General features: G+C 44.0%; 50 protein-coding genes and 4 tRNA genes (1 of these 54 running past the window's edge). 42 read left to right on the top strand and 12 right to left on the bottom strand.

Annotation, left to right across the window (positions count from 1 at the left end; genetic code table 11):
- Positions 1–1,092 carry the 3' portion of a YncE family protein gene (locus KL866_RS13500; RefSeq protein WP_214995446.1) on the top strand. The gene continues 966 nt to the left of window position 1, outside the view, so the window shows 1,092 of its 2,058 coding nt (coding positions 967–2,058); its start codon lies beyond the left edge, outside the window; it ends in the stop codon at positions 1,090–1,092.
- Positions 1,093–1,286: 194 nt separating this feature from the next.
- Here the strand turns inward: KL866_RS13500 and KL866_RS13495 are convergent, their stop codons facing one another.
- Positions 1,287–2,306 (bottom strand): heparin lyase I family protein, encoded by a 1,020-nt coding sequence (locus KL866_RS13495; protein WP_311236151.1) that lies wholly within the window; start codon positions 2,304–2,306, stop codon positions 1,287–1,289.
- A gap of 350 nt (positions 2,307–2,656) precedes the next feature.
- On the opposite strand from KL866_RS13495, the gene KL866_RS13490 reads away from it, so the two are divergent.
- The 5 genes from KL866_RS13490 (at position 2,657) to KL866_RS13470 (ending at position 10,376) form a co-directional block, all read left to right on the top strand.
- Entirely contained in the window at positions 2,657–6,379 is a 3,723-nt protein-coding gene (locus KL866_RS13490; protein WP_214995444.1) for an ATP-binding protein, read from the top strand.
- A complete protein-coding gene (locus KL866_RS13485; RefSeq protein ID WP_025254564.1) occupies positions 6,376–7,011 on the top strand; it encodes a condensin complex protein MksE in 636 nt (211 codons plus the stop codon). Before KL866_RS13490 ends, KL866_RS13485 begins: the two co-directional genes overlap by 4 nt.
- Entirely contained in the window at positions 7,008–8,225 is a 1,218-nt protein-coding gene (locus KL866_RS13480; protein ID WP_214995442.1) for a phosphoenolpyruvate carboxylase, read from the top strand. Before KL866_RS13485 ends, KL866_RS13480 begins: the two co-directional genes overlap by 4 nt.
- Positions 8,226–8,687: 462 nt before the next feature.
- Complete coding sequence (locus KL866_RS13475) at positions 8,688–9,080, top strand: TerB family tellurite resistance protein (protein ID WP_118489827.1); 393 nt, start codon at positions 8,688–8,690, stop codon at positions 9,078–9,080.
- A 24-nt stretch (positions 9,081–9,104) separates the two neighbouring features.
- A complete protein-coding gene (locus KL866_RS13470) occupies positions 9,105–10,376 on the top strand; it encodes a carboxylesterase (RefSeq protein WP_214995440.1) in 1,272 nt (423 codons plus the stop codon).
- Positions 10,377–10,662: 286 nt separating this feature from the next.
- On the opposite strand, the gene KL866_RS13465 is transcribed toward KL866_RS13470, so the two are convergent.
- The 4 genes from KL866_RS13465 to KL866_RS13450 all read right to left on the bottom strand — a co-directional run bounded on the left by KL866_RS13465 (position 10,663) and on the right by KL866_RS13450 (position 18,506).
- Entirely contained in the window at positions 10,663–13,779 is a 3,117-nt protein-coding gene (locus tag KL866_RS13465) for an efflux RND transporter permease subunit (RefSeq protein ID WP_214995438.1), read from the bottom strand.
- Positions 13,772–14,830 carry an efflux RND transporter periplasmic adaptor subunit gene (locus KL866_RS13460; RefSeq protein ID WP_214995436.1) on the bottom strand — a complete coding sequence of 353 codons (1,059 nt, stop codon included), beginning with the start codon at positions 14,828–14,830 and terminating at the stop codon, positions 13,772–13,774. Before KL866_RS13460 ends, KL866_RS13465 begins: the two co-directional genes overlap by 8 nt.
- 143 nt (positions 14,831–14,973) lie before the next feature.
- On the bottom strand, positions 14,974–16,788 hold the full coding sequence (locus tag KL866_RS13455; protein ID WP_214995434.1) for an ABC transporter transmembrane domain-containing protein: 1,815 nt from the start codon (positions 16,786–16,788) through the stop codon (positions 14,974–14,976).
- Between the two features lie 440 nt (positions 16,789–17,228).
- A complete protein-coding gene (locus tag KL866_RS13450) occupies positions 17,229–18,506 on the bottom strand; it encodes an O-acetylhomoserine aminocarboxypropyltransferase/cysteine synthase family protein (RefSeq protein ID WP_214995431.1) in 1,278 nt (425 codons plus the stop codon).
- A 229-nt stretch (positions 18,507–18,735) separates the two neighbouring features.
- Here KL866_RS13450 and KL866_RS13445 point away from each other — a divergent pair, with 229 nt between their 5' ends.
- The 6 genes from KL866_RS13445 (at position 18,736) to KL866_RS13420 (ending at position 22,502) form a co-directional block, all read left to right on the top strand.
- Positions 18,736–19,398, top strand: coding sequence for a DsbA family protein (locus KL866_RS13445; RefSeq protein ID WP_214995502.1), 663 nt, complete (start codon positions 18,736–18,738; stop codon positions 19,396–19,398).
- 386 nt (positions 19,399–19,784) lie between these two features.
- Complete coding sequence (gene rpsP / locus KL866_RS13440; protein ID WP_025254574.1) at positions 19,785–20,036, top strand: 30S ribosomal protein S16; 252 nt, start codon at positions 19,785–19,787, stop codon at positions 20,034–20,036.
- Positions 20,037–20,059: 23 nt separating this feature from the next.
- Complete coding sequence (gene rimM, locus KL866_RS13435) at positions 20,060–20,581, top strand: ribosome maturation factor RimM (protein ID WP_214995429.1); 522 nt, start codon at positions 20,060–20,062, stop codon at positions 20,579–20,581.
- Positions 20,582–21,343 (top strand): tRNA (guanosine(37)-N1)-methyltransferase TrmD, encoded by a 762-nt coding sequence (gene trmD / locus KL866_RS13430; RefSeq protein ID WP_025254576.1) that lies wholly within the window; start codon positions 20,582–20,584, stop codon positions 21,341–21,343.
- Positions 21,344–21,361: 18 nt separating this feature from the next.
- A complete protein-coding gene (rplS, locus tag KL866_RS13425) occupies positions 21,362–21,721 on the top strand; it encodes a 50S ribosomal protein L19 (protein WP_024015986.1) in 360 nt (119 codons plus the stop codon).
- 130 nt (positions 21,722–21,851) lie between these two features.
- Complete coding sequence (locus tag KL866_RS13420; protein WP_214995427.1) at positions 21,852–22,502, top strand: trimeric intracellular cation channel family protein; 651 nt, start codon at positions 21,852–21,854, stop codon at positions 22,500–22,502.
- A gap of 70 nt (positions 22,503–22,572) precedes the next feature.
- Here the strand turns inward: KL866_RS13420 and KL866_RS13415 are convergent, their stop codons facing one another.
- A complete protein-coding gene (locus KL866_RS13415) occupies positions 22,573–23,289 on the bottom strand; it encodes an enoyl-CoA hydratase/isomerase family protein (RefSeq protein ID WP_025254578.1) in 717 nt (238 codons plus the stop codon).
- Positions 23,290–23,717: 428 nt separating this feature from the next.
- Here KL866_RS13415 and KL866_RS13410 point away from each other — a divergent pair, with 428 nt between their 5' ends.
- Positions 23,718–24,806 carry a 3-deoxy-7-phosphoheptulonate synthase gene (locus tag KL866_RS13410; RefSeq protein ID WP_214995425.1) on the top strand — a complete coding sequence of 363 codons (1,089 nt, stop codon included), beginning with the start codon at positions 23,718–23,720 and terminating at the stop codon, positions 24,804–24,806.
- 45 nt (positions 24,807–24,851) lie between these two features.
- Complete coding sequence (tyrA, locus tag KL866_RS13405) at positions 24,852–26,033, top strand: bifunctional chorismate mutase/prephenate dehydrogenase (protein ID WP_311236150.1); 1,182 nt, start codon at positions 24,852–24,854, stop codon at positions 26,031–26,033.
- 54 nt (positions 26,034–26,087) lie between these two features.
- On the opposite strand, the gene pheA is transcribed toward tyrA, so the two are convergent.
- The 3 genes from pheA to yciH form a co-directional block, all read right to left on the bottom strand.
- Complete coding sequence (gene pheA / locus KL866_RS13400) at positions 26,088–27,341, bottom strand: prephenate dehydratase (RefSeq protein ID WP_197025445.1); 1,254 nt, start codon at positions 27,339–27,341, stop codon at positions 26,088–26,090.
- A 247-nt stretch (positions 27,342–27,588) separates the two neighbouring features.
- Positions 27,589–28,389 (bottom strand): response regulator, encoded by an 801-nt coding sequence (locus KL866_RS13395; protein WP_025254582.1) that lies wholly within the window; start codon positions 28,387–28,389, stop codon positions 27,589–27,591.
- Positions 28,390–28,450: 61 nt separating this feature from the next.
- Positions 28,451–28,783: a stress response translation initiation inhibitor YciH gene (gene yciH / locus KL866_RS13390; protein WP_029661357.1), complete on the bottom strand. Its 333-nt coding sequence runs from the start codon at positions 28,781–28,783 to the stop codon at positions 28,451–28,453.
- 170 nt (positions 28,784–28,953) lie between these two features.
- Here yciH and KL866_RS13385 point away from each other — a divergent pair, with 170 nt between their 5' ends.
- The 8 genes from KL866_RS13385 to KL866_RS13350 all read left to right on the top strand — a co-directional run bounded on the left by KL866_RS13385 (position 28,954) and on the right by KL866_RS13350 (position 37,782).
- Entirely contained in the window at positions 28,954–29,259 is a 306-nt protein-coding gene (locus KL866_RS13385) for an STAS domain-containing protein (RefSeq protein ID WP_214995422.1), read from the top strand.
- 18 nt (positions 29,260–29,277) lie between these two features.
- The gene (locus tag KL866_RS13380) at positions 29,278–30,951 is read left to right on the top strand and encodes a fused response regulator/phosphatase (protein ID WP_214995420.1); all 1,674 of its coding nucleotides are present in this window, start codon (positions 29,278–29,280) and stop codon (positions 30,949–30,951) included.
- A gap of 179 nt (positions 30,952–31,130) precedes the next feature.
- Complete coding sequence (locus KL866_RS13375) at positions 31,131–31,574, top strand: TerB family tellurite resistance protein (protein ID WP_214995418.1); 444 nt, start codon at positions 31,131–31,133, stop codon at positions 31,572–31,574.
- A gap of 211 nt (positions 31,575–31,785) precedes the next feature.
- Entirely contained in the window at positions 31,786–33,807 is a 2,022-nt protein-coding gene (locus KL866_RS13370) for a bifunctional diguanylate cyclase/phosphodiesterase (protein WP_251140040.1), read from the top strand.
- 304 nt (positions 33,808–34,111) lie between these two features.
- Complete coding sequence (locus KL866_RS13365; RefSeq protein WP_251140039.1) at positions 34,112–34,393, top strand: calcium-binding protein; 282 nt, start codon at positions 34,112–34,114, stop codon at positions 34,391–34,393.
- A gap of 62 nt (positions 34,394–34,455) precedes the next feature.
- The gene (locus tag KL866_RS13360) at positions 34,456–35,853 is read left to right on the top strand and encodes a sensor histidine kinase KdpD (protein WP_214995414.1); all 1,398 of its coding nucleotides are present in this window, start codon (positions 34,456–34,458) and stop codon (positions 35,851–35,853) included.
- Position 35,854: 1 nt separating this feature from the next.
- The gene (locus KL866_RS13355) at positions 35,855–36,445 is read left to right on the top strand and encodes a hypothetical protein (protein ID WP_025254590.1); all 591 of its coding nucleotides are present in this window, start codon (positions 35,855–35,857) and stop codon (positions 36,443–36,445) included.
- On the top strand, positions 36,442–37,782 hold the full coding sequence (locus tag KL866_RS13350; protein ID WP_025254591.1) for a sigma 54-interacting transcriptional regulator: 1,341 nt from the start codon (positions 36,442–36,444) through the stop codon (positions 37,780–37,782). Before KL866_RS13355 ends, KL866_RS13350 begins: the two co-directional genes overlap by 4 nt.
- A 114-nt stretch (positions 37,783–37,896) precedes the next feature.
- Here the strand turns inward: KL866_RS13350 and KL866_RS13345 are convergent, their stop codons facing one another.
- Both KL866_RS13345 and KL866_RS13340 read right to left on the bottom strand, forming a co-directional pair.
- On the bottom strand, positions 37,897–38,382 hold the full coding sequence (locus KL866_RS13345; protein ID WP_214995412.1) for a GAF domain-containing protein: 486 nt from the start codon (positions 38,380–38,382) through the stop codon (positions 37,897–37,899).
- 96 nt (positions 38,383–38,478) lie between these two features.
- Positions 38,479–39,330: a DUF72 domain-containing protein gene (locus tag KL866_RS13340; RefSeq protein ID WP_214995410.1), complete on the bottom strand. Its 852-nt coding sequence runs from the start codon at positions 39,328–39,330 to the stop codon at positions 38,479–38,481.
- A gap of 248 nt (positions 39,331–39,578) precedes the next feature.
- Here KL866_RS13340 and aspS point away from each other — a divergent pair, with 248 nt between their 5' ends.
- The 17 genes from aspS (at position 39,579) to KL866_RS13255 (ending at position 51,955) form a co-directional block, all read left to right on the top strand.
- On the top strand, positions 39,579–41,339 hold the full coding sequence (gene aspS, locus KL866_RS13335) for an aspartate--tRNA ligase (protein ID WP_214995408.1): 1,761 nt from the start codon (positions 39,579–39,581) through the stop codon (positions 41,337–41,339).
- 3 nt (positions 41,340–41,342) lie between these two features.
- Complete coding sequence (nudB, locus tag KL866_RS13330; protein WP_214995406.1) at positions 41,343–41,783, top strand: dihydroneopterin triphosphate diphosphatase; 441 nt, start codon at positions 41,343–41,345, stop codon at positions 41,781–41,783.
- Positions 41,783–42,301 carry a crossover junction endodeoxyribonuclease RuvC gene (gene ruvC, locus KL866_RS13325; protein ID WP_025254596.1) on the top strand — a complete coding sequence of 173 codons (519 nt, stop codon included), beginning with the start codon at positions 41,783–41,785 and terminating at the stop codon, positions 42,299–42,301. Before nudB ends, ruvC begins: the two co-directional genes overlap by 1 nt.
- 36 nt (positions 42,302–42,337) lie before the next feature.
- Positions 42,338–42,958 carry a Holliday junction branch migration protein RuvA gene (gene ruvA, locus KL866_RS13320; protein WP_214995404.1) on the top strand — a complete coding sequence of 207 codons (621 nt, stop codon included), beginning with the start codon at positions 42,338–42,340 and terminating at the stop codon, positions 42,956–42,958.
- A 69-nt stretch (positions 42,959–43,027) separates the two neighbouring features.
- Positions 43,028–44,032, top strand: coding sequence for a Holliday junction branch migration DNA helicase RuvB (gene ruvB, locus KL866_RS13315; RefSeq protein WP_214995402.1), 1,005 nt, complete (start codon positions 43,028–43,030; stop codon positions 44,030–44,032).
- 650 nt (positions 44,033–44,682) lie between these two features.
- Entirely contained in the window at positions 44,683–45,081 is a 399-nt protein-coding gene (gene ybgC / locus KL866_RS13310; RefSeq protein WP_025254599.1) for a tol-pal system-associated acyl-CoA thioesterase, read from the top strand.
- The gene (tolQ, locus tag KL866_RS13305; RefSeq protein ID WP_214995400.1) at positions 45,071–45,760 is read left to right on the top strand and encodes a protein TolQ; all 690 of its coding nucleotides are present in this window, start codon (positions 45,071–45,073) and stop codon (positions 45,758–45,760) included. The genes ybgC and tolQ overlap by 11 nt, the downstream gene beginning before the upstream one ends.
- Before the next feature lie 29 nt (positions 45,761–45,789).
- Entirely contained in the window at positions 45,790–46,209 is a 420-nt protein-coding gene (gene tolR, locus KL866_RS13300; RefSeq protein ID WP_025254601.1) for a protein TolR, read from the top strand.
- Positions 46,210–46,318: 109 nt separating this feature from the next.
- Complete coding sequence (gene tolA, locus KL866_RS13295) at positions 46,319–47,098, top strand: cell envelope integrity protein TolA (protein WP_251140045.1); 780 nt, start codon at positions 46,319–46,321, stop codon at positions 47,096–47,098.
- Between the two features lie 4 nt (positions 47,099–47,102).
- Entirely contained in the window at positions 47,103–48,458 is a 1,356-nt protein-coding gene (tolB, locus tag KL866_RS13290) for a Tol-Pal system beta propeller repeat protein TolB (protein ID WP_214995396.1), read from the top strand.
- A 40-nt stretch (positions 48,459–48,498) separates the two neighbouring features.
- Positions 48,499–49,065: a peptidoglycan-associated lipoprotein Pal gene (gene pal, locus KL866_RS13285; protein ID WP_025254604.1), complete on the top strand. Its 567-nt coding sequence runs from the start codon at positions 48,499–48,501 to the stop codon at positions 49,063–49,065.
- Positions 49,065–49,865 carry a tol-pal system protein YbgF gene (ybgF, locus tag KL866_RS13280; protein WP_214995394.1) on the top strand — a complete coding sequence of 267 codons (801 nt, stop codon included), beginning with the start codon at positions 49,065–49,067 and terminating at the stop codon, positions 49,863–49,865. Before pal ends, ybgF begins: the two co-directional genes overlap by 1 nt.
- A gap of 290 nt (positions 49,866–50,155) precedes the next feature.
- Positions 50,156–50,231, top strand: a tRNA-Lys gene (locus KL866_RS13275).
- 24 nt (positions 50,232–50,255) lie between these two features.
- Positions 50,256–50,331, top strand: a tRNA-Lys gene (locus tag KL866_RS13270).
- A 37-nt stretch (positions 50,332–50,368) separates the two neighbouring features.
- Positions 50,369–50,444, top strand: a tRNA-Lys gene (locus KL866_RS13265).
- A 241-nt stretch (positions 50,445–50,685) separates the two neighbouring features.
- Complete coding sequence (gene nadA, locus KL866_RS13260) at positions 50,686–51,741, top strand: quinolinate synthase NadA (protein WP_214995391.1); 1,056 nt, start codon at positions 50,686–50,688, stop codon at positions 51,739–51,741.
- A 123-nt stretch (positions 51,742–51,864) separates the two neighbouring features.
- Positions 51,865–51,955, top strand: a tRNA-Ser gene (locus KL866_RS13255).
- A gap of 423 nt (positions 51,956–52,378) precedes the next feature.
- Here KL866_RS13255 and KL866_RS13250 read toward each other — a convergent pair.
- Positions 52,379–54,172, bottom strand: a complete 1,794-nt coding sequence (locus KL866_RS13250) for an arylsulfatase (RefSeq protein ID WP_214995389.1) — start codon at positions 54,170–54,172, stop codon at positions 52,379–52,381.
- Positions 54,173–54,358: 186 nt separating this feature from the next.
- Between KL866_RS13250 and KL866_RS13245 the strand changes: the two genes are divergently transcribed.
- From KL866_RS13245 to KL866_RS13235, 3 genes are read left to right on the top strand one after another with little or no spacing between them, the layout of a single operon-like run.
- On the top strand, positions 54,359–55,513 hold the full coding sequence (locus tag KL866_RS13245) for a mandelate racemase/muconate lactonizing enzyme family protein (RefSeq protein WP_214995387.1): 1,155 nt from the start codon (positions 54,359–54,361) through the stop codon (positions 55,511–55,513).
- Positions 55,514–55,559: 46 nt separating this feature from the next.
- On the top strand, positions 55,560–56,864 hold the full coding sequence (locus tag KL866_RS13240) for an MFS transporter (protein ID WP_214995495.1): 1,305 nt from the start codon (positions 55,560–55,562) through the stop codon (positions 56,862–56,864).
- A gap of 25 nt (positions 56,865–56,889) precedes the next feature.
- The gene (locus tag KL866_RS13235) at positions 56,890–57,558 is read left to right on the top strand and encodes a GntR family transcriptional regulator (RefSeq protein WP_214995384.1); all 669 of its coding nucleotides are present in this window, start codon (positions 56,890–56,892) and stop codon (positions 57,556–57,558) included.
- The last annotated feature ends 113 nt before the right edge of the window (positions 57,559–57,671 follow it).

Raw genomic sequence — 57,671 nt, 5'->3', positions numbered from 1 at the left:
AATATTTTCAACGCAGAGAGCGGTGATATTGCACCTACGTTATCAACGCCATCGGTGAAGCCGGAGTCTTTAGCAGAGCTAAAAGAATTAGACGAGATGAAAGACGCTTCTGATGACGGCATTACAACTATGCCTATTATGGGGCTTTCGGTATCAAGTAACCCTTCAACTGACAACGAAACAACGGGGCAGGTGGCGCAATACAGCGCTGTTTTGTCCAGCGAGTTGAGTTCTTTTGACGCAGGTATAAGCATTGAAAGCGCCGCGTTTACCGCAACTGGTGATGGTGTTATCACCTTTGATGATGTGGATACCTCTACAGGTGGCTTACTAGTCATCAATCGCTTGAAAACCATGCGTGATGGGATGACGTACAGCGATAGTTTTGATCACATGATTGTGGGTAGCGAAACCGGGCTGATTGCACCGAAAGGGTTAGACATTGCTTCTGAAGCCGATGTGGTATTTGTGGCTGATGTTAATGAAAGCACGCCTGCTGTAAGAGTATTTTCGCCATGTGCATCGGGTAATGCCGCGCCTTTATTGACCCTAGAGGCTGCTGACGGTGCCCGTCCTTGGGATGTGGATTACGACCCTTCAACGGACAGCGCCTATTTGGCATTAACTAACGGTTCCGTCGCAGTTTTTGAAGAAGTAATGCGCAGACTGCAAAGTGGTGAGACCGTAATTACAGGTGAGGATAGGTTAATCGTACCAGCGAGTGACGGTGCAGTGTTTGAGGCGCCAACGAACATCCATGGTATAGACTACGATAGCCAAAGCGATAGCCTTGTTATTTCTGACGTTGGTAGTGCTGCAGATGCAACAGACGGCAAACTCTATGTTATTCCAGGTGCGGGCAATGCAGATGGCTTAACCGATGTTTCGGTTAATATTGCAGGTCCAAGTTCGATGCTGGGTAATCCAGTAGATCTTATGCTTAGCAACGGTCATGTTTACGTAGCGGAAAAATCAAACGGTATGATCCTTCGCTTCGATAACATTTTAAATTCAGCCTCGGGTGATATTGCGCCGACATTTAGCATGATGTATCCCGCGCCTGAGTCGGTGAATGTACTAGCTGTTAAATAAAACAGCATACAATAGGCGCTTTAATAGGCCTTCTAAAATGACAGCTTGAAAACAAACTGTCAGACTTAAATCAGTGCGGCACGTAAATCCAAGGTTTACGTGCCGCCTTTCTCAATAGCGCTCTTAACTACGTTTTAACTACTATCCTATACGCCTGCAACTGAAGTTGTTGATTGAGTAGCCTCAACTGCAAATCAAAGCGTCCCTTTTCTAATAACGAAGTCGGCAAACTTCACTCGTTCTTCCTGCTGGCGTAATTTATCTATTTCAGCGGTAGAGCGGTAAATCCCCCATTTTGGGCGGATAAAGTCCTCATCAGATACGCCACGCCACATATCAATATTTGCTTCGTTAATATCTACGATAGTTGCATCGTCACGAACGCGGGTTATTTGCATGGTAAATTCGCCTTCTTCGGCGAACGTTGCTTGCACAAATACCTTCACCCATTCATCGGCAATATCACTCCAGTTTGCTCGAACTAAATAGGCATCGCTGGTACGAGAGCCGTCAGGGTTGAAACCTACACTGTGCCTTACTTGTAGCTCCTTTCCTGAGCTGTCTTTTTCGACAGCAGAGAGGGTAATGACGGGCTGATCGTCGTTACCGTTATTATTGTCTTCATTGTCGTTTCGCGCTTTAAGCTGGAAGAAGTGGCTAAACCTACTGGTTAAAGACATTTCGCTGGCAACATAAAAATACCACTCAAACTGCATGGTTTCCCCTTCAAACCCCAGTACTTCGTCATCGCTTTTATCATAAGTTTTTATTTCGTTGCGCTGACGATCAGACTGAACACCTTTATTAAAGTCGTCATCGCGGTGGGCTAAAAACACAAAATGTGGGCCTATAACGCTATCGGTTTCCTCTAAAATATGGGGCGTAGAAGTGTGGTCGCCTGCAAATAAATCGGGCGCTTCTATACTGCCGTCACCAAACACGCTTTCTATTAAAGCGTAGGTTTCGCTAGCGCTTGCAGTACCTGTAGCACTGAGCATGACTTCAGAGACTAGGGTAAATTCTGCTTGCTCCTCGATAGGCGTTTCTCCATCACCTTGAGAATCAGGTACAGCTACAGATTGATGAGGTGTATTACTTTGAGAGCTACTTCCACAAGCTGATAGCGCTGAAATCACCAATGCAATTAAAAAGAAGTAAAAAAGTACTTTTAGGGTTTCTTGTAGGATATTTTCGTTTTTATTGTTTATAGACACGGTTTATGCCAATTGTTTTTTATTGGTTAATAAGATGTTTTAAAATTGGTTAACCAGCAAGTGTGAAAGTTAATCTATTTGAAAGTAATGTTGAAGTTTAGATTCTTTAGTTGAAGAAAAACAAACCTTGCACGATAGAAACGAGAGAGGATCTTATTGCTATAGCACGCTTTGTAACCAACAAGTCACTATGCATCTGTGCAAAATCATGAATTCATAATACACTGACGGGCTACATCGTGCGCATGTACTCGCTTTCTATCAGATAAGCAACTTTTAGTATAAGAAAGCAGGTACAGTTTTGTGCTGTGTGAGGGTTCACGCGGCAGAGTTATTGATACAGGAACACTATGGCAGGCTTAAAACGTATTATTCTTATCGACACGCATTTACCAGGCGTTGTCGAGCTAAAGCTTGATGGACACACCAATATTTGTGGTACCAATGCATCGGGTAAAACCACACTTCAGCGACTGATCCCCGTGTTTTACGGTGAATACCCCAGTCGCGTGGTACCGGCAACCCGTGACAGCTTTGAACGCTGGTACTTACCGCGCTTATCTAGCTTTATTATTTATGAATATACGCGTGCTGAAGGCGATCTGTGCCAAGCAGTGTTGAGCTCTAACGGAACTGGCGTTAACTATCGTTTAGTCGGCAAGCCATTTGAAATTAGTGATTATCTAATAGAGCAAAAGAACGGCAAGCACGCCAGTGTGAGCAGCGCCGAGCTTGCACGTGCTATGAAACGCAATAACATATTAGTAACCAGCCTATTAAATACCAAAGATTTTCGTGCAATCATTCAAAACGATCACGGTGTACTCAACCAGAGTAACAATGCGCGCGAACTTTTAGGCTATGCCAAAATCTTTAGTTTATGCGAGCCTTCAAAGCATATGCGCCACATCGAAAAGTTGGCTAAAGCGGTGCACTCTAAAGAAGGTAAGATGGAAACCATCAAAGCCATGATTGCCGCTATTTTAGAAGAAGATGGGGTAACCCCACCTACTTCAGGCCTTAGCCGCCATCGGGTTGATGACTGGATTAAAGAATGCCACCTAATCAAGCAATTCGACAAAATTCGTCCTGAGTTTTCTAAGCTCGAACAAGCCGATATGGCATTAACAAGTACAGAGCAAGTGCTTGCTAACCTTAAGCATAGCTTTGAGCTTGATAAGACCTACTTAGCCGCTCGGGTTGAGACCACAAAGAATGAACTTGATGAAAATAGCTTTCAGCGCAAGCAAACTGACAGTGAGTGGGGCGACACCCGAGACCATCTAAACCAAGTTATTTCATCTGCTCGCGCCGATGTTGAGAAGTTCACTAGCGAACTGGATACGGTAGAGCGTGAATTCGATAAGTGGCAAGACGAAAATATTGAGCAGCTTAAAGAGGACGTTGCAAATCTAGCGCAATGGCAGAATGAAAAAGCCATGGCCGATAGTCGTTACGTACTGCTTACTGAAAAGCACCAAGACATTGAGTCGGCCTACAACAAGCGCTTAGCTGAGCTAGGTGAAAAGCTTTCAATTACCTTAGAAGAGATGTCAGCTGCTCGACAAGAAGCTGCAGAAAACAAAGCTGAGCAACAGCAGAGTGAGCGTGAAGCGTTAAGTCGAATTCAGAGCGACTATAATAGCCAGCTAAGCACTCTTCAGAATGATTATCAGAATAGTTTAAATGAACTAAAAGTAGCTGAAGCTGAGCTTAAAGCGTCACTCAGCAACGCAGGCTATAACGAGTTTGAGCAATCTCAGCTAGATATTTTAGACGCAGCAATAAAAGAAGCGTCTATAAATGAAGATGCTGCGCGTGGTGAATTGCGACAAGCGCAACAAGCACACAGTAAATCAGTAGAGTTTCGCAAAGGATGTTCCAATGCGTTAGACAAAGCACGTAACGCGTTTCACCAGGAAGAAAAAGCGGTTAACAAAATTAATGGGCTACTTTACCCAGGGGAAGGATCGTTACTTGAGTTCTTGCGCGCCAATGTGGACGACTGGGAATTATCCTTAGGTAAAGTTATTCGCCCGGAGCTGCTCGAACGCACGGATTTAGCGCCTGCTATGGCGGAAAACTCACAAAGCGCCAGCGATACTTTTATGGGCGTTAAGTTAGCGCTTACTGAGCTCGATACTCCAGACTACGCCTTTACCGAGCAAGCCCTTAAACAGAAATTGCAGGAAGCTGAAATTCGTCAGGCTGCAGCCCTTGCCGCGCAAAACGAATGCGAACAGCGCCTAGCGAAAGCAAACGAAGACGTGCGTAACGCCGAGCTTGTGGTTACCCAAAAAGATAACGCCGTTAAAAGTGCGGAAGCCAGTCGAAAACGAGCACAGCAAGACCGTGATACGGTGCTTAGCGAATACCAACAAGCGCTTTCTTCACGTAAGCAAAAAGCCAAAACAAAGCTTGAAGCCAATCAACAGTCGCAAAAGCATGCGAAAGCGCAGTTTGAGCTTAGTCGTGACGAAATTAAAGATCAGCAACGCGAAGCCGAAACCGAGCACAAATTCCACTGGCAGCAACTTATTGCTGATAGTGAAGCACGTATATCTCAGCTTGATAGTGATATGCGTAAGGCGAAAGATAATGCAGCTCAAGACCGCAAAGATATGCAGGATTGGCTGGAAAGCGAATTAAGCAATCGCGGTGTTGATGTTGACGAAATAGGCCAGCTTAAAAAGCAAATTAATAAGCTTAAAGACGACATTACGCGCACTGAAACACACCGTCACAAAGTGGCTGACTATGAACGTTGGTACACCAATGTGTTTACCAAGCAAAAAGTGATATGGCAGGAAGGGTTGTCAAAGTCGCGCAAGTTATTGGGTGAATCTGAGCGTAACTTGGCAAGCAAACAAGCAACCTATAAAGCTAGCCGCGAGCAACTTCAAGAGCAGCACGCGCAGCTTGAATCTACCTTAAAAACCGCCAGTGAGCACTTAGAACAGGTCAAAACCTTAAGCAAGTCCCTTGCTAAGCTTACTCTTCAAGCCGGTGATGAAACTGCTGAAATTAAGCACGATGATATAAGTATTAGTCAGCGTATTTCTGAAGTACAAAGCCAACTTCAAGAGCGTGAGAACTTAATGAGCGATATTCGTGCTTATGTAGAAAGGTTCGACCAGCTTATTGCCGCGCAAGCGGGCACAGGGCTATCTGACACCTGGGAGCGAGCTCGTGAAGAATGCGCTACGCTAAATGCACATGGAGTGAAGAGTTTTGATCACCGCCGCATGGTGTCGCATCTTGCACAGCTTCTGAACGTGATTGTTCCGCAAAAACTGCAGGGCTTACGTGAACAAGGCCGTATATTCGGCGCTGATCTTTCACAATACTATTTTGTCCTTGCCGATATCGACAAACGCATCGTGTCACAAAGCCGCCGTATTACCCAAGAGGTTGACGGCGATCTTTCTCTTGATGGTGTATCCGATTCTGCCGTTAAAATTCGCTCGCGTATTAGTGAACTTGAATTTTGGCCAGAGCTTGAGCAATTCAGAAAGCTTTACGAGCACTGGATGGAAGAGGGAGCAAACGAGCTGCCGGAAGAAGAGTATGGGCAGAGTATGCGCCGAGTATTGGATATTCTTGGCCGCGCAGCGCTCACCGGCGGTATTAGCAAGCTACTTGATATTGAGCTGCACCTGCGAGAAGGTAATAGTGACCTTGTTATTCGTACCGATCGCCAGCTTAATGAGTCATCAAGCCACGGTATGGCCTACCTTATTTTGTGTAAGTTCTTACTTGCTTTTACCCGTCTCTTGCGTGGTGATGCTGAGGCCATAGTGCATTGGCCTATTGATGAGTTAGGTACACTTCACCAAAACAACGTGAAGAAAATTTTCGAAGCCTGTCAGAACAATAACATTAGTGTAGTTGGCGCATTCCCTAACCCAGAATCAGAAGTACTGACGCTATTTGAAAACCGCTACTTGATAGATAAGGTGACCCGTCAGCTGCAGGTGGTTCAACCGAAAACAAGTTCAATAGGCGCACGAATAAAACTAAAAAAAGAAGCTGAAAAGAACAGTGACGTAGCAGGCAAGGAGACATCAGCATGATGACAGAACAAGGCCGTGTACTAAGTGCACTTCTACAAGGCGCGTTTATTTGTCAGGTGACCGATGAAGAGGCGTGGCGTTTTCTTAAATCAAGAGACAACGCTGCTCAATTAGAACCTCACTTATCGCTATTAAATCGTACATTATCGACAACCGCTGAAGGCGACGTGTTCTTTGCCAGCTTCCTTACTATTGGTGAGACTGAACGCAAAGTGCTAACCCAGCAGTTTCAAGATACGGCTTCTAACTTGGTACCTTTGGTCGAGTGGTTATTACTAGTTCAACAGGCCAATGAGTCTGACATGCCAATAACCATGGGCAGCGCTATTCGTTTAAACGAACTGCAAACGACCATTGAAGACACGCCCGCCTATGCTGAGCAACTGGAGAAAATTTCGCGCTATCGTATGTTCGGTTCTACCAGTGTGAATTTAGATGGCCAGCTAAAGCAGGTCTTTAAACGCTTAACCGAAATGGGTTATTTGATTAAACCTAACCCGGATAAACAAATATATTTGGGCACAGGCAAAATTGAGCACCTTTATGAAATGCTACGTTTTATCGACGAAACTGAAGCGCTGAGTTTATCTGAGCAGGCGGAGGCCGCTATTTCGCAAGGTAGTTTGATATGAGCCAGGTTTTAATTCAGGCGGGGACTAAACTACTAAATGCATTGGGTCGTCACAGCGACCTTATTATGCAGGCGTATGTTAATGGTTCGGTAAAAGAGCGCGACCACAGCCCTAAGGTATTAGAACAGCTCGTTCAATTAGGTGTTTTGTGGCGCCCAGAAGCGCAAAGTGAACTACGCCTAAAAAGTGCGGTGAGAGCTTTATTAGAGGGTAGCCTACAAGACGAACGCAATCGGACTATCAATGCCAATATTGGTGCGTCGCTCGCTAGCCTTAAAACGCTGACCGAACATTATAAAGAAGCGCTTCATTACAACAAATATAATGAAGCAGCAGCCCACATGGGCGATTTAACAGAGCACGTGTATCAGCTTTCAGAATCATTGAGTAATAGCGTGCGTGTGATGTTCGGTCGTATTAACAATGAATTTGGTTATGTGTCGTCGGTTGAAGCTAAAATTCGCGAAAACGAGTTAGCCCAGGGGCAGGTAACAGACTTGCTAGCCCAGCTTGAGTGCTTTCGGTTTGATGAATTAAGTGAGCTTGCTGGGTCTAACCGTGAACTTCGTCACTTGCTGGTGGTGTCGCTGCAGCAGCGCTTTGCCAAGGCTGCACAGGAGTTATCTGTAGTACAAGCCCGTTTGCTAGACTTACTTGGTCGGTTTAGAGAGTTTCAGGGGCGTACACGGTTACTTAAAGGTTTTTTGTTACACATGGAGCAGCAGCCTGATTTTGCGCCGGGCAACTATGCCAACCTTACTAACGTACCAGTTTTGTTTAATCAATCAGACGCGATAATTGCTAACGCGGCGCCTGATGTGAATAACGTTGAGCACGAGACCGATTATCAAAGTATTGTGGCATCGTTGACCCATGTTCATAAGCGTCAGTCGACACACGAAGATACTAAAGCTATTGACATTGATATAACCGAGCAATCAACTTTGTCGCTAGAAAAAGACCCTTTGCAGCAAGCGGTAGAAGCGTATTTCTGTGATGTAATCGATTCTGGTCAGCCTAAAACAGCGTTGGATTACTTTGAAGAGCACGCTTTAAGCTTCGATCCTGAAGTATGGATTTATCAGGTGATTGGCGGCTACCAAGCCTTAGATGATCAAGATAAGCAGTTTTTTGCACTAGAACCCCACGGTAGTAACGATAAAGTTTATACGGGGAATTTCTATATAAACGACATCACGCTAGGCTTGCGATAGCGTGATGTCTTAATCTTTATCATCCCCTGCTTTTTTAAGCCTGTCGCGTGTAACCAAAGAATACGTCAGGCTTTTGTTTAAGCTAAGCGCTTCTAACAAAGTTCAAATGAAAACTCTCTTTTTCAATTAACTTAATATTCATTAATTAAAGCCATCTTTTGCGGTGTGTGACACTTGGAACCTGCCAAAAATCGCCTATAATGCAATAGGTGTTTACACTAATTTAACATTGTGAACTAAAACCTTCACCGTCGCGTAATGTTACCGTCAATTCGGCGGTCTATATTAGCCCTGTTGCCTTTGGAACTTTATCAAATGCTTACAGGTCCTAATGTAGCTACTCACCGGCTTTGATGCTCTCGATGTTATATACCTCAGTGTAGACGTCGAAAATTGTCGCTACTGCTAGGATGCAGAGCATGTTGTGGTACTGCCGCGTACAGTACGAAGAGGAAGAGTATTATGCAATTATCAGAACAACAAAGTTTTAATCAAGCCCTTATCAAACTCTCAGTTTTACTTTATCAGGTCGATGGCATGGTAACATTGACTGAACAGGACTACCTGAATGCTATGGTTGAATCGCTAGATTGGCAAAGCCCAATCTGTCGCGAAGCATTTCTAAACGACACTATTTATCAAGCTCGAAAGGCCATCGACACTGGCGATACTGTCACTTTCTTAAAAAGTCTCAAAAACGACCTATCGTTTAATGCAGAAAAAACGTTAGAAGTCGCTATGGCGATTACCGGTGTGGATGGTGAGCGAAGTGAAGAAGAAACCGAGCTTTTATCATTGCTTACCCATAAATTACTCGCTAAGGCATTAGTTTCGGGTAAAGATACATTACAATAATTGCTTTAAGCGTCTATCCAAACAATGTCAAATTTCTTTATGAAAGCAGCATCTTTAGGTGCTGCTTCCCTCGCGCTGTTCATGATAAGCGGTTGCCATTCACCCCCCAGTCCTCAAGTCAGCGGGGCCCAATTTAGCGCGAGTACCCAAGCGTTTCCAGTGGGGATACAACCTTTCGACAATTATTTAAAACAAGTTGAAGGCTACCTTTCAAAACATAGAGCATTTGTTTCCAATAACAAAGAACAAGAAATTACCATGAATATGCCCTTTGAATGCGGTACACAATACCGCGACACGGGTATATTGCTGGTTCACGGACTCGGTGATTCTCCTTATTTCTTTCGCGATGTAGCAAACGCTGTGTGCAGTGAAAGCATTCATGTAAGGACTATTCTGTTACCGGGCCATGGCTCAAAGCCAGGGGACATGCTAAACGTTAGCTATCAGCAGTGGCAGGCTGAAACCAATCACCACATAAAGCTGTTTTCTGAAGAAGTAGATAACCTCTACATTGGGGGCTTCTCAACGGGGGCAAATTTAACCACTATTGCAAGTTTTTCAATGGCCGAAGAGCTTGATATTAAAGGGCTCATGCATTTTTCTCCAGCCTTTAAGTCGCGTTTTTTTGTTTCCCGTTTAGCGCCTTACATCGATTCATTGTTCCCTTGGCCTAACGTGGAAGAAGAGGATAATCCAAGTCGTTATAACTCTACCGCGATGCCTGGGTTTGCTGCTTATCAAGAAAGCGTAAATGTGCTTCAAGACTTGTTTTCTCAATCAGAAGTAGCGAAGCGAACATTGAATCTTCCTGTGTTAATGGTGGTGGCCGAAAAAGACAGCGTTGTTGATACTACAAAGATTGCTGAACAATTTAGAGATAATTTCACTCATCCGCGTAAGTGTTTATTGTGGCAAGGCGAAAATGTACCTGAGGTGCCTGATAATGCACGCATTGTGCAAACCATGAACTTACCCGAGCAGCGAATTAGTGCAGCTTCTCATATGAGTACTCTTTTTTCTGAACACAACACTTTGTATGGAACGGGAAGTACCTTTCGCATCTGTGACAACGGACAAGGGAGTGATGCTGAAGCGCGCTGCAAAGCAGGGGAAGAGGTATGGTATGGGCCCTGGGGATTTGAACCAGAGATAGAAAACAACAAGCTTAGCAGCGATAAGGAGGAAAGAGTGTATGCGAGGCTCACGTATAACCCTTACTTCGAAAAGATGGTTGAACAGCTGCTAGCCTTTACTGGTAAGACTAAGGTTAACGCTTTTTGTAAAACCTATTAAGAAGTTAATTTTTTACAACACGGTTTAATCGTCTTTCGTACTTCTGCGGTATTTCAACAAAAAACGCCCAAACCAAGTGCGTAATAACAATTTTTGTTTGTTACTACACTCGCGGCTTAGGCGTCTCTTTTATTTCTTAATGCATTCTGAGTGCACGGTAACTGTCTAATCTCGGTTTAAAAAGGGGTTGAGCACGGTTAAAGCACGGCTTGAGCTCGTAAATAGAGCTCAAACACCGTCTTAAGGCCGCTTAAATAGGCATAGTGCCTACCTAAGCGGAACCGTTCTAAGAGTGCTGTGCGTTAGCTTCTTCCATTTCTTTTTCAAGCTTAGCGCTTTCATCTGCACGAGGTTTGGTAAAGCGGGCAAGGGCTAGATAAAGCACAGGCGTAAGGTATAGGGTAAATACTACTGCGATACCGAGTCCGCCGAACACTACCCAGCCAATAGCATTGCGCGCTTCAGCACCTGCACCCGTTGATAGAATTAACGGTAGTCCACCAAGAATAGTAGATACCAAGGTCATCATGATTGGGCGTAAACGCACTTTCCCTGCTTCAATAATAGCCTCATAGATATCAAAACCTTTATCGCGAAGCTGGTCGGCAAACTCAATCAATAGAATGGCATTTTTAGCGAGTAAGCCAATTAGCATAACTAGCCCAATTTGCGAGTAAATGTTAATGCTAGTGCCAGTTAAAAACAGCGCGTAGACCGCAGCTGCAATACCGAAAGGCACGGTAAGCATAACAACAACGGCGCTATTTACACTTTCAAACTGTGCTGCTAGTACAAGCAAAACGATGACAAACGCTAAAATATAGGTAAGCGCAACCTGTTTAGACGTTTCTTCAAAGGTTTGTGCTTCACCTAAAAAGACCAATCCAATGCCATCGGGTAAAGTATCTAGCGCTAGCGTACGTATTTGATCTACCACCTCGCTAAGCGCGACGTCTTCGGGCAGTTCCATTTCCACTTTTATTGCACGTCGCTGCGCTTGACGCTCTAATTCAGCTGCAACGCCTTCTTCAGTAATAAATGCCACACTTGAAAGAGGTACTAGGTTTCCGTCAACGCTTTTTACATAAAGGCTAGTAAGCTCAGACGGGTCTAGGGTGCTGCGATTATTAGTTTGCAGCATAATAGGAATAGCCTGGTCGCCAACGTTCAAATCGGCAATGTCATCGCCATTAACCGCTGCGCGCAGCGTGCTAGCAATATCGGTTAGCGGTACACCTAATTCTTCTGCACGACGGCGGTCTATATTTACACGCATTTGTGGTTGGGTAGGGTCGTAGCTAATTCTGGGTCTACCTAGTTCAGGTAAGCTTTCTTCAAGCTGGCGTGAAAAATTTTGCGCTGCTAGAAAAATGTTTTCATAGGTATCACCGGTGAGTGCTATTTCTAAGCCGCCACCTTGACCGCGCAAATTAAGACTATTGCCACCAAAGGCGTTCCCTGGTGCACCGGGTATTTGCTGTAGTTTAGGGCGAATTTCGTTAACGACATCTTGCAGTGATTTGTCCCTTTCATCCCAATGCTTAAGCGGTGCGGTAATAAATACAATGTTAGGATCCCAAGAGCCAACCACGGTGTAAATCGAATCTATGGTGCCGTTCTCAACATAGGGAAGCAGCAGCTCTTCCATTTTTTCTGCTTGCCTATCCATAAAGTTCAGCCCAGCGCCGTCGGGGCCGCGAGCAAATATTCGAATTGTACCTCTATCCTCACTTGGCAGAAGCTCATTATCGATATTTTGTGACAATATATATGCACCACCGCCTGCTGCTAGACTTAACACACCTACTACCCAGCCATATTTCAGAGCCTTTAATAGTGAGGCCTGGTACAGGCGCAAGCAGGCGTTGCCAAAACGTCCAAAGGTCTTGCTAAACAAACCGTTTTCCTTTGTTTCTTTTACCTTAAGACGTGCTGTAAGCGCAGGTACCAAGGAAAGTGCAACAAAAGAGGAGATAACAACTGCACCAGCTAACACGCCACCAAACTCTCTAAACAAACGCCCTGCGGTAGAGGGAAGGAAAGCGATAGGTATAAATACAGAAGCAAGCACAGCGGTAGTCGCAACGACGGCAAAAAACACTTCGCGTGTGCCGACTACGGCAGCAGCGCGCGCGCCTAAGCCCATGCTTCTGCGGCGCTGAATATTTTCAGAAACAACAATCGCATCGTCTACTATCATACCCGTGGCAAGAACAAGGGCGAGTAGGGTAAGGATATTAATTGAAAACCCCATGCCCCAAATAATTGCCAGTGCGCCTGCCAGTGATACAGGAATAGAGAGCGCCGGAACAATAGTCGCGCGCCACGAACCAATAAATACCAGTAACGTCACAACAACTAGAGCAACAGTAAGACTAAGCGATATCACGACTTCTTTTACAGAATCCCTAATAAACTCTGCATCATCCGCGGTTACGGTGATATGCATATCAGTAAAGCGTTTGTCTAGGTCTTTGACCATTGCTAGCACTTCATCAGAAATTTCTATGGTATTAGAACTAGCTTGACGAATGACACCAACGCCGATGACTGGCGTGCCGTCCAAGCGAACCACGCTGGTGGTATCGGCGGGGCCAAAATAAACACTGGCGACGTCATTAATGCGAATATCGCCACTTACAACAATGTTGCCCACATCTTCTGCAGACACTGACGTTGCATCGGCGCGTACAATAAGCGCCTGTTCGGCCGACTGTATGCTGCCTGCGGGAACATCAAAAGGCGCGAGCGATAATGCTTCGGCTATATCACTCATTGAAAGACTAAAGCTGGTTAGGCGAAGCGGGTCAACTGATACGCGCAATACACGTTCTCTATCGCCGTTTAGGGTAACGTCAGCAACACCGGGTATGCTGAGAAACAATGGGGCTACATCTGTATCAACCCGCTCAGTGAGTGTTTCCATGTCCAGTGTGTCGCTAGAGATAGCAAGGCTTACAACTGCTTGAGCGTCACTGTCTGCACGAATAATAGCCACTTGCTCAACGTCCTCAGGAAGTTGACGCTGAACACGACTTACCGATTCACGCACTTCGTTTGCGGCATCTTCTAAATTGACGCCAGGGCGAAACTCAACGCGAACACGTGCAGAGTTTTCTTCGCTTTGCGCGTATATATTTTTAACACCGCTAACTCGGGCAACTGCACCTTCTAGTCGCCCCGTAACTTCCGCATCCACTGTTTCAGGCGATGCGCCGGGGAACTGTGCCGTAACAGTTACGCGAGGCGTGTCAACGTCAGGGAGTTCTCGAACCTCAAGTCCGCTCAACGCGGCAAGACCTGCAATAGCAATAAGCAAGTTTAAAACGACGATTAAAACTGGGCGTCGTATCGACAGTGAGGGAAGGTCGCTGACTGAAGACGATAGATTTGGATCACTCACCTTGCGGCCCTCCGGCCAATTCCGTGGTAATTTCTTGGCCTGTACGTAAGCGCTGAACACCTTCTGAAATTAACGCATCACCTTCTTCGATATCGCCAGAAACTAAAATGGTTCCTCTTAAACGCTGGTGGACACTTACGTCCACACGTTTAGCTTTCCCGTCTTCAGCAAGCCAAATATAAGCGCCGGTTGCTCCCCACAGTAATGCGGCTTCAGGCACGGCCGCGTAGCGATCACCTTCAATGCTCAAATTAACTCTAAAACTCATACCCGGACGGAATTTATCCGAAGAGTTGTCTAATAATGCGCGCGCACGAAGAGTGCGATCAGCTTCATTAATACGAGAATCGACCTGCGCTATTTCGGCTTTCACCAGTTGCTCTTTGTCGCTCCAAGGTTCTAGAGTGACATTCGGCGCATTGAGTAAAACAGAAAGGGCGGCTTCAGGGGCTTTGAAATTGATAAAAAGCTTGCTTCTATTATCGAGCGTCGTGATAACCGTTTGTTCGTTTATCCGATCACCCACTTCAATGTCAGTAATGCCCACAACACCGTTAAAAGGAGCAATAATGTGTCTGTCTTCAAGATCTGCTTGGGCCTCTTCTAGGGCAACTTCCGCGAGATCCCGTTGAGTGCGAGCTAGGTCTAATTCGCTGATAGGTACTGCGCCCTGCTTATAGCTTGACGCTAATCTTTCTACAGTACGCTGTGCATCTTCTAAAGTGAGCCTAGCGCGTTTTAAAGCGGTCTGCTGACGTCTGTCATCAAGGCGAACCAGAACCTTACCTTTTTCTACGGTTTGGCCTGGTACGAAATTGACTTCCGTCACTTCGTCAGAAACAGCAGAGTATAAAACGATAGAGCGAACCGCTTCGGCACTGCCAACGGCTTCCACTTTTCGCATTTCATTTATAAATTTAATAGGTTCAATAACAACAAGCTTTGCCTGTCTGTCACCCATAAACTGTGCGTTGGCAGTTGGCACCATCGCTAAAAAAAGAGCACAAAGACATATCCATGTCTTCAATGCACCATAGACTGAATTTTTCATTTTAAACCCGTAGCGTTAGTTAAGCTTGCACTGTCCAGCAATATGGAAACCGGCAAGCCCTTTATTTTTTGTTTTACCAAAACGGTTGTTAAATGGCCGATTGGTTAACTTAATTATTTGTACCGTATAGCACCACAGGCAGTTCAGCTAAGCAATTGCAGTTCAGCGTATTCCCTGTACAAGGTATCGCTTTTCATCAAAGAGGTGTGGTCACCACTTCCCACTACCTGGCCTTTATCCATTACCAGTATACGGTCTGCATGCTGAACAGTTGCAAGTCGGTGGGCAATGACAATACTGGTTTTGCCTACCATTAGTCGGTCTATGGCTTGCTGAACCATACGTTCGCTCATGGCATCCAGTGCACTTGTTGCTTCATCAAGCAGTAATATTGGACGGTCGGCTAAAATAGCGCGAGCTATAGCTATACGCTGTTTTTGCCCACCCGAGAGTTTAACGCCTCTTTCGCCTAACTGCGTGTCGTAGCGCTCGTCCATGTTATCGATAAACTCGTGAGCAAAAGCTTGTTTTGCCGCATTCACCACAGCGTCATCACTAGCACTAGGACTGCCGTAGCGAATGTTCTCCATCACAGTATCTGCAAAAACCACGGGCTCTTGAGTTACTATTGCAATTTGTCGCCTTAAAACATCAACCGGCAATTGATTAATCGGCATACCGTTAAATAGAATTTGTCCGGCACTGGGATCGTAAAAGCGCATTAATAGTTGAAAGAGGGTGGTTTTACCCGCGCCACTTGCTCCCACTAATGCAAGGCGTTCACCGGCTTGAATGTTAATGTTTAAATTATTAAACAGCGGTTTGCTATCAGGGTAAGCAAAGCTGACGTTCTCTAATTCTATTTTCGGTGAGGCATTGGAAATTACGGGTTTAGAGCCTTCGTTTTTCAATGTGGCGTCTTTCGAAGGGGGGCATTCAGATATTTTTCCGGCTTCTTTCAAAACTGATTTGATGGCAGGTTCAGTGGTAAATAGCTCATATAAACGTTCACTGGCACCAACACCTCGCTGTACCTCACCAATGACTTCGCTGATCGTGGCCACACTGCCACCTGCCATCACGGCATAGAATAGAAAAGCTGAAAGTTCACCTACCGTCATGGTGCCGTCAAGTACTTGCCTTGCGCCTATCCATGCAATAAAAATAATAGCCGTCATGCTGATACACATAATGCAGCCAATTAACAATGAACGGTAATGAATACGTTTTTTAGCTACGTCCATGGCAAGTTCAACTTTTCGAGAAAAATGCATGCGTTCGGCATTTTCAGCAGTGTAGGCCTGTACCGTCATGATTTCATGTAAGCTCTCATCAATGCGCGCGCCTAAATCCGCCACTTTATCCTGGCTTTCTTTTGCGTATCGACGTACTTGCGGTGCAAGCACCTTAATAGGAACTAGTACTGCCGGCACGGCAACAATGACACAAAATGTTAGCAAGGGGCTGGAAAATGTCATTAGCGCCAATGCACCTAGGAAGGTGACAATAGAACGCAGCGTCATCGACAAACTCATTCCCACTACGGTTTGAATTACCGTAGTGTCGCTAGTGAAGCGTGAGATAACCTCACCGGTTCTAAGCTCTGCGAAAAATGAAGGGGGAAGTGAGAGCAAATGAGAGTAAACCTGATTTCTAATATCGGCACTGACTCTCTCGCCTAACCATGTCATCAAGTAAAAGCGGACATAGGTCGCAATGCAGGCAATCAGCGTTATTACCAACACAATAAGCGTAGCCTGGTTTAAGGTTTCAGAAGCGCTTTCTACAAAGCCGCTATCGATAGCGTATTTAATGCCTTGTCCTAACATTAACCATGCTAAAGCGGCAGTAAACAAGGCGGTAATGGCCCCAGCGACACGTTTTTTGTAACGGCTTAAGTGTGAACCTATCCATTGCAGTACTTGTTTTGTTGACACTTCATTTAACGGTGTTGCCAAAATAACCTCTTTTAAATTTTCAACAGGATAAAGCGACGCTACGGAAAACCGTATCTAATTTGCGCTATCAATGCGTTCGAACAGAAGCTGAGAACGTTTAATGGTTTAGACTATACGCTGAATTGGGTAAAGTTGATTTATTCATGCGACTACAGTTGCAGTATATCAGGTGGGTTGAACCTGATTCGCTGTGACTTGTCCTTACTAGCGTAGGTCGGATAAAGATTTTTAGGGGAAGCCGGAAGTCGCAAAGGTGTAGCAAAAAAAGAAAAGATTTTAGAAAAGAAAAAATGAAGAATAGAAATCGGCTGGGCTCAAAGTAAAAACAAAGGTCTGGGGCTCCATTTATTATCTGGAACCCCGACGTACCTAAATGTAATAAAGCACATTAAAGTGCAAGCGTCGCAACCTTAAGTGCTTAGCTTAGCAGCTTCAAGCGCTTAGCTTTGACTAGCAACAAGGGCTTGCTCGATGTCAGCGATAATATCGTCAATATGTTCAATACCTACTGAAATACGAACCATATCTTCACTAACACCGGCGGATGCAAGCTCATCAGCATTTAATTGGCGGTGTGTAGTGCTGGCAGGGTGACAGGCTAAAGACTTTGCATCACCAATATTAACCAAGCGTAGAATTAGCTGTAGGGCATCGATAAACTTAGCGCCTGCTGGCAATCCACCTTGAATACCAAAACTGATAATACCGGCTGCTTTACCGCCACAAATGCGTTGGCAGGCGTCGAAGTGCTCACTATCAGGCAGAGCCGCATAGTTAACCCAATTCACTGAAGGGTGCTTTTCAAGAAACGCAGCCACTTTTTCTGCGTTTTCGCAGTGGCGCTCCATCCGTAACGATAAGGTTTCTAAACCTTGCATAATATTAAACGCACTTTGTGCAGAAAGTGCAGCCCCTGTGTTACGCAGAGGCACAACGCGGCAGCGGCCAATATACGCGGCTGGGCCAAGTGCTTCTGTGTAAGTAACGCCATGGTAGCTAGGATCGGGTGTAGTCAGCATACTGAATCGTTCTGGCTGGGCAGCCCAATCAAAGTTACCTGAATCAACAATAATGCCGCCCACGGTAGTACCGTGACCGCCAATATATTTGGTTAACGAATGAATGGCGATGTCGGCACCATGATCGAACACCTTGCAAAGAATAGGGGTGGCAACGGTGTTATCAACAATTAGCGGAACGCCTGCGGCATGTGCAATATCGGCCCAACGTTTAATATCAACAACGTTTCCTGCAGGGTTGCCAATAGACTCGCAAAATACGGCTTTAGTATTTTTATCAATAGCGGCAGCAAGGCCATCGAAGTCATTCGCTTGTACGAAGGTAGTTTGAATACCTTGGCGAGGAAATGTATGCGCAAAAAGGTTATAGGTGCCGCCGTATAACTGTCCAACACTTACAATATTGCTACCGACTTCTGCGATAGCTTCTATGGCGTAGCGAATAGCGGCCATGCCAGAGGCGACCGCTAATGCCCCAACACCACCTTCTAATTCAGTTAAACGCTGCTCTAACACTGCGTTGGTCGGATTCATTATCCGGCTGTAGATATAACCTGGCACTTTAAGGTCGAACAAATCAGCACCATGTTGTGTATTATCGAACGTAAACGATGTGGTTTGATAAATAGGAGTAGTTGCTGCTTTTGTGGTTTCTTCGCTAGTATAGCCAGCGTGTAATGCAATGGTTTCTGGTTTCATTGAACATACCTTAAAAGTTAATTTATGCTTTTTGTGTATAGATGTTTAGATGGTTAGACGTCTATAAAGCTTTGGTTTAAGGTAATCCAAAAATCTTCACTTGTGAAGTATTAAAAAGTTATTTGTTAATTAAATGTAGGAGAGTGTTTTGGAAAAGCCAGTGCGACAGCCCGGTCAACAATCAACACAGCAAAGTAATAAATCTATTCTCTACTACGTGCACGACCCAATGTGCAGCTGGTGCTGGGCGTTTGTTCCCACCTGGGAAAAAATACAAAGTGACTTGCCCAATGATATTGAGGTTGTCTATTTACTTGGCGGTCTTGCTCCAGATAGTGATGTACCGATGCCTGAACAAATGAAGCTTACTATTGCTGGATACTGGAAAACTATTCAAGAACGAGTGCCAGGCACCCAGTTTAATTACGACTTTTGGACCCAATGTCAGCCCCACCGTTCGACCTATCCTTCGTGTCGAGCAGTTATTGCGGCAAAAGCTCAGGCTACAAATAGTGATGAAGCAAAAATATTAGAGAAGGCAATGATCAAGGCAATTCAAGAAGGCTATTACCTAAATGCAAGAAACCCATCAGACTTTGATACATTGGCGGGCTTTGCTAAAGAAATAGGACTTGATGTCGAGCGCTTTAAATTAGCGCTTAATAGTGAAAGTACAGTTGAGAAACTTAACGAAGAAATGCATATGGCTCGTAGTATCGGCGCCCAAGGCTTTCCTAGCTTAATACTCAAATCAAACTTAATACTCAAATCAAACAAATTTGCCGAGGCAGAAGAGACAAAATCACAAGAGCTTAAAAAGCCACAGTGGCAAAACGTTCCCTACGACTATAACGACGCAAGTGTAACCTTGCGCCATCTATACCGCTATTGAAAGAAGCGAGTACTTTTAGACTGTGCCTTCCTTGCATAGATGCCATCGCTAAACGAAAGCCCCAGTGAAAAACATGTCCCAATCTGCCATCCTTAAAACTGCATATGGCTTTTCATTTCGCACAAAAATACAGTGCAATACTAACAATATACTAAGATTTTGTGTTTGAAAGGTATTTGCGATAAATAGGTTATTTATAGACCCTACCCAACTCCGGTATCAGTTTGGCGTACTGGCGCCTAACTTAACCAAGGATAAATCAGGTTTTTACTTGCATTCACGGCCCATATCCGTATAATTCGGCGGCCTTCCAATTGGCGGCTAATTTTTAGTCGTTAAATGAAGGCTTAAGTTAACGGTAACGCTACAACGAGTTTGAGGCATTTATGGTTACTATTCGTTTACAGCGTGGTGGCGCGAAAAAGCGTCCATTTTATCAACTAGTGGTGGCTGATAGCCGTCGTGCAAGAAACGGTCGTTTCATTGAAAACATCGGTTTCTTCAACCCAACTGCACAAGGTCAAGCGGAACGTCTTCGCGTAGATCTAGAGCGTGTTGAATACTGGGTTGGCGTAGGCGCGAGCTTATCAGAGCGCGTATCTAGCTTGGTAAAAGAAGCGAAAAAATCTGCAGCGTAAGCTGTTATTAACTGGTGGTATAGATGAGTCTAGCGTCTGACAAAGTGATTGTTGGCAAAATTGGCGCACCGTACGGTGTTAAAGGTTGGGTCAAAATCAACAGCTATACAGAAACGCCAGAAGGTATTTTTGAGTACGCGCCATGGTTCCTTGGCGAAGAAAAAGAATACCAAATTGACCAGTGGCGACCGCACGGTAAAAGCCTCGTTGCAAAAATTGTGGGCGTTGATAGTCGAGACGATGCAGAGCGCATTAAAAACTTGGATATCAACATAAATGCTTCACAGCTGCCTGATTTAGGTAACGAAGGAATTTATTGGCGTGAGCTCACCGGCATGAAAGTGGTAACAACGCAAGGTTACGACTTAGGTGTGGTGAAAGAAGTGTTTAATACAGGTGCTAACGACGTGATCCACGTTAAAGCGAATGTAGGCGATGCTTTTGGTCAAAAAGAAAGACTAGTACCTTTTGTGTTCGACGAAGTCGTACAAGAGGTAGATAAAGAAGCGAAGGTCATTAAAGTTGACTGGGACCCGGGGTTTTAAGTGACTCCGGAAAAGTGGTTCGGCGTTGTTAGCCTGTTTCCAGATATGTTTGCCCCATTTACCCAACAGGGTGTTATAGGACGAGCGGTTAAATCTGGAACCTTATCGGTTGACACCTTCAACCCCCGTGACTTTACATATGACCGCCATCGTACAGTAGACGATCGCCCCTACGGAGGCGGACCCGGTATGCTTATGATGGTAAAACCGCTAACTGACGCGATACAAGCCGCCAAGAAAGTGGGCGGTGAAAAAAGTAAGGTAATCTACTTATCACCACAAGGGAAGCCCCTTGACCAAGCAGGCGTACAGCGCCTTGCTAACATTGACCGCACAATTTTAATTTGCGGCCGATATGAAGGCATCGACGAGCGGGTAATCGAAAGCCATGTAGATGAAGAAGTATCTATAGGTGATTATGTGCTAAGCGGCGGTGAACTGCCAGCAATGGTCCTTATGGACGCGGTTGCTCGATTAGTTCCCGGCGTGTTGGGGCATAAAGCTTCAGCAGTTGAAGATTCTTTCACTGACGGTCTTTTGGATTGTCCGCATTATACGCGGCCCGAAATACTCGATGGTCAAAAGGTACCTGACGTGTTGTTAAGTGGGGACCATGAAAAAATTAGGCAGTGGCGATTGATGCAATCATTAGGTAGAACCTGGCAGCGTCGCCCTGAATTGTTAAACCACCTAGCTCTGACTGAGGAGCAGCAGCGTTTGCTTGAATTATTCCAAGCGCAACTGCAGCAAGATGACAGTTAACTAGGACGAGAGGATATGATGAGCAAAGTCAGTCAAGATATCATCAAAAAAATCGAAGAAGCACAGCTAAAGACTGATGTTCCTGCGTTTGGTCCAGGTGACACAGTAGTTGTTAAAGTTCGCGTTACCGAAGGTGACAAAGAGCGTCTTCAGGCATATGAAGGTGTTGTTATCGCTAAGCGTAACCGTGGTCTGCACTCGTCTTTTACCGTGCGTAAAATTTCTAGCGGCGAAGGCGTTGAGCGTGTGTTCCAAACACACAGCCCGGCAGTTTCTTCAATTGAAGTTAAACGTCGCGGTGCGGTTCGTCGTGCTAAGCTTTACTATCTACGTGAGCGTTCAGGTAAATCTGCACGTATCAAAGAGAAGCTTAACTAAGATTACTAATCCTTGCGTTATTGTTAACTTCGAAAAAGCCCGCTTTCAAGCGGGCTTTTTTGTGCCTGAAATCCGATCTTTTTTCTCCTTCATCTATTACTTATATTAAGGTTTCTTAATAGAGAGAATAATGACTTCTGAATATTTTATTGTGCTAGGCGTTGTAGGCGTTGCCTTTTTCGCTATATCAGGCGCACTGTTGGGGCACGATAAGAATATTAATGGTTTCGGAATTGTCGTTGTAGGTGTAATGACTGCGCTAGGTGGTGGCACGCTTCGAGACTTACTTTTAGGCAAGCCTATATTCTGGGTCGAAACCTCCGAATACCTTTTAGCGACTTACAGTGCGATATTCGTTACCGTATTATTAATACGCTATTTCCCATCGCCTTCAAACTTTTACTTCATTCTAATTGATACAATAGGACTCGCCATATTTAACGTAATAGGCATCGAAAAAGCCTTAATTAGCGGTACGGGGATGATTGTTGCTTTAACCATGGGAATGACGACAGGCATCTTCGGAGGTTTGATGAGAGACGTGGTTTGCCGAGAGGTGCCCTATGTTATGCGTGGTGATATCTATGCGAGCGCTTGTTTTGCGGGAGGGCTGACTTATGCTGCGCTATTTGCAGTCGATATCCCCTATATTTGGTGTATTTTGGGGTCCATTGGCGTAACAGTTTTATTGCGGATTGCATCACTCCATTGGGGAGTGAATGTGGACCTGTTTAGAAAACGGACGCCAAAGTTTCAGAAGAACGCCGGTAGCGATGAGTAAAGCTGTTAATATTTAGCTCTATGTAAGGCTGTGTAAGCTGTCCGCGTTACACAGCCTATTAAAAAGGCTTTTAAGCCATTAGTGAAAGTGCATCTATCAACGCCTTGTTTTCACTATCGATAGTTCGGATGATATGCTTGTGCAACCGCTTTTTATGTTCGCCAAAAATACCACGTTTTTTATCAAAAGTTTTTGCATAGTTAAGCGCGCCTTCCATTAAAGTTTCTTGCGAGTCATAGGCTTTTTCTACCACATGGTCTTGTTCCAACTCTTTACCTGACACTCGTCTTCCAGATAGCTTCATTTCGTTAAATCTATAGTAAGGCATGGCTTTTTTAACAAATTCAATCATACCGGGTAGAAAAGGGATCGACAGATCGACTTCAGGGAAACAGAAAAAACCTTTATCTGAGCGCATAAACCTAAAGTCACATGCACACGCCAAAATTGCTCCATTACCAAAGGCGTGGCCATTGATGGCAGCGATAACAGGAAGCGGGTAGAGGAGGAGGGTTTTGAACACGTCGTCCATATCATGCATAAATTGCTTAATCTCTTCAGTACTACCTGCTTTCATGGCTGGCATAAGCCATTCGGTATCTATGCCTAGACTAAAACATTTCTCGTCGTTTGAGGTGATCACCAGTGCTTTACAGTTTTCATTGGCTTTAATGGTTTCCAAAGCTGACAGCATCTCTTTTGCGAAAAGAGGGTTATGACGGTTTTCACCATTTTTCATAGTAAGTGTGGCGACGCCGTCTGTGTAAGTAATGACTAAATTTTGCATTGTGTTCTCGTTATTATTCTGTTGTTGGAATGATACAAAATCCTATGAACTAATGAACAATTTAGCTTATTTATATTGGCTAATTATCTCGTCATATTAATTAAACTATGAAAAGCGCACAGCTAGACTAGGCATATGACGTACACTGCCAGCAAAGCGCTTAGGAGTAAGCCTCACTGCTGATTGAAAATTGTGCTATCAGTGAGCGCAGTTGCCATTTAGTTATGCTCATTCGCTTCGAATTTACCTGAGATTAAAGTATTATTCGTTATTGCTTGCGCAATTACGCTTTACTTGTTAAAAAGTCAATGACGTTAAAGAAATATAGAAAAGCTGGTTGTACAATAAAGTTTACATGCAGATTGCACACTCTTTTGGCGTTTAATTTTCCGTTTTTTATTTGTAGTTAAGAGAGTAAGAGAGCTCCCATGATCAAGGACACCGTAAATAATGTTCACATAAGTACAGAAGATGTACTTATCACCCCTGAAGCGCTAAGCACTGAATTGCCTGTGTCAGATAAAGCGTTAGCGGCTATTTCAGAGTCTAGAAAAATTGTTTCAGATATCATTCATCGTCGCGACCACAGATTTCTTGTAGTGTGTGGACCGTGCTCTATACACGATATTGAAGCTGCGAAAGAGTATGCGCTTAAGCTTAAAGAACTTCATGAATCATGCAAAGACACGCTGTTTATTGTAATGCGTGTGTACTTCGAAAAACCACGCACTACAACGGGGTGGAAAGGGTTAATTAACGACCCACATATCGACGGGACATTTGATATTGAAACTGGCCTTCGAAAAGCAAGAGAACTGTTAATTTGGCTCGCTGAATTAGAATTACCTGTTGCTACAGAAGCACTAGACCCAATAAGTCCACAGTACCTTGCGGAGCTATTTAGCTGGTCTGCTATCGGTGCGCGTACCTCTGAATCGCAAACTCACCGTGAAATGGCCAGTGGTCTGTCTATGCCGGTGGGCTTTAAGAACGGTACAGATGGAAGCTTAGATATTGCTATTAATGCGCTTAAATCTGCCGCATCGGGTCATCGCTTTATGGGAATTAATAAGCAAGGGCAGGTAAGCATTATCGGCACCAGTGGTAACCCCGACGGTCATATTATCCTTCGAGGTGGTAAACAACCAAATTACGACTCTGTATGCGTATCAGAATGCGAAGTCGAGTTGCAGGATGCTGGATTAACTGCAGGATTAGTGGTTGATTGCAGCCATGCAAATTCTTCGAAAGATTACCGTCGCCAGCCATTGGTAGCACAGAACGTGGTAAATCAAATCCTAGAAGGCAATCAGTCTATCATTGGCGTTATGTTGGAAAGTCATTTAAAACCTGGTAACCAGAAAGCGGAAGGTAAAAAACCTGAAGAGTTGGAGTACGGTGTTTCAATTACAGATGGATGTATCGATTGGGAAACAACAGAAAACTTAATATCTCAAACCAGAGATAAGTTAATAACTGTGTTACCCTTACGCCAAAATAAGCGCACGGTGGCCTAATAAAAAGTTAAGCCTAATGTGGCAAGATAATATTGCCAAAGCCCCGTGCCATTTGATTCAAGGATAAGACACAATGGCCGATTTATCGCAGCACTTAAAACAGTTAATACGCTGCGTGAAGGTATCGACGAGCTGGATTCCCAGCTTGTCGAATTACTCGCTAAACGCAATCAAATTACCACCCAGGTCGGTCAAATTAAGGCTGAAGCTGGTATGCCTGTTTACGTTCCTGAGCGCGAGAAAGCGCTAATTGCATCTCGCCGTGATCAGGCAGAAGCGCTGGGCGTTTCTCCCGATCTCACCGAAGACCTATTACGCCGTGTTATGCGTGAGTCTTACCATACACAAAACAACAAGTACCGATGTGTGAAACCTGACGTTGATAACGTTGTTGTAATTGGTGGAGCTGGGGCTCTTGGTCGCGTGTTTGTCAGTTTATTTGAAAGAAGTAACTATAAAGTTTCGGTGGTTGAAAAAGACGACTGGGAAAGTGGTAGAGCAGCATCGCTGCTTAGCTGTGCTTCACTAGTTGTTGTTGCTGTACCTATAAACTTAACAGAAGTCGTGATTAGCAAATTAACTATGCTGCCAAAAGATTGCGTGCTCGCAGATATAACCAGTATTAAAGCTAAGCCACTTGAGTCAATGCTTGAGGTACATAGCGGTCCAGTTGTTGGGCTGCACCCCATGTTTGGCCCAGATGCGCCAGGTATGATTAAACAAGTTGTGGTAGTGTGCGACGGACGTAGTAGTGAAAAATACAGCTGGCTCATTGAGCAAATGCGAATTTGGGGTGCCACTATTCATGACTCCAGCGCACAAGAGCACGACCAAGCCATGGCTTACATACAGGTTATGCGCCACTTCAACACGTTTGTTTATGGGCAGCACTTGAAAGGTGAAGACCCTAAACTTGAATCACTCACTATGTTTAGCTCACCCATCTATCGTCTAGAGCTAGCTATGGTAGGTCGATTGTTTGCTCAGTCACCACAGCTTTACGCCGACATTATCTTTAATAACCCCGATAATTTTGCGCTGTTACGCCGTTTTTATGAGCGTTTTGGTATTGCATTATCGCTACTTGAAAGCGGTGATAAAAAAGGGTTTGTCGAGCAGTTTATGAGGGTTGGCGCATGGTTTGGCGATTATGCGAAGAAGTGCCTAGTGGACAGTAAGCAAATGTTGCTAAAGGCAGATGATGGTCAACTCTTAAGAGATAAATAGAATAAAGAAGCTTAATAAAAGAGAAGGCGAGCAGATAAGCTCGCCTTCTTCGTGTTAATCAGCCAGCGCGCTCGCTGCTGCCACTTTAGTAGGGCTTATTTCCTCACTTGGGTAGCATCCCAGAACTTTGAGGTAGCGCGTAATAGCACGCAATGCATCAAGGGCGTTTTGTACAGGGCCGTCTTCCACATTGCCTTCTACATCAATGTAAAACATCTCTTCCCATGGGTTGCCTGGAATAGGGCGAGACTCAAGCTTAGTCATATTAATACTGTTTTCTCGAAGTACGAGTAGTGCTTCAACAAGTGCACCTGGCTTTTGAATGGTAGACATAACAAGGGTTGTCTTAGCAGGTACTTGTAAAGGAACCACCACAGGATTGCGAGCCACAACGATAAAGCGGCTATGGTTTTCTTTTTGGTTTGCTAAATTACTTTTGATTGCCATTAGACCATAAAGGTTGCCGCCGGCTTCGCTTCCAATAGCAGCTACGTCGTCTCGCTTAAGCTCGCTAACGGTGAGCATGGCCGAACTAGTACTGTCCATGGTTTTCACCTCAACGTTACCTAGCTCTGCTAAGAAATGGCTACATTGGGTGAATACTTGAGGGTGTGCATAAAGAGTCTTAATTTTATCGATACTGGTATTAGTGCCGACCAATAATGTATGACGAATAGGGTGAGTAAGTTCGCCAATAATGCTTAGCTGGGTGTGCTGAAGTTGGTCGTACACTTCATTGATACTGCCCGAGGTCGTATTCTCAATAGGCAACACCGCGTAGTCGGCTTCTGTGCTTTCAACTTTATGAATGATTTCAGCAAAGCTTTGACAACCCATCTCAAGCAACTCGCCAGGTCTACGTGAAAAATACTTCTGTGTAGCAAGATAAGAGTAAGAGCCTTTGTCGCCTAGAAACGCCACTCGGTTTAACGGCAATGTACTGCCTGGATTTGCACGTTCAGCAAGCATTGCCTGTTGATTTAAGACTGAATCTTCAATGACTACGTGAAAAATTTGCGTGACGTAATGAGGATCTAAACCAATATTTTGCCCCTCTTTTATGAGGCGAACTAACAGCTGTTCTTCACGTTTTTGATCTCTCACAGGAATGTGGTGTTTTATTTTGGTCTCAGCGACTTCGTTGGTTAACTTTCTGCGTTCTGACAGTAAAGTGAGTAATTCACTGTCTAAAGCGGTGATGCGCTCTCTAACAGTATCTAGTGCATTGTCTGACATATCATTCCTGTGCGTATCGTATAAGAAAATAGTGCTAAAAAAAAACCTCCCAAGCGGGAGGTTTTCATGCATGTAGCTGCGCCTCCCTAATTAAAGGATGTAAACGCAAAAAAGAAAAACGCTACGTGCTTTTTAATCTGTTTCATAATCTTGAATGTAAGTTGAACACATGTTGCTGTCAACTGATTTTTACAATTAGCTTGCTTGTTTTTTATGTTGAGGGCTTGATAAAGTGGCAAAAGTGGTATTGCCGTGAAGGTGAAAACCACTTTAATCATTTTCTTTCACAGTATAATACAAACCCTTTCATACCAAGTAACTAGTTACCTAAAAGTGCAGAGAGCATTTGACGAACTTCATTAGGTTCAAATGGCTTGTCACACAAAGCATTTACGCCGGTTTGCTGAATGTTTGCCATGTGTGCGCTATCTGCCGACTCAGACGTTACCATTATGATAGGAATGTGAGTGGTCTCTGGGTTAAAACGAATAAACTCTGATAACTCTCTACCGTCCATTTCAGGCATATTATAGTCGGTGACAACAAGGTCGAAAGCTTGGTCTTTAATAAAAGTGAGTGCCGCAGCCCCATTTTCGGCTTCTTGAATTCGCTGTAGCCCCATTCCTTCGAGAACACGTCTAATATGATTTCGAGCGAGTTTACTGTCATCAACGAGTAGTACGCGAACATCGTGTACATCGAATAGGTCTAGCTCTAACTCATCGTGGTTGATAAGGTCAAGGCTCGCATTTAGCGCACGTGATAAATGAAGAGGCTCAAATGGCTTGGGAAGAATAGCGGCAACACCTGCTTGCTTAAATTCCTCCAACTTACTCAACCGATTCTCGCTGGATACGAGCATAAATGGAATGCTCTTGAATTCATTATCTTCTTTGATAAATTTAAGAAGTTCTAGTGCAGTTCCATCTTCATAGTACATTGCACTTACAATTAAATCGGCGCCATGAGCTTTAACTGCAGAGCGGGCTTCGGAAAGGGTGCTGACTGGGTCAATTTCCTTAACGTTTTCTTTTAACAGCAATGTAGTAATAATTTTTCGCTGAGTATCAGAAGGCTCAACCAAAATAATGTGTAAATCAGAAATTGACAGCTTTTCCATTTCAGACTCTTTTTGTTATATGTTTATGAAAAAGTGAGAGCGAGCTCGTAATTTTGAATTACTAACCACCAGCAAGCTTAACTTTGTACCCTTTGTCGGTAAGTAGCGAGCGCAGCTTTTCTCTGTCATCGGTTTGAACCTCAATGATCCCATCCTTAACTGCACCGCCGCAACCGCACTTCTTCTTTAATTCCGAGCCAAGTTTCTTCAGTTCATCACTAGGAAGGTCCAGCCCTTTAATTAACGACACGCCTTTTCCTTTGCGACCTTTTGTTTCTCTATGAATACGGACGGTACCATCTGAAGAAACTGAACGTTGCTCGTTTTTTTGCTCGGGCTTTATTTTGCCACTCTCTGTACTATAGACCAAAAGAGCGTCTTGCCAGTCTTGCATACATACCTCAATATATTCCGTAAAACCATCTTTATTGTGCTAATTAGACTTTAATAATACGAAAGTTTAAGTAGTCTTTGATGGCTATGTTTAATAGTTCTACTAATATAAGGATAGCAAAGTTAAAAGTATGTATAGAAGCATTTCTGCTTACATTTTAAGGAAAGTATATGGAAATAACATCAAGCTATCAGAATCAAGGGAAGGTCTTGGTTATTGACGTAGGGCCAAAATTTGACTTCAGCAAAGTTGAAGATTTTAGAAATGCCTATGGGGAGCTCAATAAAGACGTTGATCATATTACCGTTGATTTATCTCGCACTGAGTATATGGATAGCTCTGCTTTAGGTATGTTGCTAAACATGCAAAAAACACTGGCCGAAAAAGAGCTTTCCTACAGTATCGAAAACGCCAGGCCCCAAGTCGCCAAGATTTTACAAATATCTCGTTTCGACAAAAAATTTGAAATTAAGTAGTCTTTTGAGATTCCCTCTTTGAAAATTCTCATTGTTGATGACGAGGCTATAAATCGTACGCTGTTGACCAACATGCTTTATAACGCAGGCTTTAAGCAATGCATAGAAGCAGTCGATGGCATAGAGGCGATAAAAAAATTTACCGACGAACAACCGGATTTGGTGTTGCTTGATGTTGTTATGCCTGGTCTCTCAGGTTTCGATGTAGCCCCTAAAATCCGTAAACTTGCAAAAGGCCCGTACCTTCCCATTCTTTTCATTACAGCCTTAGAAGATAAAGACAGTCTAGTGCGTTGCTTAGAGGTAGGAGGTAATGACTTTGTCACCAAACCCTTCGACCGTCACATTCTTACCGCCAAAATTAATGCGCATTTAAAGATACGCGGTTTAAGTGAGCATGTGGAAGAACAAAACAAGACGCTGAGGTTTTTTAACCAAAGGGTGGCTCGCGAACACGCCATTGTTGAGCATATATTCAGTCATGCTATTGTTAATCGCCCTGAAGTTCTAGCTCATTTTGACTGCTATTTAAAGCCAGCTGAAACTTTCAACGGTGATTTGTTTTTGTGTGAAGCAAGCCCTAGTGGCGGAATTTACTTCATCGTAGGCGATTTTACTGGTCATGGTCTTGCTTCAGCAATCGGTGCTCTACCTTTAACTCGAGCATTTCAAGAATTAACTCAGCAAGGCGTATCAATTTCTGAAATAGTGAGTGAATTAAACCGAATTCTCATCAAGTTTTTACCCAGTGATATGTTTATGGCTGCTGTCATTGGTGAGATTAATTCTGCAGGAAATCGCATAAATTTATGGCAAGGGGGAATGCCAGCAGTATTTGTGCCCTCTGTTTCTGATGCGACTTTTCGAAAAATCTCCTCTCGCCACATGGCTTTGGGCATCTTAGATGAGCATGAGTTAAATACCGATTTCGACACCATTAACCTAGGGCATAACGAACAGTTAATCATATGCAGCGACGGGCTCATCGAAATTGCCAATGACGATGGTGATATGTTGCTTGAAGAGGGTCTAGTAGAAATTATTAAAGAGCAAATGATTGAGGAGGGAGTCATTGATGCAGATTTGCTGTTTAAGCGGGCAAAAGCATACGGTGCAACTTCTAAATTTCAAGATGATGTAACTCTGGTCGTATTTACCTCTAAACACTTAAATATTTCTACGTCGAGTCATATTGAGTGCGGGTTACCATCAGTGCACGAGGTTGTTCTCAATGCTGAACACTTAAAACAACCCGATATTCAGCAACGTGTACTTCAGCTTGCTGGTAAATGTGAAGGGATACAAAGCATTCGTTCGGTCATGTTTACAGTCCTGTCAGAGCTTTTCAATAATGCACTTGAGCACGGTATTTTGAAGATGGACTCGAAGCTTAAAAATATTGAGGGTTTTAATCAATATTACGAAAAGCGCGAAGCGTCTTTAAAAGTATTAAGCAGTGGCCGAATTATCATCAGAATAGAGTCTTTGCCTGAAAAAGGACAGGTGTTGATTTCAGTCGAAGATAGCGGCAAAGGATTTCAGTGGGAAAATAAATCCCATTTGGAAGGAATCCGAGCTTCCGACAATGAATGTTTTGGCCGAGGTCTTCCTCTTATTAACGCGCTGTGTGAGCGAGTGTGGTTTGAAAATGAAGGAAGCAGAGTTATCTGTTTGCTTAACAGTAATAACTAGTTACTAAGCGTGTAGTCATTGACTATTTAGGCAAAGAACTGGGGCCGACGTTACCCTTGTTATGTCATCCGCAGAATCAAGTAATTAATCGAAATTCTCTTTTCCTCAGTAAAAAATTTCAGAATACTCGTTCAATTCGAACGAAAAATACGTTGCTAATACAAATAACCTGAGGGCTTATGCTGAAATCATTTCTTAAATTCTTTGAAGAGTCTCACAAACAAGCTGAACCTGCTTATACGATTGAGCTCGCTACTGCCGCTTTACTAAGTGAGCTTGTTAATGCAGACAATCAAGTAACTGATACCGAAAAAGAAGAATATGAAAAGCAGCTTAAGCGTCTGGTAAATGTTAATGATGAAGCAATGGCGCTTTTATTGAAACAAGGGCATGAGACTGCTGATGATGCCGTAGATCTTGTACATTTCACTCAGGTTCTTAATAAGCATTATTCTGCAGAGCAAAAGACGAGCGTAATTAGAAGCCTGTGGGCCATAGCATACGCCGATGAGTCGCTGGCACCACTGGAGGAAAGTACAATTAGGCAAATTGCAGACTTGTTGTATGTGCCGCACAGCCAGTACATCAAAACGAAGCTTGAGGTCATTGAAAGCACTAAGTAACTCACTTTGAGGCTGCGAAAAAGGCTCCTGAAAAAATCCATTTTTAATTTCTAAGCGCGTGACTTACTATTACCACCATAATAATAAAAGGTGGTTGTGTGATGGAAAATAATCAAACTTGCAGATTTCGCCTTAAATAAACGGAAGTAAAGTAAGGACACAAGTGTTTAGAACGTTAAAAACTTCGATTGGGCTAGTCATAGCTTTATCCATGTCTTTATTGATTATCTCAGTTACGATGGTCAATAAACTAGAAAGCAGTGAATCCGCTGTTAAAGTAGTGAAAGACAACACCACCACCTTAAGTAATGTGCTCGCATTACAACTGTCGTTGATGATGGAAAGAAACCCTGGCGACGACGCGCTACTTTCTTCTCTTTTTCAACCGATTAAGGAGCATAAACATCTTCTGTCTGCTGTACTCTATGACAACAATTATAAAGTTATCACTGCTATTCAGCCCGAAAGAGTATTGGAAATTAGCGATGCATCAGTACCTAAATCGCCAGAGAATGTCCCTTTTGGCGTGACGCAATACGATAATATTATCGCTGCCCATCAAATTGTTGGCAGCAGTCTTTACCCCATGGGCCATATTGTAATTTATATCGATATCAGCAACGTTCCGACAATAAATAATACTCGACAACTTCTAAAGCAAGCTCCTGTCCTGCTCGCACTTTGGGTACTGTGTACTGGAGTATGTATGTTTATATTGTACCGGTTGGTTTCATCGTTAGCCTCATTAAGTCGATTTACACAAAATGTGTATGAAACTAATGATTACGCGCTGAGAAGCTCGATAAGCTCAACTAATGAAATAGGTAAAATAGCATGCAATATAAATAGCTTGTTGGATGCAATCGAAGTCGAACTGCTGGTAAATTTTGAACAAAAACAAACCTTGGTAGATCAGCAGGAAACCATGTCTCGACTCGCTAATTTTGATAGTTTGACAGGGTTACCTAACAGGCAGTTTGTTCTCGACAACCTAAAGCTGGAATTAGCAAGAGCTAAAAGAAATGATGAAGATATAACGCTACTGTTCTTCGACCTTGATGGTTTTAAGGGAGTTAACGATTCTTTAGGGCATGAAATTGGCGATCTTATTTTAATTGAAGTAGCAGATAGAGTGCAGCGTCTGCTTAGAGACGGCGACCTGTTTGCTCGCTTAGGTGGCGATGAGTTCTTAATACTTCCGGATAGAGATATAACGACAGATCATGCAAAAAGTTTAGCAACGCGACTAATTACCGCGTCCAATGAACCCTTCGAGCTTCGAGGGCTCTCACTGACCGTAGGGCTAAGTGTCGGTGTTGCTACCGCTTCTGATGCAGGTTATGACTTAAGTGAACTCATGAGTAACGCCGACCTAGCCATGTATCGCTCAAAGGCTAGGGGAAGAGGGAGCTACACTTTATTTACACCAGATATGGTGGAATCTCATAAGCGAAAACTGCATATTGCAAATGGTATTGAGCAAGCGGTAGCGAACGATGAATTTGTGGTTTACTACCAAGTAAAAGTAAACAATGACGGCACTGTAATTGGCACTGAAGCGTTGATCCGTTGGCAGCATCCTGAGTTTGGTTTAGTGATGCCTAATGAGTTTATACCTATTGCAGAACAAGGCGGAAAAATAACCGCCATCACTCGATGGGTAATTAATCGCGTCTGCATGGATATGCCTGACCTCAAGCATTGGGCTAGTGGACCATTCAGGGCTTCGATTAATTTGTCTGGTCACGACCTAAGAAATAATCAACTTTTCGATTATATCTACAATACGTTTATGCTTTACGATGTAAATCCTGAGAATATTGAATTTGAAGTTACTGAAAGCGCCTATCTTGAAAACTTCTCACTCTCCAATAAGTTTTTCAGACGCATTGGAAATATGGGGTGTGCCATTGCACTAGACGACTTTGGCACAGGGTATTCGTCGCTGAGCTACCTTACCCAAATCAATGTAGATACTCTTAAAGTGGATAGGCAATTTGTTATGGAAATCCAATCGTCTGAGCGCGGTCGCCTGGTAACCGGAGCCATTTTAGATTTGGCAAAGCGTTTGTCACTTTCGGTTTGCGCTGAAGGCATAGAAAACCTTGAGCAGTGGAGTTACCTCAAAAAGCACGGTTGCGACAATGTTCAGGGGTTTATGTTTAGCAAGCCTGTACCTATCAATAAACTGATGAATTCTCCACTCCAGTATCACAGCGAACAATTTGCTTAAAGTCATCAGTTTGTTGCGTCGGAATATTGCCGATGTGCCTCAGTTTTTACTGTTTCTTTATTGCAACACTCGTCCTATTGTTACATGCCAATAGGTAATGAGTGTTTGCTTAACTTTTTGATGTAAAATCATATTTTTCTGTTGGTCTGAAAATAGCATAGTAAGTTTGAATGCATTTATGATAGTGGTTAATTGAAGACTAATGGTAATATCCATGCGCCTTAATTATTCATTGGTGGCAACCATGAGAGTATAGATACTGGCGAATAGAGAAGGATTTTAAAAAGCATTTAGCGGAGGATTCATGATGAAACGTCTCGAGAAAGTTTTCTTAACAGTTTGCGCTGTAGCTACAGTACAAGCCATTTCACTAGCAGATGCGCACGCCTCACCGGCGCGCTCGCTTATGCAAGAATTAGATACGGATAAAGATGGCCTTATTTCGCTTAAAGAAGCGGTGCGACATACTGGCTTACTGCGCAATTTTGGGCTGATTGATGACAATGAAGACGGTAAATTATCTGAAGCCGAATTAACAAAAAGTAAGCTCACACCGGGCAATGAAAAGCTCTCGGCAAGTGAGTAGATCAAAACATAATCATTAATGAGGGTAAGGTTCTGATAAACAAGGTATCGTTTGGTGAACGCTTGGTACAGCTCGGTTCATTAAGGCAGTTAACATTAGGTAGTTTTGTACTAGCTCTCATTCCTCTAATAGCCCTTCTTTGGCAAAGTCAAAGTGACCTAGCCAAAGTAGGTCAAATGACCACCCTCGAAACACGTTTTGTGGTTGACGTGGTGAGCGACATGCAGCGGTTAGATAATGCAGTTGTTGATGTAGAGCGAAGCATTAGACAATTTGCTGTTTTACGTAACGATAGAGTTGCTCAACTTTCAGATAATGCAGTAGATCAGTTTGCGGTGGCGGCTGATAACTTGTGTCAGGCATTATCTGTACCAGCAACCTGTTCTCGTTTGTCTGAACAATTAAATCAATTAGCTGAATACCGTTCCATTGAAGATCAATTATTGCTTAATGCGTATCTAGCTTCAGTGGCAGATAGTGTTGAGCAACTGCGCGACGATGTAGAGGCTGTTATTACTGAGCGTGTAAAAGTTCAGCAAGATGACCTAAATGCCATGCTGGCTAAACAAGCATGGTCTACAGCCATGTTAGTAAGCGTGTCTTTATTACTTATATTGCTGGGTAGCCAGTTAATTGTAAATCCGGTCAATAATCTTAAGAAAATCATTCGGATCATGGCCCACAGCGATGGTCAACTTCCTCCATTGTCTAAACAGGCTCCTAGAGAGCTGATTGATGTAGAGAAAGACTTGCATTGGCTGTATGAGCGTTTACAGCAGTTAGAGCATATCAGAACTGCTTTATTGCGGCACGCGGCGCATGAACTGAAAACGCCCCTTGCTAGTATTAAAGAGGGGTGTAGTCTACTGTCTGAAAATGTGGTCGGGGAATTAAACAAAAGCCAAAGAGAAGTACTATCGCTACTTACCGGGAGCACTCAGCGCCTCAATACCTTGGTTGAGAAGCTGCTCGACTACAACCTATTGTTGCAACAGGCTCAGCCCAAAATGGTTGATTGCGATGTTAGCAAACTAGTTTCTGCTTGTTTAGAAGATTATGCACTTGCCATTCAAGGCCGAGAAGTGGATGTAAAAATATCGACACCCAGGGTACGCATAGATGAGGAGTTGTTCAGAAGAATACTTGATAATTTGGTATCCAACGCTGTCGCTCACGGCGCGATTGGAAGGCCAATAAATATTAGTCTTTACAAAGAAAATGATAACCTAATACTGGATGTTGCTAACCGCGGCAAGCGCATTGCACCAGAGTCAGTACATACTTTATTTGAACCTTTCATTCGAGGGGCCGAGCCAAGAAATGATAACGTCATTGGCACGGGGTTAGGTTTATCAATTGTTGCCGATTGTGCTCGACTGATGCATGGTGATGTGCAGGTTGTAGATGTAGACTATGCCGATGTTTGCTTTAGAGTGACCATTGGGCAACAGGAAAAATAAAATGAAAAAAAGCGGTTTAATTGTCGCCTTACTGGTGCTGACAGGATGTCAGAGTTTAACCAGAAACAACGACAACACAGGTGAACCAGAAAATATGACACCTGCACCTGCAGCTAAGATTGAGCGCGGAATATGTTTGTTTGATGAGCCTCCACAGGGCTTTGAACACAATTGTGATGCAGCCTATTGGCTTAATACCTGGATTGCGGCAGCCAATCAAACTTGGTCAGAGCGCAAGCAGGCAATAAAAGTGTTGGGTGATTCTGCTTTCGATACACTTCATACCTATGTTTTAACACTACCGACCGACACTCCTTATCAAGACAGGTTGCGAGCGCAGCTTGCTTTAAATGATATTGCAGGAGCATTTACGCCAACTGCTCAAGAAGTGGTTAATGTCATTGCTGCTTCGCAAAACAACCAGATAATGCAGCTTGAGTCAGCAATGGTGGTGTTGGATCAAGAAAATACATCTCGTGGAGAGAAGGTTAAGGCGCTAGAACAAGAGGCGGTTAACTTGCGCAAAAAATTAGAAGAACTGTTGCAAATAGAAGCAACACTGATGGACAAAAATAGGAGTACACAACAGTGAGCGAGAAGGCGAGTAGTAACCCTAACTTATTGTTGGTTGATGATGATAAAAGCTTATTGCGCTTGTTGACCATTCGCCTTGAAGGCGAGGGGTACAATGTGACCGCAGTGGAAGACGGTCAATCGGCGCTAAGAAAACTTCAAAACGATAACTATGATGTTGTACTAAGTGATCTGCGCATGCCGGGCTTAGACGGTTTAAGCTTATTTGAAGAAATTATGGGAATTAGAAAAGACATTCCTGTTATTTTAATGACGGCTCACGGCACCATTGCCGATGCTGTGGCCGCAACTCAGCGCGGTGTCTTTGGTTTCTTACCGAAACCCGTTGACCACGATGAATTGCGCGCGCTGTTGCAAAAAGCGCTGAGTCAATCACAAGCAGCACAGCCAGGGGATTGGGCTAAGGAAATTATTACCCGTTCACCTGAAATGCTGAATGTTCTTGATCAAGCGTTTCGTATTGCCCAGCGCGAAGTATCTGTTCTTATCAGTGGCGCCAGCGGTACAGGTAAAGAACTGCTAGCGAATGCTATTCATAAAGCCAGTAACCGCAGCGATAAACCATTTGTAGCAATTAACTGTGGTGCGCTACCTGAAAACTTACTCGAATCTGAATTGTTTGGTCACGCTAAGGGTGCGTTTACCGGCGCTGTAGCAGCTCACCCAGGCTTATTTAGGGAAGCCGACGGTGGTACGCTATTTTTAGACGAAATTGGCGATATGCCAATGACACTTCAAGTTAAGCTTCTTCGCGCATTACAAGAACGCCAGATTCGTCCGGTAGGCAGCAGTAAACACGTAGATATTGATGTGCGTATAATTTCTGCTACGCACAAAGACCTGCATAAAGAAATGGAAGAAGGCACCTTCCGCGAAGACTTGTATTACCGGTTGAATGTAGTCAACTTAAAGCTACCATCACTGAAATCGCGTAGTGAAGATATTCCTTTACTTGCACGTTCATTGTTACAACAAAGTGCACAGCGCCACGGTGTCAATGTAAGTCAGTTCTCTGACGATGCAATGCAGCAGTTAGTGACTTCATCTTGGCCGGGTAACGTACGTCAACTTGTAAACGTGGTTGAGCAATGCGTAGCTTTAACGCAAACACCTGTCATCCCTCTACATTTAGTCGAACAAGCGCTTTCTGCTACTAAACAGAGCTGGCCAACGCTCACCGAGGCACGGGATGCCTTTGAACAGCAATACCTTCATAAGCTTCTTAAGATGACCGATGGCAATGTTACGCGCGCTGCTGAGCTCGCTGGCAGAAACCGCACAGACATGCACAAACTCATGAAAAAACATGAGCTAGATGCCGCTGACTTTAGATAAGAATAGGTGAACAGAGCTAGCTATCAAACGCATCGCTTTCAAGTGATGCGTTTTTGTTTGCGGATATCAAAAAGCGTTAGATACGTTTTGTTTTTCTGAGTTTTGGCCCAGCAGTTATGCCTGTGAAAATTCAGAAAAAATGATGCTCTCGGCTGTGCGAGCATAGCATTTCAAGTTCTCAATCTCAGCGTGTAAGAAGTCTCTTGGCTCATCAAAAAGAAGGCATAAGGTACCTAGCTCATAGCCGTCTTTATTACGTAAAATTGCCCCCGCATACGCACGAATAAATGGATTGCCGGTTACCAACGGATTATTAGCGAATACTTTGTCAGCTTTTGCATCAGGCACAATTAAATATTCTTCTTCGGCTATCGCATAGGTGCAAAACGAGATGTTACGCGGTGTTTCTGTAGCATCCATGCACTGACGTGACTTAAACCATTGACGGTCTTCAGCAACCAGGCTTACCAAGCAGGTCTTAGCACTAAATTCTTCCTGGACTTTTTTAGTAAGCGCATCAAGCTGTTCGCTGGGGGAGGTGTCTAATATATCTAACGATTCCAAAGCAGCAAGACGTGCTTTTTCGTATTCATGATTCATTGAGGGGTCACGATAAAAAGTGGTTTAACACAAAACTAATAACCGCCGTAGTTTACCTTTAAATCAGAAAAATACTATCTATTAAGCTGTTATTGTCTAAAACAAGGCGTTTTGAGCTGGCTGATTTTTAATTGAAAGGTTGTCTAACCGGTGGGCTATTTCTTCAGCGTTGTACAAATCAATAAACTGCTGTGCCAGCCAAGGTGCGTCTTTGTTGTCGGGGCGGTGGCAAAAAAAGTACACATCTTTTCCTTCTCCCTGCCATTGTTTTACTTTCCTCACCCAAGGCAATAGACAGCGCATGTTGTCGTCATTCACATCATTGCCTACAAAGCGCACAATAGGCGTTTGCCCCGGAGCAATAACGTTAACGGGAACTCGCGGTTTCTTCTGCCTTACTTCTTCTAGTATTGCACTTTTATCTGTTCCGCCTGCATCTAAAGACCCAGTAAATAGCGCTCGGGTGTCCATGATAACTCTGTTAGCAGCATGGCGAATTAAAAGCTGGTTGAGCGCTTTTTCTGCATCACCTTTAGCGAAAAACGCCAAATGGCGCACTTCAACCGCTATATTTAACTCTTGGGGTAACGCTGCTAAAAACGTATCAAGCACGGGTAATTTTTCTGGCCCGAAAGAAGCGGGCAGTTGCAGTATCATCACCCCTAGCTTTTCTTTTAGTAGGCTTAACAAAGAAAGCTGTTTGGCAACCTCTTCATCACAATGCTGTAATTGGTGAACATGAGTAATGTTCTGGTGAAACTTGAAAGTAAATCTGAAGTGGGCGGGTACCGAATCGCACCATCTTGCTACAGCGTCTTCATGGGGAAGGGAGTAGAATGTGGTGTTCCCTTCAACCGTATTACACTCTTTTGCATATAAGAACAGCCCATTATCTGACTTGGGATAATTAGCAAACCAGGTGCTTGGCCAATTGCTGTGTTGCCACATTGGCAATCCAATGTAGAGATTTCCTTGTGATATGGCTGATTTGTGCATATTTGTCATTGGGCTTTATCAAGCATTTGTTTATACTATGCGGCCTTTAAATCATTACATTATGCATGCAGTGGGCGGGCCGGTTAATTGGCCAGCAAGTTTACGCGAATTTTGGCAAAGTCTTAAGCTCAAAAGTAAACGGTTTTGAACGCCAATTCCTTGCATGCGAAGCAAGAAGAAAACATCAGGGGTCAAGGACCATGCGCACAGATTACTGTGGGAATATCGATTCATCATACATTGGACAAGAAGTTACCCTTTGCGGGTGGGTTAACAAGCGTCGCGATTTAGGCGGTGTAATTTTCATCGACTTACGCGACCGCGAAGGTATCGTACAAGTGGTGTTCGACCCAGATTTACCAGACGTGCTATCGGTAGCGAATACCTTGCGCAGTGAATTCTGCGTTAAGCTAACGGGCAAAGTTCGTGCGCGTCCTGAAGGACAAGTTAATAAAGACATGCGCACAGGGGAAATTGAAATTCTGGGCACAGGCCTTGAAGTTATCAATAAATCTGACGTACTTCCTCTAGATTGGAACCAAGAAAATTCAGAAGAACAGCGCCTTCGTTATCGTTATTTAGACCTTCGCCGTCCAGTAATGAGCCAGCGTTTACAGTTCCGTGCAAAAGTAACTGGTGCTGTGCGTCGTTTCTTAGAAGAAGAAGGTTTCCTAGATATTGAAACGCCTATTCTTACCAAAGCAACGCCAGAAGGTGCGCGTGATTACCTAGTGCCAAGCCGCACGCACAAAGGCGAGTTCTTTGCACTTCCGCAGTCGCCACAGCTTTTCAAACAGCTTCTGATGATGTCGGGCATGGACCGTTACTATCAAATCGTTAAGTGCTTCCGCGACGAAGACTTACGTGCTGACCGCCAACCAGAATTTACCCAAATCGATATCGAAACCACGTTCTTAGACGCTGACGGCGTAATGTCTATTACAGAACGTATGATCCGCGACTTGTTCAACAAAATGCTAGATGTTGACCTTGGCGACTTCCCGCGTATGACTTACAAAGAAGCCATGACGCGCTTTGGTAGTGACAAGCCCGACCTGCGCAACCCGCTAGAGTTAACCGACGTAGCAGACTTACTTGCTAACGTTGACTTTAAAGTATTTAGCGGCCCAGCAAACGACCCGAAAGGTCGCGTTGCGGCTATCCGTGTACCTGGTGGTGCGTCACTTTCGCGTAAGCAAATTGATGAATACACGAAATTTGTAGGTATTTATGGTGCGAAAGGCTTAGCGTGGATAAAGGTGAACGATGCTGGTGCTGGTCTTGAAGGTCTACAGTCGCCAATTCTTAAATTTCTATCAGAAGATATCACTAACGCTATGCTTGAGCGCACTGGCGCACAAAGTGGCGATATTCTATTGTTCGGTGCTGACAGCTACACTGTGGTAACCGAAGCGATGGGCGCACTTCGTCTTAAGCTTGGTGAAGACTTTGAGCTTCTTGAAGGCGAGTGGAAGCCACTTTGGGTTGTTGACTTCCCAATGTTTGAAGAGTTCGACGGTCAGCTTCACGCTATCCACCACCCGTTCACTGCACCACGTGGTCTAACGCCAGAAGAACTTAAAGCTAACCCAGCTGAAGCTCTTTCAGACGCGTACGACATGGTACTAAACGGTGTTGAGTTAGGCGGTGGTTCTGTACGTATTCACAATGAAGATATGCAGTCTACAGTATTCAACATTCTTGGTATTGACGATGAAGAAGCGAAGAACAAGTTTGGCTTCTTACTTGATGCACTTCGCTTTGGTGCGCCACCGCATGCTGGTCTTGCCTTTGGTTTAGATCGCCTAGTTATGCTAATGACGGGTGCAACGTCTATTCGTGACGTAATGGCGTTCCCTAAAACCACCACAGCGGCATGCCCGTTAACATCGGCGCCTAGCCCAGCAAATCCACAGCAGCTTGAAGAGCTTGCTATTGCAACGGTGAAAAAGCAATCATAATTTATGGCGTATAAGAAGCCTGAATCTGCACTGGTAGTGTTGTACGATCAACACTACCGAGTGCTGCTTTTACAGCGACAAGACGACCCCACCTTTTGGCAGTCGGTAACCGGCGCGTTAGAAGAGGGCGAGTTACCTTTAGAAACTGCATATCGTGAAGTGTGTGAAGAAGTTGGTATTAATGCCAAAGAACACGGGTTTGTGGTTAACGACCACGGTAAGCAAAACAAATATATTATTCGTAGCCGCTGGCTACACCGTTACCCCCCAGGTACTGTGCACAATACAGAGCACGTATTTTCCCTTCAAATAAATAGCGATTTACCTATTGTTTTGACAGAGCATTTGCAGTTTGAGTGGGTGTCAAAAAATGAAGCGTTAAGGCGTTTATGGTCTCCCTCAAATAGAGAAGCGGTATCTTTGTTTGTACCGAGTGTGCCTTAATGGTTATACTGGGTATAGATCCAGGTTCTCGGATTACAGGCTACGGCATAATTGCGCGAAAGCAAGGTAAACTAGTGTATGTGGCAAGCGGATGTATTCGCGTTGGCACAACCGATTTGCCTTCTCGTCTTGCTAACATTTTTACCGGCGTTGGCGATATTATTCGCCAATATAAGCCTGAGCAGTTTGCTATTGAGCAAGTATTCATGGCGAAAAACCCTGACTCGGCGTTAAAGCTTGGTCAAGCGAGAGGTGCAGCTATTGTTGCAGCCACTCAAGCGCAGCTTCCAGTAGCCGAATACAGTGCAAGGCAAATTAAGCAATCGGTAGTTGGCAAAGGTGGCGCCGATAAAACGCAAGTTCAGCATATGGTTAAGCACCTGCTGAATTTAAGTGGTACACCGCAAGCCGATGCTGCCGACGCTTTAGCCGTCGCCTTGTGTCACGCACACACCGAACAGAGCCTGATAAACATGGCAGGGCAAGCTCGCAAAACCGTACGTGGACGCTTGCGCTAATCCTGCTCGAAGCTAACGCTTTTACAGAGATTATTCATGATAGGACGAATTCGCGGTACGTTGGCTGAAAAGCAGCCTCCAGAAATTCTTGTAGACGTAGCTGGTGTTGGTTACGAAATTCATATGCCCATGACCAGTTTTTATCAACTGCCAGCAGTTGGTGAGGAAGTGGTGGTATATACACACTTTGTGGTACGTGAAGATGCCCAACTTCTTTTCGGGTTTGCCGATAAAATGGAGCGAGGCTTATTTCGCGAGTTAATAAAAGCTAATGGTGTAGGCCCTAAACTGGGCTTAGCTATTTTATCTGGTATGTCGGCTGGGCAATTTTTGGCAAGTGTACAAAATGAAGACGTTTCAGCACTCGTCAGCTTACCGGGCATTGGTAAGAAAACCGCAGAACGTTTAGTGGTCGAACTCAAAGACAGACTCGCTAAGTTTGGTAAAGCGCAAAGCATTGTAATGCCGCCGCCTAGCAGTGACTTGTTATCGAATAACACTATTGTTGCAGTAAACGACGCCCGTGAAGAGGCGCAAAGCGCACTTATCGCATTGGGCTACAAACCGGCACAGGCCAGTAAGCTGGTTGAAAGTGTATACACTGAAGGTATGGAAAGCGAAGCTGTTATTCGCGATGCCTTAAAAGCCGCTATATAATAGCGCGTAGTGAAGGCAGCGATAACGACGTCATGCTGTCTTCGTGTTATTCCCTAAAGTAGAACTATCATGATTGAAGCAGACAGACTGATTACGCCTGACGCCAGTACCGAAGATGAGGTGATTGACCGTGCCATTCGCCCTAAGATGTTGGATGACTACACGGGGCAACCTCACGTTTGTGAGCAAATGGAAATATTTATTCAGGCGGCACGTAATCGCGACGATGCGCTCGACCATCTACTTATTTTTGGCCCGCCAGGCTTAGGTAAAACAACCTTGGCGAATATTGTGGCTAACGAGATGGGCGTAAACATCAAAACAACCTCAGGTCCTGTGCTAGAAAAAGCCGGTGATCTTGCCGCGTTGCTTACCAACCTTGAGCGCAACGATGTGTTGTTCATTGATGAAATACACCGCTTAAGCCCAGTCGTGGAAGAAATTCTCTATCCAGCTATGGAAGACTATCAGCTAGATATTATGATAGGGGAAGGGCCAGCGGCACGCTCTATTAAGCTCGACCTTCCTCCTTTTACCTTGGTGGGGGCAACCACACGCGCAGGCTCGCTAACGTCGCCATTACGGGACCGTTTCGGCATTGTACAGCGCTTAGAGTTTTACAACGTTAAAGACCTCACTAGCATTGTTTCAAGAAGTGCAAGCTATCTTAATTTAGAAATGAATGAGGATGGCGCTCAAGAAGTGGCACGTCGCTCTAGAGGTACACCGCGTATCGCTAATCGCTTACTTCGCCGTGTTCGAGATTATGCCGAGATTAAAGCCGACGGTACTGTGGGCGCTGATGTCGCTGCTAAAGCCCTAGATATGCTTGATGTAGACAAAGAAGGCTTTGATTACATGGACCGCAAATTGCTTACCACTATTATTGAAAAATTTGATGGTGGGCCAGTAGGCCTAGACAACTTGGCCGCAGCCATTGGTGAAGAAAAAGAAACCATAGAAGATGTAATTGAACCCTTTCTTATTCAACAGGGCTTCTTACAGCGCACGCCACGGGGTCGCATCGTGTCGCAGCGCGCCTATCTGCACTTTGGCTTTACTCCGTCAGAATAATTCAACGCTTTGTTTAACAGGGTGTTGATTTGTATTAAAGGCCTAGCTGGATAGCTGGGCTTTTTTAGGCTTTGTAAATAGTTCTAGTGATGCAAATTTATGCTGGTATCGGAACAATGTCGGCTCATCATAGTGCGCGAGTACTGAGCGCGAGTACTGAGCGCGAGTACTGAGCGCGAGTACTGAGCGCGAGTACTGAGCGCGAGTACAGAACGCGAGTACAGAACGCGAGTATAGAGCGAACGGCTAGTATAGGTACTGATTATTTCGCTAGATACAAGTGAAAAACCGTAGGCAAAAAAAAGCCCGCTCATAGAGCGGGCTAAAACAACAAGTGTTGAAGGAAATAAATCCAGGGAACTCATGTCTAACAGGAGAAAATCTCTTGCATGACCGTGCTAAGCACCATCACGCTCTGTACGACTGATGCTGTGCATTATAGGGAGCGCAGAAAAAAGCACAATTGAGTAAAATTGTATATTTGGATTAGAAAATCTAATGTGTTAATTGTGTGTTTATTTATGGTTTAATTTTGATTAATAGTTAGCCTTGGTGCGGTTTTCGGGGCTTTTTCTTTCTGCAATTTATCGCTGAAAATAGTTGTTTTAACTGCATTTTGGATGAATTTATTTGAAGGTTGAGGAATAGTTATGCATTTACATCAGGTAAGGGTGTATTACGAAGATACCGACGCTGGCGGTATTGTGTATTATGCGAATTACCTTAAGTTTATGGAGAGAGCCCGTACTGAGTGGCTTCGCGGGCTAGGTTACGAACAAGATGCGCTAATGGAACAATCTATCGCTTTTGTCGTCAAACACGTTGAAATGCATAACTATGCGCCCGCGCGGTTTAATCAACTGTTGAGTATTGAAACTCGCGTTGTAGAATTGAAAGGCGCTAGTATGACGTTTCAACAAAATATTAAAAATGAACAAGGCGTTACCTTAGTATCTGGAAATATTAAGGTTGCCTGCGTCGATTTGGCTGTAATGAAGCCAAAAAGATTACCACGTACTTTGTTAGGGGAAATTTCGCGTGTCATCTGATCTCACTTTTATTGGCTTGTTCTTACAAGCAAGCTTTATTGTTCAACTTGTTATGCTTTTACTATTGAGCGTTTCAGTCGCGTCTTGGACATTTATATTTCAACGAAGTAAAGCACTTTCAGCTGCACGTAATGAAATGCGTCAGTTTGAAGACAAGTTTTGGTCGGGGGCTGATTTAAACCGACTTTATCAAGAGCTTTCAGCAAGAACTAACCTAACCGGTATGGGCAGTATTTTTTGTTCAGGTTTTAAAGAGTTTGTTCGCCTGCGCAAATCAAATACGGCAACCAATGGCACTGTCGACGGTACATACCGCGCTATGCGCGTTTCTATGTCTCGCCAAGTTGAAGAGCTAGAAAGTCGTCTACCTTTTTTAGCTACTGCAGGTTCTATTAGCCCTTACATTGGTCTTTTCGGAACTGTTTGGGGAATAATGAATGCCTTCATCGCGTTAGGTGAAGTGCAGCAAGCAACCCTTGCAATGGTTGCACCTGGTATTGCAGAAGCGCTTATTGCAACCGCCATTGGTCTATTTGCAGCTATTCCTGCTGTAATCGCATACAACCGTTTCAGCCACCAAGTTGAGAAGCTAGAAAATAGCTATGGCAACTTTATGGAAGAGTTCTCGGCAATTCTTCATCGCCAAGCGGTTGCTGCGCAAGCACAACAACAAGCCTAAGCGTTTACGTTCCAAACGGAGGACTTGTTATGTATGTAAGAAAACGCCGCAGACCGGTATCAGAGATAAACGTAGTACCTTACATCGACGTGATGTTAGTGCTGCTTATTATCTTTATGGTAACGGCGCCACTTATTTCTCAAGGGGTGAAAGTAGATTTGCCCAAAGCCAGTGCTAACCCAATTGAGCAGGAAGACAACCCACCTATTATTGCTTCGGTAGATGTTAAAGGCCGCTACTTTTTGAATGTTGGCGAAGACCAAGAATCGCCAATCAGTGAAGATGAGTTGGGTGCCATAGTGAAAGCACAATTAACCAAAGAGCCTAATACGCCTGTTGTTGTAAAAGGCGATGGACAAGTAGCATACAACGAGGTGATACAGTTAATGGTGTTGTTACAACAAGCTGGTGTGCCTTCAGTAGGGTTGATGACGGATCCGGTTGAGTAGTATAGATATGTCGAAACCTGAAGTGTCCAACAGCACTGTTCAAAAGAATGCTTCCTCGAAGGAAGGAGAGCGCGCGGAGACGAAACAAAAAGGTAACAAGAAAAGTAAAATGACGCCTGAACAACTTGGTTTGTACAAGTCGTTAGGTTTGCACGCCATTATTGCTGCACTGTTACTTATTAGCGTCAGTTTCTCGCCTGAACCGCTCCCTAGCGCACCTTCTAATGCCCCAGTAATTGAAGCAACCTTTATTGATGCGCAAGCTATAGCTGACCAGAAAAAGGCCCAGGCACAAGCCGAAGCGCAAGCGCGAGCCCAAGAGCGGGAGAAACAAAGAAAAGCACAAGCGGCAGCTGAGAAAAAGCGTCAACAGCAGCTAGCAGCTAAGCGTGCTAAAGAAAAGCGTGAGGCTGAAGCTGCCGAGGCGAAAAGACAAAAAGACCTAGAACGCCTAGCCGCGCAAAAAGAGAAAGAACGCAAAGAACGTGAAGCAAAAGCGAAAGCTGATGCAGAGCGTAAGAAAAAAGAAGCGGCTGAACGTGCAGAGATGGAAAGGATCATGCAAGAGCAGTTAGCACAAGAGCAAGCAGCTCAGCAAGAACGTAGACGAAAGCAGGTACTAACTGAAGTTGAGCGCTATACAGCGCTAATTCAGCAAACCATTAAGCGCAACTTGTATTCTGACGACAGCTATAACGGTAAAACCTGTCGCTTGAATATACGGCTGGCTACCACAGGTTTTGTAACCAGTATTCGCGTGCTAGGCGGTAATGACGCGCTGTGCCGCGCTGCAGAAAGTGCAGTGCGCCGTGCAGAAAAGCTACCCGTATCAGATGCACCGGATGTTTACGAGCAGCTAAAAGACATAACTTTAAAAGTGGAATTATAGTGGTATGAAAAAACTAGGTTTATGGATAGCGCTTATTACGATGGCCTTTAGTGTCAAAGTATTTGCATCCTTAGAGATTGTAATAACCGAGGGTGTAGATAGCGCCCGCCCAATCGGTGTTGTGCCATTTAAATGGAAAGGGCAGGGCAGTATGCCAGGCGATATTTCCAAAGTAGTGATGGCTGATTTAATGCGAAGCGGTAAGTTTAACCCGGTCTCTGTAGACAAAATGCCGCAGTATCCAGAAACCGCTGAGCAAGTGTCTTACACAGCGTGGGCAACACTTGGAGTTGATACCGTATTAGTGGGAAGCATCGAGCCTCAAGGCGGCGACCGTTTCCTTGTATCTTATGAGCTTATTGATGTGCTTAAAGGGCAAGTTGATAAAGGCCAGGCAAAGGTACTCAAAAACGGAAATTTAGTCGCGAGTAATAATCACGTTCTAGCTGCTCGTCAGGCGGTAATTAATGGTCGAGACTTTCGTCAGTATGCGCATCGAGTTAGCGACATAGTGTATGAGAAATTAACTGGCGTTCGCGGTGCATTCTTAACAAAAATTGCTTATGTGATTGTTCGCGACCGCGATACCGTGGCTAAGCCTTATCAATTAGTGATTGCAGACTACGACGGCGAGAACGAAACCCGTTTGTTGTCGTCACCTGAGCCACTTATGTCGCCAGTATGGTCACCTGACGGTGAAAAGCTTGCCTATGTGAGCTTTGAAAACCGTAGACCGCAAATATTCATCCAAGATATCTACACCAGTGAACGTACGCGCATCACTGATTTTCCTGGAATAAATAGTAGCCCGGTGTTTTCACCAGATGGCAAGCAACTTGCTATGGTTTTATCGAAAGATGGAAACCCTGAACTCTATGTTATGGACTTAGCGACGAAAAATCTTCGCCGAGTTACACGCAATAGAGCGATTGATACAGAGCCTGCATGGCTACCCGATGGCAGCGGTTTAATATTTAGCTCGGAACGGGGTGGTAAACCCCAGATATATAGCGTAAATTTAAATTCTGGGAAAGTAAGGCGCGTTACCTTCGTAGGTGAGCAAAACCTTGGCGGTACGCTAACCCCTGATGGCAAGCAAATGATTATGGTTAACCAAACTAATGGGAACTATCACATTGCTAAGCAGTCTTTGGATGGTGGATCACCTCAAGTACTGACACGGACGTACTTAGATGAATCACCAAGTGTAGCGCCGAATGGAAGCATGATTATTTACAGTACCCTTCATGAGGGGACCCAAGTGTTGTCACTGGTCTCTTTAGACGGGCGCTTTAAAGCTAGGTTACCAGCAGCCAATGGGCAAGTTAAATCGCCAAGTTGGTCACCATTTTTGTTCTAACAATTTAACGACTAAACAATAAAATTTAAGGATTAGTAGGATGCAAATGAATAAAGTGATGAAGAGCTTCATTATCGCCTTACCAGTAGTGACAATGATGGCATGTTCTTCAGGCCCTAGCGAAGAAGAATTGGCAGCTGAACGTAACCGTCTTGCACAAGAACAAGCGGCTGCAGAAGCTGATGCACGTGAAGCAGAAGCGCAGCGCGTTAAAGCAGAAGCGGCGCAGCGCATGAAGCGTCAAGAAGAAATGGTTCAGCAAGAAATGGAAGCCCTGAAAAACGAGCAAACCGTTTACTTTGATTTTGACCGCTCAGGCATTAAGCCAGAGTTCCAACGTATTCTAGATAAGCACGCGGCGTTCTTGGTTAAAAATCCAAGCACTAAAGTGACCATTGAAGGTCATACTGATAGCCGTGGTACACCAGAGTACAACATTGCGCTTGGCGAGCGTCGTGCGCAGTCTGTTGAAACTTACCTGCTTAATGCTGGCGTAAGCAGCAGCCAAGTGATGGTAGTTTCATACGGTGAAGAAAAACCAGCAGTGATGGGTTCTACTGAGTATGCATTTGCTCAAAACCGTCGCGGAGTGGTTGTTTACCGCTAATGACTATTTTAGCGAATAAGACATTGAAAATGGGCGTCACATTATGTGCCGCCCTTGCTGTTTCTACCGCATTTGCGCAAGCGCCTGTGGTAGATGCTAATGGTGGCAGTGAATTAGAGCAGCGTATCGTTGTACTAGAGCGCATTGTAAAAAGTCGAACTGAAATGCAGCACAAGCTACAAACTCAGCTCGATAACATGCAAATGGAAGTCGACCAGCTTCGCGGTGCGGTTGAAGTGAATACCAACGAGCTTCAAAAAGTACTCGAGCGTCAGCGTGAGCTTTATCTTGAAATAGATAAGCGCGTGGAAGCACTTAAGCAAAGTGGGGCGCTACAAAGTAGTGCCATGCCAAGTGCAGGAGTTGATGCAGGCTCGGTAAGTTCACCTTCTTCACCTACGCCAGCACAGGCGCTAACGCCACAGGCAGGTGAAGATGAAGCGTATGAAAATGCGGTGAATCTCATCCTCAAGTCTCGTGAGTACGATAAAGCCATTCCCGCATTCCAATCGTTCATTTCACGCTTTCCTAACAGCGGTTACGCACCCAACGCGCATTACTGGCTAGGGCAGTTGTTGTTTAATAAGCAGCAATGGAGTGAGGCTAGTGAGCAATTCAATATCGTAGCTAATCGCTTTACCGACTCTACCAAGCGCCCAGACGCCCTGTTAAAACTTGGTGTGATTGCCGAACGTACGGGAGACAGCTCTTCAGCACGACAGCTATTTCAACAAGTTGTAAATGAATATCCAGAATCTTCGGCAAAACGCCTTGCTGAATCTCGATTAAATAACTTGTAATGAACAAAGCCTCTTTTAAAGAGGCTTTTTTGTGATTTAAAGAAAAAAAATTTCAAAAAATTCCGCTTAAACTGCATAAAACGTCTGCACTAAATTTTACTAAGTTTCGTAGAAAACTGACTAAACTCAATTAGTACTGGTATAAATACCCAGCGATTTGTTTTCATTTTGACCGTTTAGTCGTAATTTGACAGAAAAATGAAAATAAAAGGACGTTATGGGTTGCGTCGAATAAAAATCTGAGTATTATATGCCGCCGTTGCCAAGACACAGGCAACACAGGAAAGAAAGGGTCGTTAGCTCAGTTGGTAGAGCAGTTGACTTTTAATCAATTGGTCGCTGGTTCGAATCCAGCACGACCCACCACTTTCTCTCCTAGCATCAAATGATGGGTCGTTAGCTCAGTTGGTAGAGCAGTTGACTTTTAATCAATTGGTCGCTGGTTCGAATCCAGCACGACCCACCATCATTTGAATTGCTGCCTTATATTTGTGTTACTTGATGGGTCGTTAGCTCAGTTGGTAGAGCAGTTGACTTTTAATCAATTGGTCGCTGGTTCGAATCCAGCACGACCCACCATCAAGTTTTCTTAAAGTTAAACACCGCTACTCAAATCACACTTTCTGAAATCTCGTTTTTATTTCTCTTTGCACTGTTACTCATCTCATTTTTACTTTGATCTGGTTTACTTAACCCCATGTAGTAGAACAGGTAAGTACAAATACGACTATTTAATTACGCTTATGTTGAATAGCTAGTATGTAATTTTTATGACAGTTGGGTATAATCCGCACCCTTGTCGCAACAGAGATGTAGGTTAATGTCAGTAGCATTTCGAGTGGATCAGGTAGAGTACCCGTTCCCAGCAAAACCACAGCCATTATCAGAAGCACGTAAAGCTGAGTTAAAGGCAGAGATAAAAGCCTTGCTTAAGGCTCGTAACGCTGTGCTTGTCGCACACTATTACACCGACCATGAAATTCAGGCACTTGCTGAGGAAACCGGCGGCTGTGTAGCTGACTCGTTAGAAATGGCGCGATTTGGTAGAGATGTAGAAGAGCAAACGTTAATTGTTGCTGGCGTTCGCTTTATGGGCGAAACGGCGAAAATTCTTAGCCCAGAAAAAACCGTGCTAATGCCTACCCTTGAAGCGACCTGTTCCCTTGATATCGGTTGCCCGGTAAAAGAGTTCAGCGAGTTTTGTGACCAACATCCTGATCACACCGTTGTGGTTTACGCGAATACTTCGGCGGCGGTAAAAGCGCGCGCAGATTGGGTAGTAACGTCAAGCATAGCGCTGGAAATCGTTGAGCACTTAGACAGCCAGGGCAAGAAGATCATTTGGGGTCCAGACAGACACCTAGGCTCTTACATCGCAAAGCAAACCGGTGCTGACATGTTAATGTGGCAGGGCGAGTGTATTGTTCACGATGAGTTCTCTGCGCAGAAGCTTGCAGAAATGAAGGCGCTATATCCAAACGCAGCAGTACTGGTTCACCCTGAATCACCAGCCAGTGTTGTAGAGATGGCCGATGCCGTTGGCTCAACCAGCCAGCTAATAAAAGCATCGCAAACCATGGACAACGATACCTTCATTGTCGCCACTGACAAAGGCATCTTTTACAAGATGCAACAACTTACTCCAGAGAAGACATTTATAGAGGCTCCAACGGGCGGTAACGGCGCTACGTGTAAAAGCTGTGCTCACTGCCCTTGGATGGCAATGAACGGCTTAGAAGCGATTAAGGCGTCTTTAACGGGCGAAAGTGATGGCCATGAAATCTTTGTTGATGATGAACTGCGTAAAGGCGCACTTATCCCCCTTGATCGCATGCTAAACTTTTCAGCCGAGTTAAAAGCGAAGGGCGGACTATAAGCGCACGTTTTATAAGCACTTGTTGAATAATTTCCAGCAAGTTCTTGATTAAGCGCGCGGCTTTACCTACTATACGCGCGCTCAGGGATTTTCGTAGTTGAAAATCTTCTTGATACAAAATTTGGAGAGATGGCTGAGTGGCTGAAGGCGCACGCCTGGAAAGTGTGTATACGTTTATAGCGTATCGAGGGTTCGAATCCCTCTCTCTCCGCCAAATACAAAGAACCGGCTTTACGCCGGTTTTTTGTGCTTAAAGATATGGGCTTTAGTAATAATCAATAATGCTGTTAATGTAAGTCTCTTCAATACCTTCTAATGCTCAATTTCCTGCTTTCTTTTTTAAGTACTTCTACTCTGTAGTGTTCATCATCATTCAATTAAGTTAATGATGGCACTGTTTAAAGATTCGAAGCGTGAAGTCCCTAGTTATGTATAAACTCAGACATAAGCAAGCCTTTTTGCTATGATTACGACAGCGACTGTTGTGCCAAAGCACAAATTCACTGCGAGTAAAGTTCACTGCGAGTGCAGTTCACTGCTAATAGAACGGCTTTCGGAAATTGAGCTTTTCAGTCTAAGAATTCTCAATTCGAAGCAGTTCTTTCTTTAGCTGACCCACTTAGTTTCAAACTCTACACTAAAAATCTAGCCTTTCTACGTTCACAAAATGTGGGCCTACGGGTAACCTTTGGTCTTTTATGTACGCATGAAAATTACCATCTCCAGCGGGTAATTCCACATTATTGAAGGTCACTGTCTTTTGACCTTCAGTGAGGTTTTTAGATAAATAAACTGCGCCATACTTCAAATAGGCCACGGCATTGTCAGATACGTCGGGCAATTCATAAGTTACTTTATAACGCCCCTTGGATGAGTGTACGCGCCAGTAACCTAATTGATTGTCTTCAATTACTTTCGGGCCGCCATAGTCAAATCGTGAGATAACGCGCGGTCCGCCCCAATCAAATCTAGACAGGTGAACTGAGGGTTGTGCTGGATTTCCCAAAGAAATGTACTCTATACCTGCTGCCTCCCGTTCTTCGGTAACTTCATCAAACCAGTTTTCATACCTTAATAGCATGTCATCGACTATCTCGGGGTACTGATCAGCAATGTTAATTCGTTCACTTGGGTCAGTTTGCAGATCATAGAGTTCAAGGTTTTCCAGAACGTTTTGAAGTATAAAGTCAGTGGGTTGATGAACAATACCGTGAGGGAAAGGGTGAGGACTAACCAATTTATATTTTGGTGTTCTTAGCGTGAAGTGCATATATTTAAAGGGAGTGGGCCCATAATGTAGCTGAATAAAAAAGTCTCGATCGCTAAGCCCTTTGTTGTCATTTTTTGTCCAAAGAGGTAAAAGACTTTTACCATCAATGTGAATATCTTCCTGCACGGGTATATTTGCTGCTTCAAGTAGTGTAGGAAACAAGTCCATCACGGTGCCCATTTCAGAAGTTTTTATCTGAGGGGCTATTTTTCCGGGCCACTTAACAAAAAATGGTACTCGAATTCCAGCATCATACACGCTAGTTTTGGTGCCTCTGAGGTTTGCCACCCAGCGCCCAGGAATACCATCATTTTTGGTTCGACGGTGGCGGGGACCGTTATCGGACATGAATATAACAATGGTATTCTTTTCAATGCCGAGTGCTTTTATTTTTTCAAGAACACGGCCAACGTTATAATCAATACTGCTAATCATGCCATATACCAGGGCATTGTCTTCGTGAAGACCCATTTTTCTATAGGGCGCAGCAAGTTTTTCAGGTACCTGTAAAGGCAGGTGTGGAAGGTTCGTGGCTAAATAAGTAAAAAAGGGTTTTTCACTTTTTTGTGCCATAAAATCAAGTGCGGCATCAGTAAATATATCGTCACTGTAACCTTGATATTTTTTCGACACGTTATTGCGTTCAAGTACGGGGGCGAAATAACTGTTGCCTGCTGGACCTGCAGCTTGACCTATTCCTCCACCTTTATGAACTAACGCTTCCTGGAACCCTTGGTCTGTGGGCCGCATGGGATGATTATCTCCTAAATGCCATTTTCCAAAGATGCCCGTTCTGTAACCAGCCCCACTTAGCACTTCGGCAATAGTGGTTTCGTCCCCGCGCATAAAGTGATCAACCTGAGTGACCGCTGTTACACCAGTGCGGTAGGGATAACGTCCCGTCATTAAGCCTGCTCGGGTTGCTGAGCAATTTGGGTAAGTGATTAAATGTGTCATCTCTAACCCTTGAGCGGCAATATTCTCTATGTTTGGTGTTTTTAAATGAGGATTATTGTGGCTACCAATGTCTCCGTAGCCTTGGTCATCCGTCATCATAATGACAATGTTTGGGCGTTCGTCTGCATAACTACTGGAAACCGTAAGAGCTAGTGTTGCAATGAGTAGACGCAGTGTGGAGGACCCTATCCATTTTCGTTTCATATTTTCAACCTTCTTTACCATCGGCTAACTGTGTATTGCGTATTTTTAACTCATAGATTGAAAACATCACATGAAGTTAAAAATACGTTGTTTTTATAAATTACACATAATTTTGATGAAATTCCACATTAACGTGTATATGATATGTAAAAAGCGTTAACGAAAATGGTTTTTTGGGTTTCTATAATGAAAATTACAGATGTTAAAGCGTATGGATTTTGGGCCGGCTTCCGAAATATTTGCTTAGTCAAAGTGGAAACTGATAGTGGTTTTTACGGTTGGGGTGAATCAGGTTTATCAGGACGTGAAAAAGCGGTTATTGGTACTGTTGAGCATTTTAAGCAGTTCTTGATTGGCAAAAATCCTTGCCAGATTGGAGCACTATGGCAAGAGATGTATAGGAGCCAATACTTTGAAGGTGGGCGCGTACTTGCAGCTGCAATAGCCGCTATAGATATTGCTCTTCATGATCTTGTTGCGAAGTCTTTAGATATACCGGTTTATCAGTTACTAGGTGGTAAGCAAAGAGACGAAATTCCTTTGTTTGCAACGAGTATAAAACCGATGGGGCAAGCGCTTATTGACGATTTAGTCGAGCTTAAATCTCAAGGTTGGAAAGCGCTAAGAGCGACCACCGGAGCGCATGGTAGCCCTGACTCTGCAACCGCATTTGAACCCAGAGAATCTATTTCGCTAGTGGCTAAGTGGATGACAATTGCACGTCATGAGTTGGGTTCTGAAGTGACTTTAGGGATTGATTATCATCATCGATTGTCGGTGCCTGAAACCGTGTCTTTCATAAATAGAATGCCTAGTGGTACCTTGGATTTTATTGAAGAACCTATTCGAGATCAATCGCCTGCAGCGTACCAGTCACTTAGGCAAATGATCGATACTCCATTTGCAATAGGCGAAGAGTTTACTAGTAAATGGGATTTTGCCCCTTTTGTTCAAAACGCCTTGACTAGCTTTGGAAGGGTAGATATTTGCAATGCTGGCGGACTAACTGAGTCGATGAAAATTGCCGCCATGTGCGAGTTAAATTATATCGATATGATGCCTCATAACCCTCTTAGTCCTTTGTGTACGGCGGCTTCAGTACACTTTTGTGCAGCGATTAGTAATCTGGCTTGGTTAGAGCATCCCCCTTATGACGGTTCCATGGAAGACTATGATAAGTATTTTATAGGTCGCCCTAAAGTGCACAACTGTACGTTAAAAGTGAAGGATACGCCTGGTTTAGGGGTAGACGTAAATGAGGATTTAATTCGTCATTTACCGTTCAAATATTGGGAGCCCCCACGCTTATACAAGAAAGATGGCTCATACACCAATTGGTAGAGACTTTAAAAAACTTAGGATAAATCTTATGGCAAACGACGTGAATATGGCGCTTCATGATAGAAACACGGTAGAGCAAAAAATGACAAAAAAGCGTTATAACGTACTGTTGCTCGTGTTCATCACCGTGGTCATTAATTATATGGATCGGACTAATATATCGGTTGCGGCATCGGCGTTATCTGACGAACTTTCACTGACGTCAGTACAAATGGGGTTGATATTTTCAGCGTTTGGTTGGACTTACTCGATATTGCAGATACCCGGTGGAATTGCAGTTGATGTGGTTAAAACACGTATCTTATATCCGTTTATTTTAGTTGCCTGGTCCTTGGCAACGCTAATTCAAGGCGCTATATCCTCTTTTACCGCGCTCATTGGCTGCAGAATGGCCATAGGTGTATTTGAAGCGCCTTCTTATCCATGTAATAACAAAATCATTACGTCGTGGTTTCCTGAGAGCGAGCGAGCATCGGCAATAGCAGTATATACCTCAGGGCAATTTATCGGTTTAGCATTTTTAATGCCGTTGTTGGCTGTGATACAAAATTATTTTGGCTGGCGCGGACTATTTATTATCTCGGGCATCATTGGCATCGTATGGGCAGTCATCTGGTTTATATTTTATCGTGACCCAAAGGACCACCCGAGTATTAACCAACAAGAATTAGACTTGTTAACAGTTGAAGAGGAATCTGCAGTTTCAGAGCAGAAAAACAAAAGGTTGGCTTTTGATGCAGCTAATTTCAAGCTAGCCTTTGGCCATAAAAAGCTATGGGGAATATACATAGGGCAGTTCTGCTTAGGGGGAACACTAATGTTTTTCTTAACTTGGTTTCCTACTTACTTGGTCGAGTATCGAGGCCTTGATTTTATCAAGTCTGGATTTTTGGCTTCAGTTCCATTTCTTGCCGCATTTTTTGGGGTCTTGATGTCAGGCTTCTCCTCAGACTTTTTAGTTCGCAAAGGAGTATCAAAAGAGGTTTCTCGTAAAGCGCCTATTATCGTGGGGCTAATGTTAACTGTAAGCATAGTAGGCGCAAATTATACAGATGACACATTTTGGATAATCACGTTTCTGTCACTCGCATTCTTTGGTAACGGTTTATCGTCTATTGCTTGGGTATTTGTGTCACTTATATCGCCTAAAAAGTTAGTTGGTTTGGTAGGAGGGTGCTTCAACTTTGTTGGTGGCTTGTCAGCTGTCATCGTCCCCATTGTTATTGGCTGGCTGGTGAAAGACGGTGACTTTAAACCAGCCTTGATATTTATTGCTTCTTTGGCCCTTATCGGTTGCTGTTCATATTTGTTCTTGGTTGGTAAAGTAGAACAAATTCAAACTGAAAAATAACGTTAGTGGAAGTGGTTACCCAAAGATGCTTGAACGAAAAGAGTCACCATTAGTTTCGCCTTTAATCGGTGAGAAGAGTACGATTTATTCGTATATATTGAATGATATCGCAAATGCGGTTTTTCAAAGCGGCGATCGTTTAGTGTCAACAAAGCTGGCTGAAAAGTACCAAACCAGCATTAATCCGGTCAGAGAAGCATTAAAGCAATTACAAGGTGAGGGGTTTGTTACCGTCGAACCTAACAGTGGGGCAAGGGTAGCAAGGTTTGAATACAACACGCTACGCGATGTATTTGAGATATTACAACTATTAGAGCCGTATTTAATGTCTTGGTTTGTTGAAGAACACAGCGAAGAAGATAGGAATGAAATGGAATCTTTGCTAAAAGAAATGGAAACAGCGACAGATCAAGAATATCGGGCGTTGGATACGCAGTTTCATTGGTTGACGGTAAAAAATCACTACAATATAAAAGCAGTCGACCTTTGGCGTAGAAATAGACTGATCTTATTAGCCATGCAGTCCAATGTAAGGCTCAATACAACGCGTATCAAACAGAGTATCGAAGAACATAAACGTATTATTAGTGGCTTAAAAAATAGAGATGTCACGGCTGTATTGGATATTATGACCGAACATATTGGTAATAGTGGAAAATATTGGACTAAGTATCTTTCGAGAAACCATATATAAAAAACACTTTTCTATTTATTAGGTAAATGTAATGAAAAAAACTTATTATTATCGCCAGGGGTTAAGTTTATAAGACTATTTTGGTGAGTCTAAGATTTTTTATTATTTAGGAT

Origin of the sequence: Alteromonas sp. ALT199, assembly GCF_018619335.1 — a bacterium.
Lineage (GTDB): Bacteria > Pseudomonadota > Gammaproteobacteria > Enterobacterales > Alteromonadaceae > Alteromonas.
This window is presented reverse-complemented; position numbering and strand designations above follow the sequence as displayed.

Excerpts from the sequence above, each read along its gene's own strand:
- rplS (WP_024015986.1), top strand. The coding sequence starts at position 21,362 with ATGAGCAAAGTCAGTCAAGATATCATCAAAAAAATCGAAGAAGCACAG.
- KL866_RS13450 (WP_214995431.1), bottom strand. The coding sequence starts at position 18,506 with ATGAAACCAGAAACCATTGCATTACACGCTGGCTATACTAGCGAAGAA.
- pal (WP_025254604.1), top strand. The coding sequence starts at position 48,499 with ATGCAAATGAATAAAGTGATGAAGAGCTTCATTATCGCCTTACCAGTA.
- tolB (WP_214995396.1), top strand. The coding sequence starts at position 47,103 with ATGAAAAAACTAGGTTTATGGATAGCGCTTATTACGATGGCCTTTAGT.
- KL866_RS13395 (WP_025254582.1), bottom strand. The coding sequence starts at position 28,389 with ATGGAAAAGCTGTCAATTTCTGATTTACACATTATTTTGGTTGAGCCT.
- KL866_RS13480 (WP_214995442.1), top strand. The coding sequence starts at position 7,008 with ATGAGCCAGGTTTTAATTCAGGCGGGGACTAAACTACTAAATGCATTG.
- KL866_RS13250 (WP_214995389.1), bottom strand. The coding sequence starts at position 54,172 with ATGAAACGAAAATGGATAGGGTCCTCCACACTGCGTCTACTCATTGCA.
- ybgF (WP_214995394.1), top strand. The coding sequence starts at position 49,065 with ATGACTATTTTAGCGAATAAGACATTGAAAATGGGCGTCACATTATGT.
- aspS (WP_214995408.1), top strand. The coding sequence starts at position 39,579 with ATGCGCACAGATTACTGTGGGAATATCGATTCATCATACATTGGACAA.
- ruvC (WP_025254596.1), top strand. The coding sequence starts at position 41,783 with ATGGTTATACTGGGTATAGATCCAGGTTCTCGGATTACAGGCTACGGC.
- KL866_RS13345 (WP_214995412.1), bottom strand. The coding sequence starts at position 38,382 with ATGAATCATGAATACGAAAAAGCACGTCTTGCTGCTTTGGAATCGTTA.
- KL866_RS13340 (WP_214995410.1), bottom strand. The coding sequence starts at position 39,330 with ATGTGGCAACACAGCAATTGGCCAAGCACCTGGTTTGCTAATTATCCC.
- ruvA (WP_214995404.1), top strand. The coding sequence starts at position 42,338 with ATGATAGGACGAATTCGCGGTACGTTGGCTGAAAAGCAGCCTCCAGAA.
- KL866_RS13355 (WP_025254590.1), top strand. The coding sequence starts at position 35,855 with ATGAAAAAAAGCGGTTTAATTGTCGCCTTACTGGTGCTGACAGGATGT.
- KL866_RS13490 (WP_214995444.1), top strand. The coding sequence starts at position 2,657 with ATGGCAGGCTTAAAACGTATTATTCTTATCGACACGCATTTACCAGGC.
- nadA (WP_214995391.1), top strand. The coding sequence starts at position 50,686 with ATGTCAGTAGCATTTCGAGTGGATCAGGTAGAGTACCCGTTCCCAGCA.
- KL866_RS13235 (WP_214995384.1), top strand. The coding sequence starts at position 56,890 with ATGCTTGAACGAAAAGAGTCACCATTAGTTTCGCCTTTAATCGGTGAG.
- nudB (WP_214995406.1), top strand. The coding sequence starts at position 41,343 with ATGGCGTATAAGAAGCCTGAATCTGCACTGGTAGTGTTGTACGATCAA.
- KL866_RS13365 (WP_251140039.1), top strand. The coding sequence starts at position 34,112 with ATGATGAAACGTCTCGAGAAAGTTTTCTTAACAGTTTGCGCTGTAGCT.
- tolA (WP_251140045.1), top strand. The coding sequence starts at position 46,319 with ATGACGCCTGAACAACTTGGTTTGTACAAGTCGTTAGGTTTGCACGCC.
- yciH (WP_029661357.1), bottom strand. The coding sequence starts at position 28,783 with ATGCAAGACTGGCAAGACGCTCTTTTGGTCTATAGTACAGAGAGTGGC.
- KL866_RS13475 (WP_118489827.1), top strand. The coding sequence starts at position 8,688 with ATGCAATTATCAGAACAACAAAGTTTTAATCAAGCCCTTATCAAACTC.
- KL866_RS13385 (WP_214995422.1), top strand. The coding sequence starts at position 28,954 with ATGGAAATAACATCAAGCTATCAGAATCAAGGGAAGGTCTTGGTTATT.
- ybgC (WP_025254599.1), top strand. The coding sequence starts at position 44,683 with ATGCATTTACATCAGGTAAGGGTGTATTACGAAGATACCGACGCTGGC.
- KL866_RS13375 (WP_214995418.1), top strand. The coding sequence starts at position 31,131 with ATGCTGAAATCATTTCTTAAATTCTTTGAAGAGTCTCACAAACAAGCT.
- KL866_RS13240 (WP_214995495.1), top strand. The coding sequence starts at position 55,560 with ATGGCGCTTCATGATAGAAACACGGTAGAGCAAAAAATGACAAAAAAG.
- KL866_RS13420 (WP_214995427.1), top strand. The coding sequence starts at position 21,852 with ATGACTTCTGAATATTTTATTGTGCTAGGCGTTGTAGGCGTTGCCTTT.
- tolR (WP_025254601.1), top strand. The coding sequence starts at position 45,790 with ATGTATGTAAGAAAACGCCGCAGACCGGTATCAGAGATAAACGTAGTA.
- KL866_RS13370 (WP_251140040.1), top strand. The coding sequence starts at position 31,786 with ATGTCTTTATTGATTATCTCAGTTACGATGGTCAATAAACTAGAAAGC.
- KL866_RS13485 (WP_025254564.1), top strand. The coding sequence starts at position 6,376 with ATGATGACAGAACAAGGCCGTGTACTAAGTGCACTTCTACAAGGCGCG.
- KL866_RS13445 (WP_214995502.1), top strand. The coding sequence starts at position 18,736 with ATGTGCAGCTGGTGCTGGGCGTTTGTTCCCACCTGGGAAAAAATACAA.
- KL866_RS13415 (WP_025254578.1), bottom strand. The coding sequence starts at position 23,289 with ATGCAAAATTTAGTCATTACTTACACAGACGGCGTCGCCACACTTACT.
- rpsP (WP_025254574.1), top strand. The coding sequence starts at position 19,785 with ATGGTTACTATTCGTTTACAGCGTGGTGGCGCGAAAAAGCGTCCATTT.
- ruvB (WP_214995402.1), top strand. The coding sequence starts at position 43,028 with ATGATTGAAGCAGACAGACTGATTACGCCTGACGCCAGTACCGAAGAT.
- KL866_RS13470 (WP_214995440.1), top strand. The coding sequence starts at position 9,105 with ATGTCAAATTTCTTTATGAAAGCAGCATCTTTAGGTGCTGCTTCCCTC.
- rimM (WP_214995429.1), top strand. The coding sequence starts at position 20,060 with ATGAGTCTAGCGTCTGACAAAGTGATTGTTGGCAAAATTGGCGCACCG.
- KL866_RS13460 (WP_214995436.1), bottom strand. The coding sequence starts at position 14,830 with ATGAAAAATTCAGTCTATGGTGCATTGAAGACATGGATATGTCTTTGT.
- pheA (WP_197025445.1), bottom strand. The coding sequence starts at position 27,341 with ATGCATGAAAACCTCCCGCTTGGGAGGTTTTTTTTTAGCACTATTTTC.
- KL866_RS13245 (WP_214995387.1), top strand. The coding sequence starts at position 54,359 with ATGAAAATTACAGATGTTAAAGCGTATGGATTTTGGGCCGGCTTCCGA.
- KL866_RS13410 (WP_214995425.1), top strand. The coding sequence starts at position 23,718 with ATGATCAAGGACACCGTAAATAATGTTCACATAAGTACAGAAGATGTA.